Here is a 56,792-nt window from a genome sequence, read left to right as displayed (position 1 = left end):
ACGGCATGGCGATCCGCCACCAACCCTGCGATAAGAAAATCTCGACGAAGGCGACGGCGCTGATCCGGCCGGAACAGTTCTTCCTTGCCGAGGACAACGCGCCCTTCCCGACGATCGACGTCGATCTCGACCAGATCGTTTTCGTCGGCTCCACCTTCGAGCTCTTCGGCCGAACCGCCGAGGGTCGCAAGGTCGTGGCCGAGGTTCCGGCCAACCGGCGCGGCCTCGTCGGTACGGTCGAGCGGACCCGAAAGGCGCGGCTTGCCTATGATCCGGCCGCCGTGCACCTGATTAGCGAAAGCGCAGGTGCCTGAGATGTCGATCGCCAGCCGCCGCCGCGTTCAACTTGGGCTCCTGCTCGGACCCGTCACGGCCTTTCTCGCCGTCTTCTTCCTCGGGCCGCTGGCGATCATGGTCGTGACCAGCTTCCTCGCGCCCGGCCTTTATGGCGGGGTGGAGTGGACCTTCTATCCGCACAATTTCGGCCGCATCCTCGGTTTTGCCGATCCGATGTTCGAGGAGTTCGATCCGATCTACATCGCGATCTTCCTGCGCTCGGTCGAGATCGCGGCGCTGACGGTGCTTGCGACCCTGCTCGTCTGCTATCCCGCCGCCTTCTGCATCGCCCGACTTTCCGAGCGCTGGAAGAATTTCTGCCTGTTCCTGATCACGCTGCCCTTCTTCACCAGCCTGATCGTGCGCCTCTTCGTCTGGGTGCTGATCCTGCGCCAGACCGGCCTCGTCAACGAAGTGCTGTTGTCCTCAGGGCTGATCGAACGGCCGCTCGACCTGATCTACACCAAGGGCGCGATCATCCTCGGCATGACCTACGTGTTCATTCCCTTCATGTTCATGCCCGTCTATGCCAGCGTCGAGAAGCTCGACTGGACGCTGGTGCGCGCCTCGCTCGATCTCGGCGCCGGCCCGCTGCGCACCTTCTGGCGCATCATCCTGCCACTGACGGCCCCGGGCATTGCCGGCGGCGCCGTCATCGTCTTCATCCCGGCGCTCGGCAACTTCGTCGTGCCGGCGGTGCTTGGCGGCGCCAAGGTGATGATGTTCGGCAACCTGATCGAGCAGCAGTTTCTGGCCGCCCGCAACTGGCCCTTCGGTGCAGCACTGGCGATGATGGTGATGAGCGTCATGCTGATCATGATGGTCGCCCATGTGGTGCTTTCCGGCCGGCGCAGCGCCGCCGCGGCGCTGGCACAGTGAGGTGAGCCATGAAGATTGCTCGATCCCTCTTTGCCGGCGGACTGCTTGTCTATACCGGCCTCTTCTTCGCCTTCATCTACATTCCGCTTGTCGTCATCGCCGTCTATTCGTTCAACGCCAACCCGGTGAACATGATGACCTGGACCGGATTTACCACCGAATGGTACGCCCAGGTTCTCGGCTTCAAGACCAAGGTCTCCGAAAGCGCGCTCTATATCGAATCGACGGGGCAATTGCTCCAGGCGGTGTGGAACAGCCTTGTCATCGCCGCCTCGACGACCGCGATCGCCACGGTATGCGGCACCGCGATCGCGATTGCGCTCTACCGCTTCGAGTTCGTCGGCCAGCGCTTCTACCGGGTGGTGATGTTCATGCCGATGCTGATGCCGGATATCGTACTCGGCATTGCGCTTCTGATCTTCTTCGTCAATTCCGGCATCCGGCTCGGCCTGACGACGATCATCATCGGCCAGTGCACCTTCCTGATTTCCTACGTCTTCATCGTCGTTTCGGCGCGCCTTGCCGGCATGGATAGGACGCTGGAACACGCATCCGCCGATCTCGGCGCCAATGAGTGGATGACCTTTCGCCGGGTGGTGCTGCCGCAACTGTTTCCGGCGATCGTCGGCGGGGCACTGCTCGCCTTCATCATCTCGATGGACGATCTCGTCATCACCTATTTCATCGCCGGCGTCGACGTCACCACGCTGCCGATGTTCATCTTCTCCATGCTTCGGCGCGGCATCAAACCGGAGATCAACGCCATTGCGGTGATGATGCTCTCCTTCTCCTTCGTCGTCGCCTCGCTCGGCCTTTACCTTCGCTCCCGGCAGAAATGATCATGAACGACAAGACCTCTACGCCTTCCTCCGCTCGCGCCCGCGATATCGGCCTGCCCTTTTCCGGCCGCACCGGCCGCTTCAACGCCATCACCGATGTCGAAGGCATAACCGTCGGCTTCCGCACCATTGCGGAAGAGATCCCTCGCCCGGGCCGCAAGCGCCCGGTGCGCACTGGTGTTACCGCCATCCTGCCGCATGCCGGCTCGGCGACGCCCGTTCCCGTCTATGCCGGCGTGCACCGCTTCAACGGTAACGGCGAGATGACCGGCACCCACTGGATCGAGGACGGTGGTTTCTTCCTGGGACCGGTCATGATTACCAACACCCACGCGGTCGGGATGACGCACCACGCCACCGTTCAATGGATGCTGGAGCGCTACAAATCGACCTATGACAGCGACAATTTTCTCTGGCTGATGCCGGTGGTCGCCGAGACCTATGACGGTGTCTTGAACGACATCAACGGCCAGCCGATCACCGAAGCCGATGTGCACGCAGCTCTCGACAGCGCCACATCAGGCCCGGTTGAGGAGGGCAATTGCGGCGGCGGCACCGGCATGATCGCCTATGGCTTCAAGGGCGGCACCGGCACCGCCTCGCGAGTCGTCGAGTTCGGCGGCCGCGACTACACGATCGGCACGCTTGTCCAGGCCAATCACGGCCAGCGCGACTGGCTGACGATCTGCGGAGTTCCGGTCGGCGAGCACATGCGCGACGGCACGCCGCAAAGCCAGATGCAGGAGCGCGGCTCGATCATCGTCATCATCGCCACCGACCTGCCGATGGCGCCGCATCAGTTGAAGCGCTTGGCGCGCCGCGCAGCGATCGGCATCGGCCGCAACGGCACGCCCGGCGGCAACAATTCCGGCGACATCTTTCTTGCCTTCTCCACCGCCAATACCCAGCCGATGGCGCACAAGGCACCGCCGCGCCTGTCGCTGGAGATCGTCAACGATGAACTTCTCGACCCTGTCTATTTGGCGACGGTCGACAGCGTCGAGGAGGCGGTTGTCAACGCGATGATCGCAGCCGAGGATTCCGGTGGCACACCCCATGATCGCTTCAAGATCCAGGCGATCCGGCATGAGCCACTGATGGAGGTGATGCGGGCCTATGGCCGATAGCCAGCCGCCTGAGCTCTCGGGGCCAGTGACTTAGCCGGCTCCGGATGTACTCGCGCGCGCCCGGCGCCAGTCGCTGGGCGCTTCCCCCACGCGCTGCCGGAAGAAACGTGAGAAATAGGCCGCATCGGCAAAGCCGATCTCGTAGGCGATGTCTTCCAGCGGCCGAACGGTGAAGAGCAATAGCCGCTTGGCCTCGAGCAGGCGGCGCTCGTTGATCAGTTCCTTGACCTGCATGCCGAACGCTTCCCGGCTCGCCTTGGCGATCAGATGCGGCGTCGTCGCCAGTGCGTCGGTATAGTGCCCGACGCTCCAGTTTTCCCGGAAATGCAGATCGACAAGCCGACGCAGTTCCGTGGCCAGCGCCGCTTGCGTCGGCTGGCCGGCCGGCGTGGCGGATGCCAGGCGGGCGATCTGGGTCAACGCGGCAGCGACGAGCGAGGCAAGCATCTGTTGGGCGCCGGCGGCACCGCCGGCGTATTCATCGGCGATGATATCGAGCAGTTCGGCAAGCCGGCGCCAGCCCCTGGCCTCAGCCTCGCCACGGATCATCGTCGGCCGATCGAGCGGGAGCATCGTATTCTCCCGTATCGAAAGCAGCGCACCGTCGGCGACCGAAACGACGATGGCATCGCTCGTCTCCGGATCGACAGAAAAACCGTGCACGATGCCGCTCGGCACGAAGCTGACGGCCGGTGCAGAAAAGTCCAATGGCCTGTCATCGATAAAGTAGGTCCCGCGGCCGCTGAGCCAGAAGGTGATCTGCCCCATCTGGTCGTGTTTATGCGCCTTGACCTGCCCCTGATGCAGGCCGCGCCGTGCCATCACGGTCTCGACATGAAAGAACCCTGGTTCGAGCTGCTGCTCCGGCTCGCCGTAGACGAAGAAACTGGGAATGCTGCTGCTCATGCCTCACCCGAAAAAGTCCAAGCCATTTTGCCATTCTGTCCATGGCGGCTGACGATTTCAACGCCTAGCCTTGACGAAACTCAAGGAGGAGAAAATGAGAGCAGAGGATTTCCGCGCCGACCGGACGCGGCCCTTCACCGGCGCCGAATATCTGGATAGCCTGCGCGACGGCCGCGAGGTCTATATCAACGGCGAGCGCGTGCACGACGTCACCAGCCACCCGGCCATGCGCAACTCCGCCCGGTCGCTCGCAAGGCTCTACGACGCGCTGCACGACCCGGCGAAGAAAGAGATCCTGACCTCACCGACCGACACCGGCTCCGGCGGCTACACCCACAAATACTTCCGTGTCGCCCGCTCCTCCGCTGACCTAGCCGCCCAACAGGGCGCGATCGCCGAATGGGCGCGCATGTCCTATGGCTGGATGGGGCGGACCGCCGATTACAAGGCGGCGCTGATGAACACACTCGGCGCCAACGCCAACTGGTACGGCCCCTTCAAGGACAATGCGCTCGCCTGGCATAAACGCGCCCAGGAAGCTGCTCTCTTCATGAACCACGCGATCGTCAATCCGCCGATCGACAGGCACAAGCCGGCCGACGCGGTCAAGGACGTCTTCGTCCACATCACCAAGGAAACGGACGCCGGCATCTACGTCTCCGGAGCCAAGGTGGTCGCGACCTCCTCGGCGCTGACGCACTATAATTTCCTCGCCCAGAGCTCGGCGACTGTGACGGAGGATCCCTCTCTTTCAGTGATGTTCATCGTCCCGATGAATGCGCCCGGCATCAAGATGTTCTGCCGCGTTTCCTACGAACAGACCGCCAACACCGTCGGCCACCCCTTCGACTATCCGCTGTCGTCGCGCTTCGACGAGAACGACGCGATCCTGGTGCTCGACAATGTCTTCGTGCCCTGGGAGGACGTGCTGGTGCTGCGCGATGCCGCCAAGATCCTCTCCTTCCACCCGGCTTCCGGCTTCATGCATGGCTATTGCTTCCAGGGCTGCACCCGCTTTGCCGTCAAGCTCGACTTCCTGGCGGGCCTGCTTGCCAAGGCGCTGAGGGCGACCGGCGGCGATGCGTTCCGCGGCAACCAGGCAGCGCTCGGCGAAGTGATCGCCCTTCGCCACATGTTCTGGAGCTTCTCCAATGCCATGGCGCACAACCCGATCCCCTGGGCCGATGGCGCCGTTCTCCCCAATCTCGAAGCGGCCCTTTCCTATCGCACCTTCATGTCGGAGGCCTATCCGCGTGTCGTCGAGACCATCCGCAAGGTCGTTGCCTCGGGGCTTATCTACCTGCCGTCTTCGGCGCGCGACTTCGGCAATCCGGAGATCGATCGTTACCTGGCGCAATATGTCCGTGGCTCCAACGACATGGGGCACATCGAACGCATCAAGATCATGAAGCTGCTCTGGGATGCGACCGGCACGGAGTTCGGCGGGCGCCATGCCCTTTATGAGCTGAACTATGCCGGCGCACCGGAGGAAGTGCGGCTGCAGGTGCTCAAAGGGGCCGAGCGCGGCGGCCGGCTGAAGGAGATGGAAGCGCTGGTCGACCAGTGCATGGCTGACTATGACGAGAACGGCTGGACCGGGAACACCTGGCTGCCGCCGCTCGAAGACGGCCAATCTCTGCGCAACGCAGCCGAATGAGGTGCGCCATGGAACCGCTCGTCTCGAAGACCGAGTTTCGCAACGCCATGGCGCGGGTCTGCGCGCCGGTCAATGTCATCACCACAAACGGACCCGCCGGGCGCGGCGGGTTCACCGCCACCGCCATGTGCTCGGTGACCGACGAGCCGCCGACGCTGCTCGTCTGCATGAACCGCAACTCGGCCCAATGCGGTCTGTTCATCGAGAACCGCCGCTTCTGCGTCAATGTGCTCAGCCACGATCACCGAGATCTCGCCGGCCATTTCGCCGGCGCAACACAGGATATGGCGGCGCGTTATGCGGCGGCCGATTGGGTGGAGATGCAATCCGGCAGCTTCGCCGTCAAGGATGCGATCGTCTCGCTCGACTGTGAGCTGGCCGAAGCGCGGCTTCTGGGAACGCACCATATCCTGATCGGCCGGGTCGTCGGCATCCGCTCGCGCAGCGACGGTAATGCGCTGCTCTATTTCGACCGCAACTACGTGCACGTGCCGACCCAGATCGGGAGTTTTGGCGGCTAAGCGACGCCATTCCTTCGCCGCGCCGCCGGGTCGCACAATTCCGCAAGCGCGGCGACCCGGAGATCGCGTACGCCGCAGCATATCCGCAGGTTTCGCCGCAGAGCCGACGCAATCGCCGTCCACATGCTGACCAGCACCTTTTGCTTTTTTGCAAAACGCGTCTATTTGCTTGGCGCGGAACGAGAAAGGAAAACGGAATGGTGGTTGCTGAGCCGACCGGACGACCGACAACGGATGCGAGAGGCAGGGAATTCGACCGCCTGGTCGCCCTCGAACAGCTCGATATCCTCGATACACCGAGGGGTGAGGGCATCGATCGTGTCGTGCGTCTGATCAAGCAGGTCTTCGCCATCGATATCGGCATCGTCTCTCTGATCGACGCGCATAGGCAATGGTACAAGGCCTGCTCTGGGCTCCCTTTTGACGAAGTCCCTCGTGAGGGCAGTTTCTGCCGATATGTTGTCGCGTCGGAGGAACCTCTTATCGTGCACGACACCACGAAAGACCGGCGCTTCTCGAGCCATCCTGCGGTCACGGGTGCGGAGCATATCCGGTTCTACGCCGGCGTTCCGCTCAATACGCGGGACGGGCACACGGTCGGAACCGTATGCGCGATCGACCGCAAACCACGGCATTTCGCGGAAAGCGATCTCGCGATCCTCATGGAACTGGCCGGCGTGGCGATGGATCGTATGGAACTGCTGCACTCGGCCGCAACGGACGGTCTTACCGGAACGCTTACGCGGCGCGCATTCCGGGAGGAGGCCGACAAGCTGATTTCACTCGCCGTGCGCCACGGGCATGACCTTTCGTGCATCGTCCTTGACGTCGACCATTTCAAACGGGTCAATGATACGCACGGGCATGCGGCAGGCGACGAGGTGCTGAAGGCCGTCGCCTCCACGTGCCAGGCCAGTCTTCGGGCCAGCGACCTGGTCGGGCGGCTCGGCGGCGAGGAATTTGCCGTGATGCTACCGCATGTCGATGCGAAAAGAGCACAGGCCGTAGCAGAAAAACTGAGGGCGGCGATTGCAGCCCAAACGGTGCATGGCGAATTTGGCCAGCTTACAGTCACAGCGAGCTTCGGAACATCGGCGCTGTCGATCACGGGCAGGGACAGCGGGACAATACTCGCTCAGGCCGACGCGGCGATGTACCTCGCCAAGGCGGCTGGAAGAAACCGCTGTGTCGATTGGAGCAGCCTCGACACCCGTTATCACGTGGGCCCAAGGCAACGTGTGCTGAAGGCCGGCACCATCCTCTACAACGACCGTCATTCAAGCGTCGACTGTACGATCCGGTCTCTTGGCGCCGATGGCGCCGCGGTGACGGTGTCAAACGCAGCCGGCATTCCGCCGGAACTCGTGCTGGTTGTCGCCGGCGATGGTTTCGAGACCAGATGCCAGGTGGTCGCACGCGACCGGCAGAACCTCGAACTCGCTTTCGGATAGATGATCATTTGCCGGCTGGTGCCGGCTGTGTTGCTGGTAATCCAGAAAGCACGAAGGAGGGCCGCCGGCTCGGCCGCCCTCCTCGATCACACAACAAGGCGCTACTCCGCGGCAGCTTCCAGCCCCTTCGGCGAGGTCGATGCCTTGCGGGCCTGCATCTTCCTGAACAGGAAGAAATAGAGCTTGATGTATTGCCCGACGAGGATGGCGTTCAGGATCGTGCCTTCGCGAATGAACTTGACCTCGGCGAGGAAAGCCAAGCCGATGCAGGCCGAAAGCACAAGCAGCGTACAATCGAAACCGGTCTTGATGTTGCCCCACTTCCAGCCGGTGCGCTTGAAGATGGTGTTGACGAACATGTCGATCGGCATCAGCACCAAATTGGCGCGGATCATCAGGAACAGACCGAAGGCGAGCGCCGCATCGGCGAAGACCAGCAATGCCACCCGAAGCGGATAGGCGTCGAGTTTAATGAACTCGGTGATACCAAGATTGAAATCGAGGAACACCGCCAGCACGAAGGCCGGGATCAGCGAGGCGAAGTTCTTCAGCTTGAAGTCCTTCGGCAGCACCAGATAGGTCAGGAACAACATGATCAGTTCAAGCATGAAGTTGTAGGTGCCCTGGCTGAACGGCGGGTAGACCAGCGTCATGGTTCTGGTCAGGCTGCTCTGGGGCGAGATGCCGATGCCGGCCCTAATCGCCAGGCTGACGCCGAAGGTCAGCACATAGATGCCGACGACATACATGATCCAGCGCCGCGTCAGGCTGCCGGTATCGACGATCTCGGCTTCCGCCGCATTGTGTTCCATTGTTTTCCTCCCTTGAATTCATGCGGGCTCCTCTCGCCCGCCTGATCATCGCCCCCTCAGCGATGAGTTTTTGAACGTTCTGGCATCTCCGCCCATGGTGGCGGCGACAAAGCCACTTCCGAGCCGACGGGCACGTTAACACCCGTCGGCTATCTCCGGACCGGCTCTAGGCCATGAAGCGGAACCGATGCAACGAGATGAACAGGCTGAGCAGCTTGTTGACCACCGGCTCGCCTTCGTTGCGGTTGCCGAGCGCCTCGAGTGCTGCGTCGATCGCGCCGGCGCTCGCCGTCAGTTCCTTCACCGTCATGTTGGCCATGACGCCGTAGATCTCGAGCGGCATGACCGCCTTGTCGACCTTGCCTTCGGTGACGATGCAGGCACCGGCATAGCTGTCCACGCGCTTCAGGCAGTGGCACATTTCAGCGCTGTCTTCGCCGACGACGACGAAATAGGGCTTCGGCGCCGGCCAGAAGGTGGCGACCGCGCCGCGCTCGATGGAGACGCCCTTGAACAGGCCGTTGACGATGTGACGCTTGCCATCGGCATAACGCTGCACGACCGACAGCCGGCTCAGTTTCGCGCCGTCATGTTCCGCGGCGACCTTGCCATCCCGCAGCGGAACCCAGATCTCCTGGTAGAATTTGGCGTGGCCGCGACCGTAGACGTCGAACAGATAGACCTTGGCCTGTGTGCCGTCCTTCGATACCTCCAGAGGAACAATGTCGAGCTGGTCGGGCGTCAGGTCCGCAAGGCCGGTGACGCCGTCCTTGCACATGCCGGAATAGTCGATCTCGGCGTTTTTCAGCAGCTTGCGGTCCTTGGCGACGAGCTCGCCGTCCTTGAACACGTAGAGGGGATTGATGCGCGACAGGCTGTCGGTGAGGACGATGTCGGCGAAGCGGCCGGGGGTCAGCGAGCCGATCCTGTCTTCCATGTGGAACGAGCGCGCCGTGTTGTAGGTCGCCATCTTGATCGCATGGATCGGATTGATGCCCATCTCGGCGCATAGCGAGATGATCCAGTCCATGTGACCCATGGTCAGCAGCCGCTCGATCGAGATGTTGTCGGTGCAGAGCATGAAGTTGTCGGTCGGCCATTTGCGGTCGACGATGGCGCGCAAGAGCACCTTGATCACCTCGCTGCTGCCGACCCCGAACTTGATATGCGTCGGGAAGCCGTAGCGGATGCTCTTTTCGATGTCTTTCTCGTTCCAGACGTCGTGGTTGTTGGATACGCCGATCGCCGGCAGGTAGTTGAGGATCATGTCGGAAAGGGCGGTGACGCCCCAGTGGCCATTCATGAAGCCGCCTTTGGCCCGAACCCAGGCGGCCTTGCGAAAGTCGTCGTCATTGCCGGAACTGTAGGTGAAGTGTTCGAACTCGCCGAGCCCGATCACCGGCTCCATTTCGAGCACGGCCTCCGTCACCGCTGCTGCCGTCTTCTTGCCCGGCGCGAAGGCATAGAGCCTGTAGGGAAGCTGATCGTAATCCTTAAACAGCGCCCCTGCCGCCTCGACGCCTTCCTTGCCGGCGGCGCTGAGCAGATCCAGGCATTCGGCATAGATCGTCGTCGTGCCGCAGGGCACCATCGCCTCGGCGAGTGCTGTCGGATGGGCGAGCTGCGATTCGAAATGAATGTGCGCGTCGATCAGACCGGGGATTGCATAGAGCCCCTGGCCGTCGAAAACGTCCTTGACCTTCAGAACCGCCTCATCCGGGTTCAATGCGATGATGCGCTTGTCATAGACGAGAATGGATCCCTGATAGACGGTCTCTCCGTGAACATCGAGGATGTTCAGGTTCTTCAGCAGCAGATCGGCTTCTTTCTCGCCGTTCAGGATATCGAAGATGGCGCGCACCGTGTCGTAGTGCGCAGCTTCAATGTTGTTCACGAACAATCCTCCACTTTCATTTCGCTCGGTGCCTGCGGACAGGCATCCGGATCGGCCGCGCCGGCCGTCGTTCGAGCTCCCGCGAGCGCTGAGACCGCGCCCCTCGCCGGCCATATGAGGTCATTGCACCGCTTCCGAAAAGCAGTATTTTCTGCTCGTATCGTTCGCTTTTCGAGAACGCTTGGCAAGGAGGTCCTCATGCTGCACTCGCGCGTGCTGCGCTATATCGACGAAGTGGCGCGTTGCGGCTCGATCCGTGGCGCAAGCGAGCGGCTGAACGTCGCCGCCTCGGCCATCAACAAGCACGTGCTGCAATTGGAGGAGGATATCGGCGAGCCGCTGTTCGAGCGGCTACCGCGCGGCCTGCGGTTGACGCCGGCTGGAGAAATCCTGGTCGCGCATGTGCGGCGCACGATGAAGGAATACAACCAGGTCGAGGCGGAGATCCGCGACATCAAGGCGCTGCAGAGCGGCGAGGTAATCATCGCCACCATGAACGGCCTTGCTGGCGGCATCGTCCCCAAGGCTGTCGCCACCTTCGGTGCCCGCCATCCGCGCCTCAAGATCACAATCCGGGTGATGTTTGCCCGCGATATCGTTCAGGCGGTTTCCGATGGCGAGGCCGATCTCGGCTTCGCCTTCAACCTGGCGGCCTCGCCGCAACTCGAAACTCTCTGGAAGATGGATACCCGCCTCGGCGCCGTGGTGGCGCCGGAGCACCCGCTTGTCGGCATGGAAACGCTGCCCCTGGCCTCTTGCCAGCCATACCCGCTAATCTTTGCCGACAGGTCGATGCAGATCCACGGCATCGTCGCCGACGCCTTTGCGCAGGCCGGCGTCGAGGTCGAGCCGACCTATCTCACCAACTCCATCGAGGCAATGAAGTGCCTTGCGGCTGCAGGCGATGGCATCGCCTTCCTCAGCAAGTTCGACATAACCGAAGAACAGCGCAACGGCATGCTCACCTACCTGCAGATCCGCGACCGGGCATTCGGCAAGAACGTGCTCTCCCTCGTCCAGCGCGAGAAGCGCAGCCATGGTCTTGCCGCGTCCATGTTTGCCGAGGAGATCATGCGGTCGTTGCGGACCGCGATGGAGTGAATTTTCTCACGGAGCCGGACGTGGCCCGTTGTCCGCCCGGCCCCGACATCAGATCGCTCCGCAATCCTACAGCTGGATCCAGGCGGTCTTCAGATCGGTGTATTTGTCGAGCGCGTGCAGCGACTTGTCATGGCCGTTGCCGGACTGCCTGACGCCGCCGAGCGGCACCGTATTGTCAGCGCCGCCATAGGTGTTGACGTGCACGACACCGGCACGGATGCCGCGAACCATCCGGTGCGCCCGCGACAGGTTTGCGGTCCAGACGGCCGACGCCAAACCATAATCGGTCGCGTTGGCGATCTTCAGCGCCTCCGCCTCGTCGTCGAAAGGAATGATGGCGAGAACGGGGCCAAAGACTTCTGCCTTCGCCAGCTTCATATCGGGTTCGACATCGAAGACGGTCGGCTGCATGTAGAAACCGCCGGTTTCTTCGAGGATGCGTTTACCGCCCCAACGAAGCTGCGCGCCTTCCGCCTCCGCTTCGCCAACGAACTCCAGGTTTTTCCGAAGCTGGACCTCGCTCGAAATCGCGCCCGCCTCGGTCGCAAGAAGCAGCGGGTCGCCGATTTTCATCGACGCCGCGATCGCCGCGACTTTCTCGGCGAAAGCTTCATGGATGGAGCGCTCGACCAGCAGTCTTGAGCCGGCGACGCACACCTGGCCGGAATTGCGGAAGATGCCATAGGCCGAGATGCGCGCTGCCTGATCGAGATCGGGCGCATCGGCAAAAACAACGTTGGGCGACTTGCCGCCGAGTTCGAGATAGACGCGCTTCAGGTTCGATCGTGCCGAGTATTCAAGCAGCCGGCGACCGACACCGCCGGAGCCTGTGAAGGCGAGAACGTCGATATCGCCGTGCAGTCCGATCGCCTCGCCTGTTATGGCACCCCGGCCGGTGACGACGTTCAACACACCCTCCGGCAGACCAGCCTCGGCACAAATTTCGGCAAGCCTGAGCAGGCTGAGCGAAGCGCCTTCGGCGGGCTTCAGCACCACCGAGTTTCCGGCCGCGAGCGCCGGCGCGATCTTCCATGCGCCGATCATCAGCGGGAAGTTCCAGGGCACGATCGCTGCGACCACGCCGATCGGTTCACGGTGCACGAGCCCGAGAATGTTGTCGGCCGTCGGCGCAATCTCGCCATAGACCTTGTCGAGCGCCTCGGCATAGTAGCGGAATGTGCCGGCGGCACTGCCCGGCTCGGCCTTCAGCGCCATCGAAATTTCGGTGCCGTTGTCGCGCACACCGAGCACGGCAAGCTCCAGCGCTTGCGCCTCGATGATTTCGGCAATGCGGGTCAAAACCTTTTTGCGCACCGCCGGTGCTGCCTTCGACCAGCTTCCCTTTTCGAAGGCCGCGCGGGCCGCACGGACCGCGGCATCGACATCGACCGCACCCGCGTCGGCAATCGTCGTCAGATGGCTGCCATCGATCGGCGAGACGACATCGAGCGTTTGGCCGGACAGATTTTCCTGCCAGCGGCCGCCGATGAACAGCTTCTGCGCTGCCAGGGGGAGGTGCCGCAATTGATCGATCTTGTCCTGCATGATGTCCGATCCCGTTTGGCTTGGGGGGACGGCGGATATCCCGCCATCCCTGGTTCTTGGAGATACTGCAGTTCCCGGAATTCCACTTCCGAGGACTGCAAGCCTTGGTTCAGATCTCCTGGCCGGCGCCGAGGCGGGCGAACTCGAGCGGGTTGCCCGACTTCAGGGATGCGGCAAGCGCCAGACCGATAACGCCGAAGATCACGACCAGCCCCGGCAGGAACACGGCAAGCATGCCGGTTGCACCGGCGAGGTCACCGAAGTTGACGGCGATCGCGATGATGACGGCAACAAGGATCAGCCCGGTGACGACGGGAATGATCTTGGTGACCAGCGGGTTGCGTTCAAGACCGGGATTGCGACCGAAGAAGGCGACGATCGCAAAGGCGGTAAAGGCCATCAGCGTCATGACCGCGAGCGTGCCGACATTGGTGAGCCAGGAAAACAGTGCCAGCACCGGATCCTGACCGGTTGCGGCAAAGAGTGCCACGACCAGCACGGCGATCACCGTCTGGATCAGCGAGCCGACATGCGGGCTGTGATAGACCGGGTGGGTGACGCCGATCGAGGCCGGCAGCAGCCGCTCGCGGCCGGCGACATAGAGATAGCGCGCAACACCATTGTGGAAGGCCAGCACGCCGGCAAACAGGCTGGTGACGAAGAGCGCATTCATCAGCGGCGGCAGCCAGCCGCCGGCATAACGCTCGGCGAGGCCGAAGAGGAAGGTGGTCGGATCAGCAAGGCCCTGCAGTTCCGGCACCAGCTTGTCGGCACCGGCGGCATTCACCATCAGCCACGAGGTGAACATGTAGAAGACGCCGATGACGAGGACCGAAATGTAGGTCGCGCGCGGCACGGTCTTGTGAGGCTCGCGCGCCTCTTCGCTGTAGATCGTCGTTGCCTCAAAACCGATGAAGGCGGCAAAGCAGAAGAGGATGCCGATCGACGGCGAGCCGGAGAGGATGGCCGTGGGCGTGAACGAGACGGTACTCAAGCCGCTGTCACCGCCCTTGGCGAGGATTGCGACATCAATGACCAGCACGACGAGGTATTCGAGAATGACGAGTACGGTCAGCACCTTGGCCGAGAGGTCGACGCGGCGATAACCGAGGATGCCGACGACGGCGATGCCGATGAAGGTCCAGACCCACCAGGGCAGGTCAATCCCCAGGCCGGCGAAGAGCCCCGCCGTTGCGGCGCCGAACAGGCCGAAGACACCAATCTGCATGGCGTTATAGGCGAGGATTGCGATCATCGCCGCAGCACCGCCCATCAGCCCGCCGAGGCCTTGAGCCGTGTAGGCGTAAAAGGCGCCGGCGTTGCGGATGTGCCGGGCCATGGCGACATAGCCGACAGAAAACAGAAGCAGGATCAGCGTGACGAGCAGGAAGGTGCCGGGTATCCCGGCACCGTTTCCAAGCATCATCGATAGCGGAACGCCGCCGGCGACCGCGGTCAGCGGTGCGGCAGCGGATACGACAAGAAAGGTGACCGCGCCGACGCCAAGGGCGTTCTTGCGCAACTGGTTTGCGCCGGTCACGGGCGCTGATGAATTGTCCATGGTTCTTAAGCTCCCCTTGTTGGCGATGACGCCTTTGTTGCCGCTGGTCCTTCTCTCCAGCGGCCGCTCCCTGAAGCGGACTGAGGCACGGGGGTTTGCTTTTTATCTTGGCCGCGCAAGTCTTTCGGTTCAATATGTGAACCTTAGCTTCAAATATAGACTTGCAAATTGCGTTCGGTCCTGTCAAGTTATTTCGCATGTTAAGTATCTCGACCAGAGACAATGAGGGCGGACGCACCGCCCCATGACGGAACAGGCGGGATGACTTGCGACGGCGCTCAACGACGGAGGAATGGATGAGCACCATCGGTAAGGCCCTGACTTTGCTCGACACGATCTCGCGCCTGGAGAAAGAGGCGGGCTTGAGTGACATCGCCAGGCATTGCGCGCTCGACAAGGCAACCACCCGACGCTTTCTCGTCGAACTGGAAAAACACGGGTTTGTCGAACAGGATCCGGAAACCCGACGCTATCGCCTCGGTGGCGCGCCCGTGCGCCTTGCCCGCATCCGCGAGACGCGTTTCCCCTATCTGAGCGTGGCGACACCCTTTGCCCGGGAACTGGCAAACCTGACGGGAGAAACGGTCCATCTTTCGGAGCATGCGGCCGGACGACTCTCGACCATCCACGTGGAAGACTCGCAAAGGGCGCACCGGGTCATCGTCGATGTCGGCAGCATCCTGCCGTTTCACGCCACCGCGTCTGGCCTCGGCTTTCTGGCCTTCTGCCCGCAGAAGGAGATCGATACGGCCTTGTCGATGCCGCTTCAAGCCTTCACGGACCACACGCTGACCGACCCGGCGGCATTGCGTCAGACCTTGGGCGAGACGCTCCGTCGCGGTTACTCGATCTGCCATCACAGCCTTGAAACCGGCGTCGTCAGCGTTGCCGCACCGATCCGCGCACCGGGGAGCCCACCGGTCGGCGCCATCGCTATCGCGGCGCCTGCGACACGGGCCGAAAAAGAGACAGTGGAGCAGATGGGACGCGCCGTGATGGCGACGGCCCGGCGTATTTCCGAAAGACTTTTCGGATTGGAGCAGGTTGCTGCCGATCCGCTGGCAAGGAGGGCCGGCTGATGAATGCAATGAACCGTCTCCCCAACATCCTCGTGGTGGGTACCGGAGACACCAAATGCGACGAACTCCAGTTCATGGCGTCCGTCATCCGCGAAGCCGGCGGACTGCCCGTTATGATGGATGTCAGCATTCTTAGCGACCCACCCTATAAGCCCGAATATTCCCGCCATGACATCGCCGACGCCGCGGGCGTTACCATCGAAGCAATTGCGGCGAGCGGCGACGAACACAGCGCCATGGCGCTGATGGCTGAGGGCGCTGCCGCCCTCACCCGCTCGCTCCACGAGGCCGGCCAGGCTGATGGCGTCATCATTCTCGGCGGCTCGATGGGCACGGATCTGGCGCTGGACGTCGCCGCCGCCCTGCCGCTCGGCGTGCCGAAATTCATCGTCTCGACCATCGCTTATTCGCATTTGCTGCCGCCGGAACGCATCGCCCCGGACCTGATGATGATCCTCTGGGCCGGTGGTCTCTACGGCCTTAACGGCATCTGCCGCTCGGTTCTCTCCCAGGCCTGCGGCGCGGTCGTCGGCGCCGCCCGCTTCGGCACGAAGCCGGACGGCTCGCGACCGCTGATCGGCATGACCTCGCTTGGATCCAGCTGCCTCAAATACATGAAGTACCTGAAGCCTGAACTCGAACGCCGCGGCTATGACGTCGCGGTCTTCCATGCGACCGGCATGGGCGGACGCGCCTTCGAGGCGATCGCCGCGCAGAAGGGCTTCACCGCCGTCTTCGACTTCTGCATCCAGGAGGTCAGCAACCATCACCACGGCACCGTTGTGACGTCAGGACCCGACCGGCTGGAGAATGCCGGCCGCGCCGGCATCCCACAGATCGTCGCCCCCGGCGCCGTCGACATGGTCGACCTGCCGGCCTGGCAGCCCGTTCCGGAAACCTTGGCCGACCGCCCCTACCACGCCCATAACCGGCTGCTCGGTTCCGTCACCACGTCATCGGAAGGACGGCGGGAAATCGCCCGCGTCATCGGCGGCAAGCTCGTCGGCACTGGCGCCGAGGTTGCCTTCATCCTGCCGCTCAAGGGCATCCAGGAATGGGATCAGCCGGACGAGCCACTCTACGAACCGGACGCGCTCGACGCCTTCGTCGACGAGATGCGTCGCCAGATCCCGACGGGCGTCGCCCTGCACGAAGTCGACAGCCACATCAATGCACCGGCTTTCTCGCAAGCGGCGCTTGAAATCTTCGACGACTGGGTGGCGCGCGGCATCGTGCCCGAGGGCCGCCCATGACGAGCACCATACCCGGCTTCATGAGCGACAAGGCACTGATCCTCGATTTCGGCGGCGTCGTCACCCGCACGCTGTTTGAGACCCACGACATCACCGAACGCGCTCTCGGGCTCAAGCCGGGCACGCTCACCTGGCGCGGTCCATTCGATCCCGCCACCGATCCGCTCTGGACCGCCATGCAGCGGCGCGAGATCACAGAACGGGACTACTGGACGACACGCACCCGTGAGGTCGGGCAATTGCTCGGCGAAGACTGGAGCGACATGAAGACCCTTGTCCAGCGGGCACGCGGTGCCGAGCCGGAACTCGTGCTCAGACCCGAAGCGCGTGACGCGATCCTCGCCGCCCACAGCGCCGGCATCCGGCTGGCAATCCTCTCCAACGAACTCGACCTCTTCTATGGCGTCGCGTTCCGCGAGCGTTTTCCCCTGATCGAGCTTTTCGAGACGATCATCGACGCCACCTACACCAACATCCTGAAACCGGACCCGCGCGCCTACGAGCTGGTGCTGAGCCAGCTCAATTTGCCGCGCGAAGCCTGCGTCTTCGTGGATGACCAGTTGAAGAATATCGAGGGTGCGCAGGCCGTCGGCCTGCCTCACGTCCATTTCGACGTCACCCGGCCCGCCGAAAGCTATGCCCGAGCGCTTCAAATGCTCGGCCTTGAACTGACAGGAGCATGACCATGCGCGAAACCAACTTCCTCATCGAGAACAATGCCCGCCACCTCTGGCACCCAATGGCGCATCCGGTCGAGATGCAGGCAACACCGCCGCGCATCATCAATGCCGGCGAAGGCGTCGAGATCGTCGACATCCACGGCAAGAAGGTGCTCGATGCGGTCGGCGGTCTCTGGAACGTCAATCTCGGCTACTCCTGTGAACCGGTGAAGGAGGCGATCCGACGCCAGCTCGACGACCTGCCCTATTACTCGACCTTCCGCGGCACGACCAACTCGCCGCTGATCGAACTTTCCTATGAGCTGTCCGAATGGTTCCGCGAGGATGGGCTAACGCGCTCCTTCTTTACCTCGGGCGGTTCGGACTCCGTCGAGACCTGCCTGCGCCTTGCCCGCCAGTACCACAAGCTCAACGGCCAGCCGGAACGCACCAAGTTCGTCGCGCTGAAGAAGGGCTATCACGGCACCCATTTCGGCGGCGCCTCCGTCAACGGCAACGCCAATTTCCGCCGCAACTACGAGCCGCTGCTGCCGGGTGTCTACCATCTGCCGGCGCCCTATACCTACCGCAACCCCTTCGACACGACAGACGGCGCCGCCATCGCCAAGGGGATTGCGCTGCTGTTCGAGGACGAGATCGCCTTCCAGGGAGCCGATACGATTGCTGCCCTGATCATGGAGCCGGTGCTTGGCGCCGGCGGCGTGATCGTGCCGCACGAAACCTTCATGCCGCTGATGCGCGAGATCTGCGACCGCCACGGCATCCTGCTGATTGCCGACGAGGTGATCACCGCCTTCGGCCGCACCGGCGCCTGGACCGGCTCGCGGCTTTGGGGGGTGAAGCCGGACTTCATGTCGACGGCCAAGGCGATTACCAACGGCTACTATCCCTTCGGCGCTGTCATGATCGCCGACAAGATCGCCGAGGCTTTCGAAAGCAACAAGACGGCGGCGGGATCGATCGGCCATGGCTACACCTATTCCGGCCATCCGGTCGGTGCGGCGGCAGCGCTCGCAACCTTGAAGGAAACGCGCAAGCAGAACGTGGCCGCCAACGCCAAGGCGCGCGGCGACGAGCTGATCGCCGGTCTGGAAGCGCTGAAAGTCCGGCACGAACTGATCGGCGACGTGCGCGGCAAGGGGCTGATGTGCGCGCTCGAACTGGTATCCGACCGCGAGAAGAAGACCGGCGCGGCGAAGGACGTCGTCCAGAAGGTTCAGGATGTGACCTATGACGCCGGCGTCATGGTGCGCACCTCCGGCGCCAATGTCATCCTGTCGCCGCCGCTGATCATCACCGCAAGCGATGTCGCCCGCATTCTCTCGGCGCTCGACGCCGGCCTCACCGCGGCACGAGGATAAGGGTATGGCCGACAACGCGGAACTGATTGCGCGCCGCGAGCGGCTGCTCGGGCGCAACATGTCGCTGTTCTACGAAGAGCCGGTGCATCTTATGCGCGGCGAGGGCGTCTGGCTTTTCGACGCCGACGGCCGCCGCTATCTAGACTGCTACAACAACGTGCCGCATGTCGGCCATTGCCACCCGCGGGTGACGGAAGCCATTGCCCGGCAGGCCTCGACCCTCAACACCCACACGCGTTATCTGCATGAGGGCATTCTCGACTATGTCGAGCGGCTGACCGGCACTTTCGACACAAGCCTCGACACGGCGATCCTCACCTGCACCGGCAGCGAGGCGAATGACGTGGCGCTGCGCATGGCCCAGGCCGTGACCGGCAGGACCGGGGTGATTGCCACCGACCACACCTATCACGGCAATACTGCGGCCGTGTCGCAGCTTTCGACCCGCATGCCGCCGGTCGGCGGCTTCGGCGGCCATGTCCGCCACGTGCCGGCACCGGACAGCTACCGGCCGCTCGGCGGCGAGCCGGGTGCCGCATTTGCCGCGGCGTTTACCGCCAAGGTCGAGGAGGCAATCGCCTCACTTGAGCAAAGCCCGCACGGCTTCTCGGCGCTGATCATCGATCCCTTTTTTGCCAATGAAGGTTTTCCGGAATTGCCCACGGGTTTTCTCGACGGTGCCGTCGCCGCCGTCAGAAGGGCGGGCGGCATTGTCATTGCCGACGAAGTCCAGCCCGGCTTCGGCCGCACCGGCGGCCACATGTGGGGGCACCAGAAGGCGGGCATCGTCCCTGATGTCGTCACGCTCGGTAAGCCGATGGGCAACGGTCACCCGATCGGCGGCGTCGTCGCAGGCACCGAGGCGCTCAACGCCTTCCGCAAGGCGTTTCGCTACTTCAACACCTTTGGAGGCAACCCGGTCTCCTGTGCGGCGGCCACGGCGGTGCTCGACGTGATCGAGGACGAGAAGCTGATCGCAAACGCCGCCGATGTCGGCGCCTATGCCAAGGCCGGCCTAACCCGGCTTGCAGCAAAACATGGCGTGATCGGCGATATCAGGGGCAGCGGCCTGTTCTTCGGTGCCGAACTCGTCACCGATCGCGCCGGGAAGGCTCCGGCCAGCACGCTCGCGACCAGGGTGGTGAACGCCATGCGCGAACGCGGCGTGCTGATGGGCAAGCTCGGCATCCACCAATGCACCACGAAAATCCGGCCGCCGATGCCATTTACCCGCGACAATGCCGACTTCATGCTGTCGACGCTCGACGACGTGCTTTCGGGCCTGTGAGCAACCGATGTCGGCCGACTTGCCCAAGACCTTTCGCGACGCACTCGACATCCGCGCGCGTCAGGCGCTCGCCCATTGGGGCGTCGCCGATCAGCAGCCGGAACTTTTGAAGTACCGCGAGAATGCGGTGTTCCGGGTCCATCTGGCCGATGGACGCCCGGCCGCACTGCGGCTGCATCGTGCCGGGTATCATGGCGAAGCGGCGCTCCGCTCGGAACTGCAATGGATGGCGGCTCTCGGCGATGGCGGCCTTGCAGTACCGCGACCGATCGCAGCGATGGACGGACGGCTGCTCGTCACCCTTCCCTCGGAGGAGGACTTTGCTGCGCAGCATGCCGACGTCATCGCCTGGGTGGACGGGGAGCCGCTGGGCGAAAGCGGAAGGCCGCTGTCGCATTCCCCCGAGAGGCAGGTCGAAATTTTCTCGGCGCTCGGCGCCACCATGGCCGAAATGCACAATCTTGCCGATCGATGGACACCGCCTGCGGGCTTCTGGCGCGCGGCCTGGGACAAAGAAGGCCTGATTGGAGAACGCCCGCTCTGGGGCCGGTTCTGGGATTGCGCGGGCTTGTCCGCTGCACAGGCGACACAACTTTCGGCATTGCGCCGTGACCTGCAGCAACGCCTCGCAACGTTGCCGACTCCGGCTAAGGATTTTGGGTTGATCCATGCGGACCTTGTTCGGGAGAACGTACTGGTCGACGCAGCCGCGGTGAAACTTATCGACTTCGACGATGCGGGCTACGGCTTTCGCCTTTTCGACGTTGCCACCGCGCTTTTGAAGAACCGACGCGAGCCGGCCTATGAAGCGATCGAGGCGGCGCTGATATCCGGCTATCGCGGCCGGCGCGCGCTCACGAACGAAGCGCTTGCCGCCCTGCCGCTGTTCCTCGTGCTTCGCAGCCTCACCTATATCGGCTGGTTCGCCGCACGACCGGAACTGCCGGGTGCGCGCGAGCGTGTCCTGCGCTACGCCGACGAGGCACTGGCGCTCGCAAGAGAACTGGGGCTGGCATGACGCCCTTGGAACTGAACCGATCAGTCGTTGAGGGTCGCCAACTCGTCCAGCATATCGAGCAGAACCTCGACACGCTCGCGGCCGTAGCGGGTTTCGAGCTGCTCATAGATCGCGCGGCTCTCGGGGCTGACATCGGCGATCACCCGCATGCCCTCGGGCGCAATCTCCAAGAGCACGCGCCGGCCGTCGTCGGCATCCTTGTGCTTGGAGATCAGGCCGCGCTCTTCGAGCGAGCGGATGATGCGGGTCAGGCTCGGAGCCAGGATAAAGGCCTTGTCGGCCATTTCCGACGCGTCGACCCTTCCAGCCTCGGCAAGGATACGGATGACCCGCCATTGCTGCTCGGTAATGTCGTGGCGCGCAAGCATTGGGCGGAAATGGGCCATGACCGCTTCGCGGGCGCGCAAAAGCGCGATCGGCAGCGACCGGCGCGTGTTGTGCGGCAGGAGGGCGTCGTGGCCAAGGTCATCAGGGTTTTTGTCGCGGCTCATGGGCGTTCTATCGGACATTTTCGTTCGTTCTGCAATTGGCTGGCGCTGCGGGAAGCAAGTTGCTTGACACCGTCGGCAATTTTGTTAACATGTTAAATATATAAGGGCGCATCGGGAGGAAAGATGCCGCATCTGACAATCGAATATTCCGGCAATCTCGACGGCCGTGTCGACTTTGCAAAGCTGTGCCGCACGATCCACGCGACCATCCTCGGCACCGGCCTCTTCGAACTCGGCGCCGTCAGGGTGCGCACCATTCGCAGCGCCGACTATGCAATCGCCGACCTTTTGCCAGAGAACGGCTTCATCGACCTGTCCTTCCGCATCGGCCGTGGCCGCACGGAAGCGGAGAAGAAGGTGACCGGTGACGCCATCTTCAAGGCCGTGAGCAATGAGCTTTCGGAACTCTTCGCCACGCCGCATTTCGCCCTCAGCCTCGAGATCCGTGAGATCGATCCAGATCTGAGCTGGAAGAAAAACGCCATTCACCCGCGGCTGCGCGCCGCCGAAGGCTGAGCGCGGCCCTCCCCCAGAAACACAGCAGTGCGCGGCGAAAGCCAGCGCCAGCATCGGAGAACACCATGTCCAAGCTCGACGAAAACCTCGCCAAGGCGGAACGCTACCTCGCCCGCTTCAAAAGCGAGGGCGTGCTCAACCACATCAACGGCGAGGCGGTGCCGGCACTTGACGGCGAAACCTTCGAAACGATCTCGCCCGTCGACCTGAAGCCGCTCGCAAGGATCGCCCGTGGCAAGGCCGCCGATATCGACCGGGCGGCCAAGGCTGCGAAAGCCGCTTTCGCCGATTGGGCCGCGATGCCCGGTGAGGCGCGCAAGAAGCTGCTGCACAAGATTGCCGACGCGATCGTTGCGCGCGCCGAGGAGATCGCCTTCATCGAGTGCATGGACACCGGACAGTCGATGAAATTCATGGCCAAGGCAGCGCTGCGCGGTGCCGAAAACTTCCGCTTCTTCGCTGACCGCGCGCCGGAAGCGCGTGACGGCAAGGTGCTGCGCGGTGGCAACCAGATCAACATGACGACGCGTGTGCCGATCGGCCCGGTCGGCATCATCACGCCGTGGAACACGCCCTTCATGCTGTCGACCTGGAAGATCGCCCCGGCGCTTGCCGCCGGCTGCACGGTCGTGCACAAGCCGGCGGAGTTCTCACCGCTGACCGCACGGCTGCTGGTGGAGATCGCCGAGGAAGCCGGCCTGCCGAAGGGTGTATGGAACCTCGTCAACGGCTTCGGCGAGGATGCCGGGCGGGCGCTCACCGAGCACCCCGCCATCAAGGCGATCGGCTTTGTCGGCGAAAGCCGCACCGGCTCGATGATCATGAAGCAGGGTGCAGAAACGCTGAAGCGCGTCCATTTCGAACTCGGCGGCAAGAACCCTGTGATCGTCTTTGCGGATGCCGATCTGGAGCGTGCTGCCGACGCCGCCGTCTTCATGATCTATTCGCTGAACGGCGAGCGCTGCACCTCGTCCTCGCGCCTTCTGGTCGAGGACAGCATCTATGATCGCTTCACCGCGCTCGTCGCCGAAAAGGCGAAGCGCATCAAGGTCGGCCATCCGCTCGATCCGGAAACCGTCGTCGGCCCGCTCATCCATCCGGTGCACGAAAAGAAGGTGCTCGACTATATCCGCATCGGCCGCGAGGAAGGTGCGACCATTGCCGCCGGTGGCGAGAAGTTCGCTGGCCCGGGTGGCGGCTGCTACGTCAGCCCAACGCTCTTCACCGGAGCCAACAACGGGATGCGCATCGCCCAGGAGGAGATCTTCGGGCCGGTTCTGACCGCAATCCCGTTCAAGGACGAGGCGGAGGCGCTTTCGCTTGCCAACGACGTACAATACGGCCTGACCGGCTATCTCTGGACGTCCGACGTCACCCGCGCCTTCCGCTTTACCGATCATCTCGAAGCCGGGATGATCTGGGTGAACTCGGAGAACGTGCGCCACCTGCCGACACCCTTCGGCGGCGTCAAGAGCTCGGGCATCGGCCGCGACGGTGGCGACTGGTCGTTCGACTTTTACATGGAAACCAAGAACATCGCCTTTGCCAGCTCGGCGCATGCGATCGCCAAGCTCGGCGGCTGAGCGCGCTGGCAGAACATTCTGGAGGAGACATCAATGCCCTTGCCGAAACCGAACCTCTACCCACCCTTCAACATCGTGCGGCTGAGCCACGTCGAGCTCGCCGTCACCGATCTTGCCAAATCGCGCGCCTTCTATGTCGACGTGCTCGGCCTGCAGGTCACCGACGAGACGGCGGACACGATCTATCTGAGGGCCATGGAGGAGCGTGGGCATCACTGCATCATCCTCAAGAAGGCGACGAGCGCAGAAGCGCGCGACCTCGGCTTCAAGGTCTATGGTGATGAGGATCTGGATAAGGCGGCGCATTTCTTCAAGGCGAAGGATTTGCCGGTCGAGTGGATCGAGCGCCCCTACCAGTCGCGCACCTTCCGCACCCGTGACCCGCAGGGCATTCCGCTCGAGTTCTATTCGAAGATGGACCGGCTGCCGCCGATCCACCAGAAGTACGCGCTCTACCGCGGCGTGAAGCCGTTGCGCATCGACCACTTCAACTGCTTCTCGCCCAATGTCGACGAGGCGGTCGCCTTCTACAACGAGATCGGTTTCCGGGTGACGGAATACACCGCCGACGAGGAAACCGGACGCCTCTGGGCCGCCTGGACCCATCGCAAGGGCGGCGTGCACGACATCGCCTTTACCAACGGCCGCGGTCCGCGCCTGCACCACACTGCCTTCTGGGTGCCAACGCCGCTCAACATCATCGACCTGCTCGACCTGATGTCGACCTCCGGTTGGCTTGCCAACATCGAGCGCGGCCCCGGCCGCCACGGCATTTCCAACGCCTTCTTCCTCTATGTGCGCGACCCGGATGGCCACCGCATCGAGATCTATTGCTCCGACTACCAGACCGTCGATCCCGATCTCGAACCGATCAAATGGGACCTGAAGGACCCGCAGCGCCAGACACTCTGGGGCGCGCCGGCGCCGAAGTCCTGGTTCGAGGAAGGCAGCGTCTTCGCCGGCGCCGAGATCCGGGACTCGATCCTGAAGGCCCAACCGATCGTCGCGCCCTGACGCGAAAGACGTATCGGGTACAGCGGCACAAACGACGGGAGAAGTAGATGGACCAGAAGAGTTTCGGCGAATGGTCGCTGAAGGCAGCGCAATGGGGGGCCGACTATCGGGCGTCGCTACGCGACCGGCCGGTGCGGGCCCAGACTGCACCGGGTGCGATTGCCGCTCAGATACCGTCGCAGCCGCCGCGGACGGGCGAGGATATGCAGGCGATCTTCGACGATTTCGAGAAGATCATCCTGCCGGGCATGACCCATTGGCAACATCCGCGCTTCTTCGCCTATTTCCCGGCGAATGCCGCTCCTGTCTCGGTCGTCGCCGAATATCTCGTCACCGCCATGGCGGCGCAGTGCATGCTCTGGCAGACCTCGCCGGCGGCGACCGAGCTTGAAACAAAAGTCCTCGACTGGCTGCGCCAGGCGATCGGCCTGCCGGAGGGCTTCTCCGGCGTGATCCAGGACTCCGCGTCTTCGGCGACGCTCTCGGCCGTGCTGGTCATGCGCGAGAAGGCGCTCGGCTGGCAGGGCAACAAGAAGGGTCTCGCCGGTCAGCCGCAGCTTCGCATCTACTCCTCCGACCAGGTCCACACCTCGATCGACCGAGCGATCTGGGTGTCGGGCATCGGCGAGGAAAACCTCGTACGCATCCCGGCAAAAGGGCCGCGGCGGGCGATGGACCCCAGCGCACTCGAAGCGGCCATCTTGAGGGACAAGGCGGCGGGCCTGCTACCGGCCGGCGTGATTGCCTGCACCGGCGGCACGAGCACGGGTGCTTGCGACGACATCGCCGAGGTGGTGCGGGTCGCGCACGCCCATGGCCTCTACGTCCATGTCGACGCCGCCTGGGCCGGTGCCGCGATGATCTGCGAAGAGTTCCGCGAGCTCTGGTCCGGCGTCGAGAAGGCGGACTCCGTCGTCTTCAATCCGCACAAATGGCTGGGCGCACAATTCGATTGCTCGGCGCATTTCATCCGCAGCCCGGATGATCTGGTGAAAACCCTGGCGATCCAGCCGGAATACCTGAAGACCCATGGTCGTGACGGCATCATCAACTATTCCGAATGGACGATCCCGCTCGGTCGGCGCTTCCGGGCGCTCAAACTCTGGTTCCTGCTGCGTTTCCATGGTCTCGACGGTCTGCAGACGATGATCCGCAACCATGTGCGCTGGTCCGAGCAGCTTGCGGAGCGGCTGGCCGACCACAAGGATTTCGAAATCGTGACGGCACCGATGCTGTCGTTGTTTTCGTTCCGCCATCGCACCGCTGGAGATGCGGACGCTCACAACATTGCTCTGGTCAACGCGATCAACGACGACGGCCGCATCTACCTGACGCAGACCCATGTCGATGGTCGCGTTGCGATCCGCTTCCAGGCCGGCCAATTCGACATGACGGAAGAGGATGCGGAAACCGCCTTCGAGGTCATCACCGAAGTTGCCGGCGCACTGGGTAAACACGAGAAAAGCACGAAAGCCGCCCTATGAACCATCCCCGTTTTGTGAGCTTTTCGGCCGGTGGAAAGAGCGGCTACGGCCTCGTTTCCGGCAACGGCATCATCGACTTGACGAGGCGGCACGGATCGACCTTTCCGACGCTGCGCGAGGTGATCGAGGCAGATGCCCTCGCCCGGCTTGCCGACGAAACGGCTGGGCTGAGTGCAGACATCTCGCTTGACGACATCCGCTACGAAATCCCGGTGCCGGCGCCCGAGAAGATCATCTGCGTCGGCGTCAATTTCCCCGACCGCAACGAAGAGTACAAGGACGGCCAGGCAGCCCCTTCCAACCCGTCGCTGTTCATCCGTTTTCCGCGCTCGTTTACCGGCCACGGGCAGCCGCTGATCCGCCCGCCTGAAAGCCCGCAGCTCGACTACGAAGGCGAGATCGTCATTGTCATCGGCAAGGGCGGCCGCCGGATTCCCGAGGCGAAGGCGCTGGACCACATCGCGGCGCTTTCACTCTGCAACGAAGGCACGATCCGCGACTGGGTGCGCCACGCCAAGTTCAACGTCACCCAGGGCAAGAACTTCGACCGCACCGGCTCGATCGGCCCCTGGCTCGTGCCTTTCACTGACGAGGCCCAGCTCGCCGATATCAGGCTCGAAACACGGGTGAACGGAGAAGTGCGGCAGCAGGACCGCACCAGCCGGATGATTTTCTCCTTCCGCAAGATCATCAACTACGTCTCGACCTTTACGACGCTGGTGCCGGGCGACGTCATCGTCACCGGAACGCCGACCGGTGCTGGCGCCCGCTTCGATCCGCCGATCTGGCTGAAGCCGGGCGATATCGTCGAGGTCGAGGCCGAAGGCATCGGCACGCTCATCAACCCCATTGCCGACGAGGCCTGATCCATGCTCGACAAGTCTCAGATCGAGGCGGCCGCAGCCGCACTCGACGCCGCCGAGCGCGAGCGCGTTCAGACCGCGCTGCTGTCGCTCAAACATCCTGAGATGACCATGGACGACGCCTATGCGGTGCAGGCCGCCTGGGTGAAACAGAAGATCGCTGCTGGACGGCGGGTGATCGGCTGGAAGATCGGCCTCACCTCCAAGGCGATGCAATATGCGCTCAACATCGACATCCCCGATTCCGGCGTTCTGTTCGACGACATGCTGTTCGAGGACGGCGCGCGCATCCCGGGCAACCGGTTCATCCAGCCGCGCATCGAGGCCGAGATCGCCTTCGTGATGAAGGCGCCGCTTGCCGGTCCCAACGTCACCGTCTTCGACGTGCTGAACGCCACCGACTATGTGACGCCGGCGCTCGAAATCCTCGACACCCGTATTCTCCGGATGGATCCGGAAACGAAAAAGGCACGCACCATCGTCGACACCATTTCCGACAATGCCGCCAATGCCGGCATCGTTCTCGGCGGCAGGCAGATGCGGCCCGACGCGATCGACATGCGCTGGATGGGCGCGATCGTCTCGCGCAATGCGGAGGTGGAAGAGACGGGACTCGGCGCCGGCGTGCTCAACCATCCGGCGCGCGGCATCGCCTGGCTTGCCAATCGATTGTCGATTTATGGGGACCGTATCGAAGCCGGGCAGATCGTACTCGCCGGTTCCTTCATCCGTCCGATCGAGGCCCGCCATGGCGACACCATCGTCGCCGATTTCGGGCCCTCCGGCTCCGTCAGCTGCTTCTTCGAATAGGACCGACCATGCCCGCTCCCCGCAACCTGTTCAAACAAGCCCTTACCGAAAAGTGCCCGCAGATCGGTCTCTGGCTGGCGCTTGCCAATCCCTACACCGCCGAGGTCTGCGGCGGTGTCGGCTTTGACTGGCTGCTCATCGACGCCGAACATGCGCCGAACGACGTACCGCTGCTGGCCGCGCAGTTGCAGGCGCTCGCAGCCTCGCCAAGCCACGCCATCGTCCGCCCACCGATCGGCGAAACCTGGATGATCAAGCAGATCCTCGATATCGGCGCGCAGACGCTGCTGGTGCCGATGGTCGAAAGCGCCGAACAGGCCCGGGCACTGGTACGAGCGGTGCGCTATCCGCCCCATGGCGTGCGCGGCGTCGGCGCGGCCCTTGCCAGGGCGTCGGCCTTCAACCGCATCCCGGACTACCTGCAGACCGCCAATGACGAGATCTGCCTTTTGGTGCAGATCGAAAGCCGCGCCGGCCTTGCAGCCCTCGACGAGATCGCCACGACCGATGGTGTGGATGGCGTCTTCATCGGCCCAGCCGACCTTGCTGCCGACATGGGCTTCCTTGGCAAGCCCGGCGCGCCCGAAGTGCAGGCGGCCGTCGAAGCGGCGCTGCTGGCGATCCAGTCTCACGGGAAGGCGGCAGGCATTCTCACGTCGGACCAGGCGCTCGCCCGCCGCTACCTCGAACTTGGCGCGACTTTCGTCGCTGTCGGCAACGACGTGAGCCTGCTGGTCGGCGCAACGTCGAAGCTGGCCGCGGAATTCAAAGGTGGCAGTGGCGATGCCGGAACGATGGGGCGATCGGGCGGGTCTTACTAGCGTTTCTACTATCGCGTGCCGCCCGTTAGATGGAGTCGAACACCGAATATCATCGACTTAATCAATGTTAATCACTATGATTGATGCCGATTAAAGGAGATGCACATGGAAACGAAAGTGCTGACTGCGCACGTTCCGTTGCCGCTTGCAGAAAAGGTGGATCAGCTCGCTGCCCGTTTGGAGCGACCGCGCGGCTGGATCATCAAGCAGGCGCTTGCAGCCTGGGTCGACCAGGAAGAAGAGCGACGCCGTTTGACGCTTGAGGCGCTTGCCGATGTGGATGCCGGAAACGTCATCGATCATCAGGCCATGCAGGCCTGGGCCGACAGCCTCGACAGCGACGCACCACTCCCCGTTCCGCAATGATGGAACTGAAATGGACGCCGAAGGCCTCGTCCGATTTGGGGCGCCTTTTCGAGTTTTTGGCGCCCGTCAACAGGAGGGCCGCGGCACGGACGGTGCAGTCCTTGATCTCCGCGCCGTCCCATCTGATCGAACAGCCCCGCCTCGGGGAACGCCTGGACGAATTCGCGCCACGCGAAGTTCGTCGCTTGCTCGTTGGACACTATGAAATGCGCTATGAGATAAAGCAGTCAACGATCTTTATCCTGAGCATCTGGCATACACGCGAAGACCGCTGAGCCAAGATACTCCCGCACGATACGCCATGACCGAATCCGGTTTGAGGAATCGTGGCGCGGGAGTATAGCGGTTTCACGCCCACCAGCATTGGATCCCGCCCATGACCGATACCGTTCTCGACCGCTTCCTCCGTTATGTCGTCATCGACACGCAATCCGACGCCAGGTCGAAGACGCAGCCATCGACGGAAAAGCAGAAGAACCTCGGTCGCGTGCTCGTCGAGGAACTGCGGGCGATCGGCCTTGCCGACGCGCATCTCGACGAAAACGGCTATGTCTACGCCACCATATCCTCGAATGTGGACAAGCCGGTACCGGTCATCTGCTGGTGCTCGCATATGGACACGGCACCCGATTTCACCGGCACCAACGTCAAGCCGCAGATCGTCAGCAACTACCAGGGCGGCGATATCCGGCTTGTCGGCGACCCACAGCAGGTCATCCGCGTCGCCGACCACCCGGTTCTGAACGACCAGATCGGCAACGACATCGTCACGACCGACGGCACCACGCTGCTTGGCGCCGATGACAAGGCCGGCCTTGCCGAAATCGTCACCGCCGCTCAGGTTCTCGTCGACAATCCCGACATCAAGCACGGCACGATCAAGCTGCTCTTCACCACGGACGAGGAAATCGGCCGCGGCGTCGACAAGGTCGACCTCAAGAAGCTCGGCGCTGAATTCTGCTACACGGTCGATGGCGAAACCGCGGGGCATATCGAAGACGAGACCTTCTCCGCCGATGGCGTCGAGATCGTCATTCACGGCGTGGCCATCCACCCGGGCTTTGCCAAGGACAAGATGGAGAACGCGATCAAGATCGCCGGCCATATAATTAGCCGGCTACCAAGAGATGTTTCTCCCGAGGGCACGGAAGGTCGCGATGGCTTCGTGCACCCGACCGGCGTGACCGGCTCGATGGACAAGGCGCAGCTTGGCTTCATCATTCGCGATTTCGATGAGGCGGGCCTCACCAAGAAGGAAGTCATGCTCGAGGCGATCGTCAAGGACGTGATGAAGGTTTATCCGGGCTCCACCTACAGCTTCGAGGTCAAGCAGCAATACCGCAACATGAAGGTCGTGCTCGACCGTCATCCGGAAATCGTCGAGAATGCCATGGAGGCGATCCGGCGCGCCGGCATGCAGCCCGTGCGCGGCAGCATCCGCGGCGGCACCGACGGCTCACGGCTTTCCTTCATGGGCCTGCCCTCGGCCAACCTCTTTGCCGGCGGTCATGCCTTCCATTCGCCACTCGAATGGGTCAGCCGCCAGGACATGGAACGCAGCGTCAAGACGCTGGTCGAACTGGCGAAGATCTGGGCCGAACGCGCGTAGAGTGTTTTCCATCGGGGGCGCGATCAGGACGCCCTCTTCGGCAAGGGGAGACAGCCGATAAGCACCGGGCGAAGGAGGGCTGGGCAATGAGTATGGCGCGAAACTCCAGGCGCGCGCCAGCCAAGCCCCCTTCGCTTGCGACCAACCCGCCGACCTTCGAGCACATCGTCACCGGCGTCAACGAGACGTTTCTCTGGCGCCTCGACGATTATCCCTGGGAGCGCAACGTCTGGAACTTCCACCCGGAGATCGAGATCCATCTCATCCGCAAGGCCTCGGGCCTTGCCTTCGTCGGCGATCATATCGGCCGGTTCGATCCGGGATATCTCACCGTCATCGGCAGCAATCTGCCGCATGATTGGGTGACGGTCACGGAGCCCGGCGAGGTCATCGTGGGGCGCGACATCGTCATCCAGTTCCATCCGGATCGCATGCGCGAGATCACCGACGCCTTGCCGGAATTCGCCGAACTCGAGGCCTTCTTTGCGCGCGCCGAACGGGGTCTGGTGTTTTACGGGCAGACCCGTGCGGAAGGCGCCGAACTGATAGAACGCATGGGCGCCTTGAAAGGGCTATCGCGCTTTTCATTGTTCATCCAGCTTCTCGAGCTCCTCGTGAACACCGAGGAATACGAGCTGCTCTCGTCTCCCGAATTTGCGCCGGAACTCGATCAGAAATCGCTCGACGTGCTGCGAGGCGCTCTGGCGTTCATTTACGAGAACATTGCCACCGACATACATCTGGCCGACCTCGCCCGACAGGCCGGCATGAGCGAGACGGCTTTCTCCCGCTTCTTCAAAAAGAACACCGGCAACACCTTCACCGACCACGTCAACAAGCTGCGCATCTGGCAGGCCTGCAAGTTGCTCGCCGAGACCGACATGCCGATCACCGACATCTGCTTCGAGGTCGGCTATCTCAACATTTCCAATTTCAACCGCACCTTCCTGCGCCAGCACAAGATGACGCCATCGGCCTATCGGCGGCTGACCAGCCAGCGTCGGACCTCCCGCTCCTAGGCGCGACTTTCGGCAAAAACGATGAATCCTTGCATTTGCTGCGCTGCAAACAGTCCCTCATGGGAAAAACTGCGCATGAAAGTATAGAATCGCCGCATCGCGCACGCTAGTTCGGCGGAGCGTTAGGCCTATCATCAGGATCAGCGAAACGGTTCGCTATGAGGAAAGCGCACTGGATCTGAGGAGTATCCGGCGCGCATCGATGACCTGGGGAGGTCTTTTCACAATGACAAAAGCCAAGACGCTCGTTTCGAGCATCGCCTTCGCATGCCTTGTTTCCACCGGCCTGACGACTGTCGCGGTCGCCGCCGAATGCTCCGGCACGATCAAGGTGCTCGCACAGCCGCGCGACGGCCTGACGCTGCTCGAAGACTACAAGTCCGAATTCGAGAAAATCTCCGGCGGCGCATCCTTCGAGATCGACTATCTCAACGAAAACGACCGGCGCGCCAAGACCAAGGCCGACGCCTCGACCATCGGCAAGTACAACGTCTATTACATCGACGAGGCCAATGTGGCGCTCTTCGCTTCGGCCGGCTGGGTCGCACCGCTGATGGATTATTATCCTGATGACTACGACTACGCCGACTTCGATCCCGGCCGGCAGAAGGTGGCGACCTATGACGGCAAGGTCTGGTTTGCGCCGGTCACCGGCGGCGGCGACTTGATGGTTTACCGCAAGGACCTGCTCGAAGCGGCCGGCATCGCCCCGCCGAAGACGCTCGACGAATACGTCGTCGCGGTGAAGAAGCTGAACCAGCCCGACCAGGGCATCTATGGCACGGCCCTTCGCGGCCAACGCGGCTCGGGCGCCAATGTCTGGCGCTGGATGCCCTTCTTCAAAGGGTTCGGCGGCAACTGGTTCGACGACAAGACGCCGGTCTTTAACGGCGAGCAGGCAGTCAAGGCGACCGAGACCTATCTCGAACTGTTCAAATACTCGGCACCGGGCAGCCAGACCGGAGGCTGGGACGAGGCGGTCGGCGCCTTCACCTCCGGCCAGGTGGCGATGCTGATCGAATCCACCCCGCTCGTCGGCATGGCGATCGATCCGAAATCGTCCAAGGTCGCCGGCAAGGTCGGCTACCTGCCGCCGCCGGCACCGTTGACCGGTGGTGGCTACGGTCATGGTCTGGCAATCGGGATGAAGGCCAACAAGGACGAGGCTTCCAAGGCCTGCGCCGGCCTGTTCGTCGCCTGGGCGACCTCGAAGGAGAACGAGGCTCGACGGCTCGAAGCCGGACAGTTCAGCGAACTCAACCGCACCAGCATCATGACCAGCCCGAAATTCGCCGAGCTCTACGGCCCCGACCTCGGCCAGGCGCTTGCCGATACCGGCAAGGTTACCGCCGTCAATTTCTGGCAGAGCCCGCAATGGCCTGATCTCGGCGACCGCTGGGGCATCATCCTTGAAGAGCTGATCACCGGAACGCGCAGCGACATCAAGGAAGGCCTCGACGAGCTCGACGGCTTTGCCAAGGACCTGGTTGCCCGCAGCCAGTAACACCGTTCCTCCTGGGGTCCATCGGCAAAGCCGACAGCCGCGCCGGTGGACCGCTGCACGATCGGCGCGACGAGCCGTAGGACGCATGACATGAAGACGAAAAACAGCCTGCCGGTGGTCTTTCTTACCCCGGCCATGGGGATCCTCGCCGTGTTGGCCCTCGTGCCCACGGCCTATGCGATCTACATCTCCTTCCAGAACCGGGAACTCAGCCGTCCCGACGGCAGCTTCATCGGCCTTGCCAACTACATCGACCTGTTCTCGGATCGCCGTTTCGTCAACGCCATCGGCGTCTCGCTGACCTGGGAAGCGGTGACCGTCGGCATGACGCTGCTGATCGCTGTCGGCCTCGGCATTCTGCTCTTCGAATGCGTATCGCCGCGCACGCGCAACCTGCTGGCGCTTCTGTTTCTGGTGCCGGTGATCCTGCCGCGCGTCTCTGCGGCCTTTGTCTGGAAATTCGCTTTCCATCCGCTCTATGGCATCGCCACCTATCCCTACAAGGCAATCACCGGACAGCCGCTCGACCTTTTGTCCAATCCCGCAACCGCGCTTGCGACCGTCGCCCTCGTCGACGTCTGGCAATGGGGCCTGTTCTTTGCGGTCATCGTTTTGAAACTGCTGGAAACCTTGCCGCCGCAGCCGTTCGAGGCGGCCCGGCTCGACCATGCCCGCACTTGGGAGATCTATACCTTCATTGCGCTGCCGATGCTGAAGGCGCCGCTGATCTCGCTTGCCTTCGTCAAGATGATCGAGTCGCTGCGCGCCTTCGACCTGATCTACGTCATGACCCGCGGCGGCCCCGGCATCGCGACGGAAACGCTCGACATGTATGCCTTCTCACAAGGTTTCATCGAGTCCGGCCGCATCTCCTATGCCTCCAGCATGGCCGTTCTGATGATGATCGCCACCTCGATCGCCTTCACCTTCATCTGGAAGAGGGTTCAGTGATGACCGTCCACACGCTTGGCCGCCTCATTGGCCGGCTGATCCTCGGCCTTGCCGCACTTTCCGCCGTCTTCCCGATGGTCTGGACGACACTCAACGCCTTCAAGAACCGCGTCGACATCGTCACGCCGACGCCGCTCTTCATTTTCGAGCCGACACTCGACAATTTCGCCTACGTTCTCGGCCGCGAAAGCGTCTTTGCCGGCCTCGTCAATTCGTTGCTGATCTCGGGTGCGTCTGTGCTGATCGGTGCCGTGCTCGGCTTGCCCGCGGCTTACGCCATCGCGCGTTACCCCAACCGCCGGTCCCGCGACATCCAGTTCTTCGTGCTGTCGCTGCGCTTCCTGCCGCCCGTCGCGATCGCCATTCCGCTGATGGTCATTTGGCTCGACTTCGGGCTTTACGACACGCGCCTGTCGATGATCGTCACCTATTCGCTGCTGACGCTCGCGACCATCATCTGGCTCGGCGTCCCCGCCTTTGCGCGGGTGCCGAAGGAAGTCGAGGAAGCGGCCCGCGTCGATGGCTACGGCCCCTATGCGATCTTCTTCCTGATTGCGCTGCCGATCGCGCTTCGTTCGCTGATCGGCGCCGTCGCCTTTGCCTTCGTGCTCGTCTGGAACGAGTTCCTGATCGCGCTGATGCTGACGACGTCGGACGCCAAGACGCTGCCGATCGTAGCCTCGGAGCTGACCCAGCTCGGCCGTGACGTGCCCTGGGGCATCCTCAACGCATCCGTCGTGCTGCTCTCCATTCCGCCGCTGCTGTTCATCGGGGTCTTAAGCGGCATGCTCAACAGCGCCTTCAAGCGCAAGACGCAATGAATCCCAAGACCGCGAAAACCAGATACGCTGAAACAAGGAATTCCTTCATGCAAGCATTGGTCCTCGAGCAAAAAGGCGAGCTCGCGCTCCGGGAGATCGATCTCCCGCTCACGCTCGGCCCGGATGACGTCAAGATCGCCATCCACACGGTCGGCGTCTGTGGCAGCGACGTGCACTATTACACCCATGGCGCCATCGGCCCCTATGTGGTGCGTGAGCCGATGGTGCTCGGCCATGAAGCGGCCGGCACCGTCGTCGCGGTCGGCAGCAATGTCGAAACGCTCGACGTCGGCGATCGCGTCTGCATGGAGCCGGGTGTTCCCGACCTTTCGTCCCGCGCCTCCAAGCTCGGCATCTACAATGTCGACCCCAAGGTGCGCTTCTGGGCGACGCCGCCGGTGCATGGCGTGTTGACGCCATTTACCGTCCACCCCGCCGCCTTCACCTACAAGCTGCCCGACAATGTCTCCTTTGCCGAAGGTGCGATGGTCGAGCCCTTCGCCATCGGCATGCAGGCGGCTGCCCGCGCCCGAATCGCGCCGGGCGACGTCGCCGCCGTCATCGGCTGCGGGCCGATCGGCATCATGGTCGCGCTTGCAGCCCTTGCCGGCGGCTGCAGCCGTGTCTTCATCTCCGACTTCTCTGCCGAAAAGCTGGCGATCGCCGCGCAGTATCCCGGTATCACGCCGGTCAACATCGCCGAGCGTTCCTTTGCCGATGTCATCACCGCGGAAACTGGCGGCTGGGGCACGGATCTCGTCTTTGAGGCAAGCGGCAGCGCCAAGGCCTTTTCAGGAATTTTCGATCTGGTGCGCGCGGGCGGTGCCGTGGTGCTGGTGGGCCTGCCGGTCGAAGCCGTCCAGTTCGACGTGCCCGGCGCGATCTCGAAGGAGGTCCGCATCGAGACGGTGTTCCGCTACGCCAATATCTTCGACCGGGCCCTGCAACTGATCGCGTCGGGCAAGGTCGACCTGAAACCCTTGATTACCGAAACCTTCCGGTTCGACGACAGCATCAGGGCGTTCGAGCGGGCGGCCTCGGCCCGACCGACGGACATCAAGCTGCAGATCCTCATGGACAGTGGGAGGGATTGAGCCATGGCAAACATCGTCTGTTCCCGCGTCGACAAGCAATATGGCGCCGTCAACGTCATCAAGGATTTCAACCTCGATGTCGCCGACCACGAGTTCATCGTGTTTCTCGGGCCGTCCGGCTGCGGCAAGTCCACGCTTCTGCGCATGATCGCCGGACTTGAGGATATCTCCGGCGGCACCGTCTCGATCGGCGGCCGCACGGTCAACCATCTGCCGCCGAGGGATCGCGGCGTTGCCATGGTCTTCCAGAACTACGCGCTCTATCCGCACATGACGATCTACGACAACATCGCCTTCGGATTGAAGCGCATGAAGGTGCCGAAGCCGGAGATCGACACCCGGATTCGCGCCGTTGCCGCAACGCTCGGGCTCGAGCCCTATCTCACCCGCAAGCCGACGGAATTGTCGGGCGGACAGCAGCAGCGCGTCGCGATCGCCCGCGCCATGATCAAGACGCCGCGCGTCTTCCTGTTCGATGAGCCGCTTTCCAATCTCGACGCCAAACTCCGCAACCACATGCGCGTCGAGATCGCCCGTCTGCACCAGAAGCTGAAGACGACGACCATCTATGTGACCCACGACCAACTCGAGGCGATGACGCTTGCCGATCGGATCGTGCTGATGAAGGGCGGCGCAATCGAGCAAGTCGGCACGCCCGCCGAAATCTATGAGCGGCCACGCACGCTCTTCGTCGCCGGGTTCATCGGGACCCCCAACATGAACTTCATCGATGTGACCGCCGAGAAGACGGAAGGCGGGTGGCTACTGCGTAGTGCCGGCGGCAGCTTCACCGTGCCAGGTGAAAAGTTCGCGCTTCGCCACCGCCAAGAACTGGTGCTCGGCGTGCGTCCGGCCGATCTCAGGACCGCAACGGAGGGTGTCGACCACATCTCGGGTACTGCCGATCTCGTCGAGTTCCACGGCAATGACGCGCTCGTGACCTTCCTTTTTGCCGACAAGGAAGTCGGAGCCCTGGTCAGGGCCAGCGCCTGCCCGAAGCCGGGCGATGCCGTCTCGTTCGCCGTCAGGCCGGAAGGCCTGCATCTGTTCGATCGGGAAAGCGGTCTCTCCTTATTGAAAGCTTGAGACGGACTGATCCCTGAAAATTGAGAGATCAGTTCAGCCTCAAGCTGGGCTGGCTTTGCAGCGGCGCGGCAACAATGCTGCGCGGCGACGATGCGGCAGGATTGGCGAACGAGGCCGCCGGCAGCGGTCCAGCTGTCATCATGGTGAAATCGAAGGACGCGCGAACATCGGCGTCCAGCACATATTGGCGGTGAACCCGAAGAAAATCGCGCTTTATCCTCCGGTAGCGTTCCGGAGAAAGCAGGTGTTTGACCCGGATGAAAACGATGGGTGGTTGCGGCGCAGTGGGATGCCCTGCGAGCGCAACGACCTGGCATCGGTAGAAATTGATCGCGTCCGTCAGGCACTGGACGTCGAACCAAAAGACCTCCCGGGCGCGGGCGATCGCACCGACTCGGGACCTCAACACGTCGGCTGAGCGCAGAAGGGCGCATTGCAGGATCGCTCCGCCAAGCGTCGCGAAGACAATGCGTTTTCCCTGGAGCAAGCTTGCGTCCCGCTCCACCAACGCGCCGACAACATGGGCAGCTATGCTCGAGCCCATGCTGTGCGAGCTGATGACATATTCGTCTGCCGGTTCGGCGAGTGCCGCCCGCACCGAGACCAAACAATCTTCAAGCCACTGTTTGAAATAGGGTTTCTCCATTGTGGCGACGGCAACGGCCAGCTCCCAATCGGCAAAGAGATGAAGCGTGTGCCACCTGTCCGACCAGGGAAGGAAAAGCTTGAAGAAAAAGAGATAGGCAGCGGGTCCGCTTGCGAGCAGCAGCCATGGTTCGAGCGCCAGCCAATAGGGCGCCGTACCGATCAGCGCGCTCAGAGCCAGCCCGATCGACACAAGCAGGAAGGGAAAGATGAAGAACAGGCCAAAACGCCAGGCGTGCCGGAAATAGGCAAGCGCCCCACCCTCCCAGACGACCCGGGCCGCACTGCGGAATCCGCCGACAATTCGGGAGAGCGTCGGCCGGCCGTTCAGATAACTGACGAGATCGTCGTGATCGAAGATGTAGACGCGGCTCTTCGTTTGCCAGTCGCGGCCCTCGCTGTCGACGTCGAAATAGCGGCTCGGCCCATCGGCATGCACGGCACCGACCTTTACGGCGAAATCCTGCAGTTTGGCAGTCTTGAGCGCTGATCGCTGGTAACGCGCCTGATGCTTGGCAGCATCCAGCGGCTCGAAGCCGGAAAAATGCAGCACGATGCGTTTCTTGACGGTCCCGGAGGATATGTCGTGTGACAAGCGGATGATCTTTCAAATAGGCGTGAAACGCCCGCCCGTACCGCCTCAAAGAGATACAGGGGGGCGCTTCGAAGAGCGCCGGGTGGTCCCAGCCTGGCGGAGACGTCAGCGATCTCGGTGTCGAGAATATGGCCAAATGAAACGATACAACGAAACGTGGAACAATTTCATGCCGCGATCGTCAATTGGCGACTATTTCCCGATTGGTGCGCCAGTGCCAGCAGGTCGAGCGCGGGCTCCCGGACCTTGGTCCTATGCGGGTCCGACGAATGTCTTGCCGACGCGAGGGGAAAGGTCTGGGAACGCAGGACCATTGACGACACCCGTTGACGGGACGTGGCGGGCGTGAGCAAAGTCGTGACGTCCAGGCGCAAGCCGGGCGTCGCCTGTGCAGGCACCAGGTATTCCAGGGGATTTGAAAAGGCGATGTGCCGGATTTTTCTTGCAGTATTCTTCTGGCCGATGGTCCTCCTTCTGGCAACCACCCTCCCCTACGAGCTCGATGTTACAAACGACGGGCTGAAAATCACCGAGAAGACCGCCTACGCCAAGAACGGTAACGGTAACGGCAATGCCGGCGGTAATGGCAATGGCAATGGCGGGGGAAACGGTGGCGGCAATGGTGGAGGAAACAGCAAGGGAAATGACAAATCCGGGGGCACTCAGTCCGAAGGAAAGTCGAAGGATTCGCGCGCCACTGAAGAGCCGGCTGGCGACAGCGACGGCTCCGAAGTCGGTGTTCGCCACAAGGGCGGCATAAGCGAAGAGATCATCAAGGGGCGCTATATCATGAAGGATGCCCGCGGCCGCACGATCATCAATCGACGGGCGACAACCACCGACAAGCAACGCTTGCAGTCGCTCGCCCACTAAAAACGCCGATTTAGCGCTTCATCAGACACCCGCGAAATGAATGTAGCAGGCATCCGAGACATCGGCCCTGGCAGGTCACGACTCACGCGCGTCGCGCAACACCATCGCGGCTTCGGTCCGGTTGGCGACACCCAGTTTCGTCATGATCTGGGTCATATGATGCTTCACGGTCTTTTCCTGCAGATCGAGCTCGATTGCGACATGCTTGTTGCTCATGCCGGCTGCAACCAGCTGCAAGACCTCTTTTTCGCGTGGCGTCAGGTTGGAAATCAAACCTGACTTGCCGGAAACCGACGGTGATCGACTGGACAGCAGTTTTGCAGACAAGGTCGGCGCCACGTAGCGCTCGCCCGAGGCCACCGCGCGGATGACATCGGCAAGCGCCCGCGCGCCCACCCCCTTGAGCACATAACCGGTGGCACCGCGGTCGAGCGCAGTTGTGACGTCGTCGCCGTCCTCGGAGACCGTGAGCATGATGATCTTTTGCGACGGGGCGACATCGAGAATCGGCACGATCGCCTCCAGCCCCCCGCCGGGCATGGAAATATCCATCAACATCACGTCCGGCTTCAGGCTCTCGGCGATCCGGATCGCATCGTCCTTCGAGCTGCCTTCCGCGATGATGTCGAAGCCATCGATCTCCGACAGGCTCCTGGCCACCCCTTCCCGAAACAACGGGTGGTCGTCCACCACGGCGACACGTATCCCTGCCATCATGTCGTTACATCTCCCTGACACTGGTCGTCATGCGCACGGTCGTGCCGGTCGCAGTCACGATGAGCTCGAACGTCCCTCCGAGACTTTCGATCCGTTCACGCAGTCCCGCAAGACCAAGGCTCGTCGGTTTGATCTGGCTTGGGTCGAAGCCGGGGCCGCCGTCGGCGACCTCGATCGTGACGCGATCGCCGCGCATCCACTGCGACACGCGTTGACCGACACCGTCCGCGTGGCGATAGCCGTTGTTAAGTGTTTCCTGCACGAAGCGGTATATGCAAATTTTGGCTGCCTGCGAGAGGCTATCCGGAGGATTCGCCAGATTCAACTCGACAGGAGATCCCGTCTGGCGCTGGTGAGCCTTCACGCAGCGCTGCAGGATATCGGCGAGCCCCGCCGTCTCTATCTGCGGCAGGACCAGACCGCCGCAAATTGTCCGGATCTCCTGCATGGCCTCGTCGAGGCTCGCCTTGATCGCGCCGATCTCGCGTTGGCGCGTTATGACAGGCGTCGCCTCGCTCTTCAGGGCTTCGCTATCCAACCTCAACGACGCATAGGCCACGAGCTGGGCCGGGCCGTCGTGCAGGTCCGCGCCGATGCGCCTGAGATAGCTTTCGTTCAGCGCGGTGGCGCGCTGTGAAGCGCGCTGAAGACGCTTGCGCAAGGTCTCGTTCTGCGCGAGCGATGCCGAAAGCTCTTCGACCCGTTGGTTGAGAGCATGCCGCTGGCTCTCGATCGTCTTGCTGCCGCGCAGAACGATCGCAGATAGCACGACGAAGAAGGCAAGCGTGAAGGCAGCGACCGCCAGCCAAGTGTGGGTCCGGGCCTCTGTCAGACTTTGCTGGAAGTCGTTCGCGACTTCATGAAACTCCGAAACGGCAACCACCTGCCCGGACCAGGGCTGCAGCACCGGGTTGTAGATCGCCAGCGCAGGAACGCCGTCTTCTACCGTCGCGGCGTCCCCTACCTGGTCGAAACGCGCAGCCATCTTGCCCGAGAACGCCGTCTGCAGTTCGCGACTAAGCTCGGCCTTCTGGCCGATTGCCTTCTGATCGCTCGAATAGAGAAGCGTGCCATCCGCGCGCCAAAGCCGGAACGAAAGAAGTCGATCGCCCAGCGCACCTTGACCAAGCGTCTCGTCCAGCGCGCGCGACACCGTTTCGTCGAGCACCTCGTTCTTCTGCATGTCGGGGAGCAGCGGCGCAATCACGCTGTCCACGTAGAGCGCGGTCGTCGCAGCCGAATTCCGGGTGACCGCGTCCTCGATGCGATTGGAAACGAAGGCACCAACCAGCACCATGGCGCAGGTGGCGACCACACCGCCGATTAACAGAAACTGGGCAGCGAGGGACTGCGAATTCCAGCGGGAAATAAGTTGTTTAACGCGCACCGGGTCTCTCGGATCGGTCGCCGCTCATAAGGCGCCGCGATTGTAGCAAGGCTGCGCTACCCTAACCACTATCGAGTAGCGGTCAATCCGCGATGGCTCCCGTTGGTCCGATCGGACCTTTGATGCGTCCGGCCCGGACCTAAGTCCTAGAAGGGGAGGCAATAGTCGGGGGCCGATAGCGCCGTGAAAGGGGCGCAGATATCTTCCGCATTTGTATACGTCGTTCTTTCGGTCCGCAGGACAAGGGAATGGCTAAACTGAACGTATGGAGGTTTTTCATGGCTATGACGCACATAGTCACCCGGAGCATCATGATCCTGACGCTGGCGGTCGCGCCGGTTGCAGGCGGTACCCTTGGGCTGATCGACAGCGCCTATGCCAAAGGCGGCAACGGTGGTGGTGGCGGTAGCGACCATGGCGGCGGCCGCGACGGGGGTCACGGCGGTGGATCCGAGCGCGGCAAATCCGGCAAGTCGGGCGGAGCCACGGAGACGAAGGGCCACAAGTCCGGCGCGACATCGTCCCGCAAGCAGCAACCCTCTCACGCCAAGGCTTCCGAGAAGGCCACCAAGCCGGTAAAGGTCCAGAAGGCAATGCCCGAGAAGATCGCCAAGTCGCCTGTTCTCTCCGATCCTGTGGTGGATGAACCTGTGGCGCCCGGCTCGACACCGGGGTTCCGCTCTCTCAATCGCAATTACCACGCCTATCTCAACGCCAATGACCCGAAGATGGCAGCGATTTCCGCCTATGCCGTCGCCTATGCGGAGTTCGAGGCCGAAAACGGCGAAGACGCCATCCCGACGGATCCGGCATTGAGCGATGAGGCTCTGCGCGACGCGCTTGCAAGCTTCACCAAGGACGGCGTGGTGACAGACGAGATGGTCGATGAGGCCAAGGGCATCCTTGGCGTTGGCCCGGACGTCGGCAAGATCGACGAAATCCGTGACACGCTCCCACCTCCGACCGAGACCAAAGAGGAAGCAGTCCAATAAGCGATAGACCGCGGCCCATTTCGTGTGGAGCCGCGGTCAGACCGGGACATGGATCCGTGGAGGCTGAATGTTTGACCGCGTTGTGAATGTGTTTGATCACGCTGCGATGCAAGGGCGCGTCGGGTTTTCGCTTCAGCACGTCAATTGCATCGCCGACGTCGGTCGTGTTCTCTACTCGGAATGTCTGAGCCGGATCGTCAAGACCGACGGCGAGATCATGGTCGCCAGCGAATTCATCAGCTATCTGGAAGCGACCGGCCGCGCCGCCGCACTTGACCGGCACATGCTCTCGCTCGCCTTTGACTGGCTGGCGGGTCACCCATCCGGCGACCTCGGTTGCAACCTGTCGGTCGAGAGCATTGCCGACGAACGAAACAGGGCGCTCCTTTTCGACATGCTCTGCGCGAACCAGTGGCTCGCGCCACGTCTGGTGCTGGAACTGACGGAGAGCCTGCCGATTTCCGCTCTTCCCGTGGCAAGCCGCTTCCTTCAAGCCGTGCGCGACCTTGGCTACAGAATTGCCGTGGACGACTTCGGAACCGGCTTCTCGACGCCTGAGGCGCTGTTGTCCTTGCCGGTCGACATCGTGAAAATCGATGGATTGTTCCTACGGCTGGGGTGTGGTGAAGCGGAACGTTTCCTCTTGCACATGGTCGGTCTTGCGTCGTGTGTCGCCCCGGTCGTGGTGATCGAAGGCGTTGAAACCTATGCGCAGTTCGAAGCCGCCGAGACTGCCGGTGCGACCCATGTGCAAGGATTTCTGCTGTCCGAACCAACCCTGAACCCGTTGTTTGGCGGCGAATTGCGGCACGCGCGAAACGCGATGCTGTGCTGACAGAGGGCGGGCTTCCCGCCGCTTGATGTTTTCCTGACGTTTACGCCCCACCTTCCCAAGCGATTTTCTATGTCGATCCGGCTAAACGTGGCTTCGAAGGACCGGCCGATGGAAACGCCCTTCGACCTTCGCCTTCTTGGTGCCGCTTTTCGGTGGCTTGAAACGCGCCGTGCCCGCCGGAACACCCGGCGCAACGGCAAAGGTTTACCTTTGCAATCGGCCCCAGCGCGGCTGGCGGGTTACCCGCCGCAAGACCGAAGGGCCAGGACAACAAGAGAACGCAGACGCTCTGCCGCAACCGGCCCTCCCCCGGTTCTCGCAAGCGTGTGATGGCGATGAAGACGATGAAGTTCAGCAACGGGTTCAAACTCACCTCCAAACCGAGCCGCCGCCTGCCGACGGAATATTTCATGCTGGCGGATGTGCAATTCGAAGGGGCTGTCATCGGCTATCTCGCGGACCGGCCCATCCGCGAGGCGGTGACGGACGGCGATGGCCTGCGCTACCGTTTCGTCGGCGTCGCGCCACGTCTGGCAAGCGGCGGTTTCGACGTGCTGGCGCTGCGTTCCGGCGAATGGATCGTTCAGCCCGGGCTGGTCTATGCAGCCGACACCAAAGCGATGCCCTCCGCCAGTGGCGCCGATCGCGCCGCCTGACGGCACGCACGCCTCTTCCTTGCGCAATGTCCCTGTAATCTTGGCCCTTTAGCTCCCGGTCTGTTGCTGCATCACGCCTGGAATCGCGAGCGATCGGGCAGTGCGGCAGATCAAGCACGACAACGGGCTCGTCGTGTCCATACGGACATGACACCGTGAAAAACCGGGATCCGTCATGTTCTTCAGCAAAGGGCGTCGCGCCCTCGCCTGTCTTGCCGCCGCTGCCATTCTTCTTTCCGGCTGCGCATCCGATACGATGAAAACCTATATCGGCCAGCCGGTAGAATCCGTCATCATCGACTATGGGCCGCCAACGAACATTCTCGATCTCGGCTGGAACGAGAGGGCCTATCAATGGCGCAAGATCTCGACCAATGTCGTCTCCGGCAGCTCGAGCGGCGAAATCAAGGACACCCGTCGCGGAATGCGCTACGAGGAGTACACAACTCCTGGATATGTCGAGGAGCAGGAGTGTTTCTACACCTTCTATGCCCGCATGCAGCAGGGCCGCTGGTACATCACCAACTTCCGGCAGCCGAAGCTGGAATGCGAATAGGACGTCGAGGCTGACGGATCGGCGCGCCGACGCAACGTGGGCGCAAAAGGAGGACTGGCATGCGCATCTTGCTGCTGGAGGACGAGCCGGAAATGGCCTCGGCACTGAAGGCGGCTCTCGCCCGGCGCCAGGTGATCGTCGACCACGTGTCGACACTCGCCGATGCCGAAGCCGCCGCAGAGCTTTGGCCCTATGACGTCGTCGTGCTCGACCGGCGGCTGCCGGATGGCGAAGGCCTCACGCTCATTCCGAAATTGCGGACCCTTGGCGTCGAGGCCCCGATCCTGATGCTGACGGCGCTCGGCGCGATCAACGATCGCGTCATCGGCCTCGATGCCGGCGCCGACGACTATCTTTCCAAGCCGTTTGCGGTGGAGGAACTGATGGCCCGGTTGCGGGCGCTTGCACGCCGGCCGGTCACGTTGAAATCGGAGCAGGCCAAAGTCGGGCGGCTGACTTACGATTTCCGTCACCGCGAGGCCGCCGTCGACGACAAGCCGCTCGACCTCTTGCGCCGGGAACGGCTTGCACTTGAAGCGTTGATGCGGCGGCCGGGACGAACCGTGCTCAGAGCGACGCTCGAGGAATCAGTCTACGCCATGGAGGACGAGATCGAGTCCAATGCGCTCGACTCCCACCTCTCGCGCCTGCGCCGCAAGCTCGACGAAGTCGGCGCCGGGGTCGAAATCAGGGCCATCCGCAACCTCGGCTATCTCCTGCGCGCAACGACATGACGACACCTCGTCCCCGCTCGCTGCAATGGGTTCTCGTGCGCCGGCTGATCCTGCTCCAGGCAGCAACGCTCTTCGTATTCATCGGCCTCGTCATTTCGGCCCTGTTCATCGCCCAGCCGCGGCTCGTCGTCGACAACGAAGCGGCGGTGGACATTCTTAAGCGCGCGGTCGGGCGCGACGGCAACGGAATGCTGATGATCCGGGAGAGCGAGGAGCTACGCGATTTTCGCCGGTCCTATCCCAATCTCTGGTTCGTGATCCGCGACACCGGCGGCCAGGTCGTCAAACAGGGAAACGTCCCCGATCCCTACAAACTGAGCAGCGGCGACCTCCTTGGCAGCGTGCAAGGAGCAACATTGTCTTTTGGAGATGGCGGGACGCTGCCTGACGCCATCCTTCACAACGCGGAAACCAACGCGGGTCGGGTCCAGATCATCGCCTCGACCGTATCTTCGCGCCGCGATGGGGGGCCGCTGGACGTACAGATCCACATCAACGTCGATGTCGCGCGCGATCTCGACGGCACGACGACCTGGACCGAGGTCGTGCCGGTGCTGGCGCTGCTGGTCCTCTGCTTCCTTCTGCCGATCGTGCTGGTGATGGGGGTGACGACGCTGGTGACAACGCCGGCTGTCGTTCGCCGCGCTCTGGCCAGTCTGGTTTCAACCGCCGATCAGGCGGGTCGCATCGACATCGACAATCGGGGCGTCCAGCTCAAGACCGAACAGGTCCCAACCGAAATCGCCCCGCTGGTGCGGGCTTTCAACAAGGCGCTTGCACGGCTTGGCGAGGGGTACGACCAGCGCAATCGCTTCCTGACCGACGCAGCGCACGAGTTGCGTACGCCAATCGCGATCCTGCGCACCCGCGCCGAACTGCTCCAGGAGGAGCCCGAAAGCGCGCGGCTCCGCCTCGACATAGAACGCCTTTCGCATCTCGCCCAGCAACTGCTCGACCGGCAGGTACTCGAACACGCAGGCGGGACGCCCGAGGTGATGGACCTCGTCTCGCTGGCGCGCAACATGGCCGCAGATTTCGCACCGCTGGCATTCGAAGCCGGTTACGAGCTGGCGTTCGAAGCCGAAGTGTCAACAGCACTCGTCAGTGCCCGGCCGCGTCAGATCGAGCAGGCTGCCGCCAACCTGTTGCGAAACGCCATCGACCATGGCGGCGGCACAGGCACGATCACCGTTTTCGTCGACGCCGATGGCGCTCTCGAAGTCCAGGACGAAGGGCCGGGCATTCCTCCCGAAGAACACGAGCGCGTCTTTGAACCCTTTTATCGGCTGAGGCCGCGGTCGACCGGTGCCGGGCTCGGGCTAAACCTGGCGCAAGAGATTGCCCGCCTGCACGGCGGTCGTGTTGAAATTCTCGCTGGCTCCTGGCGGGGGGCGCGCATCCGTCTGCAGCTGCCACTCATTGACGCCGCTCCATCGGCGCGGCAATCAGCACCCGGTTCCCTTTAGTCCCGGGGGTGGCATCCTTTTCTCAAAAGCTTTCGGTGTCCCCCTTATCAAGGCGCAACGGATGCTCCACATTTGCTCCGATACAGAGCGAACGTTGCCTCCCGCGTTCGATTGCCACGGAGAATTGAAATGCAGACGTCATCTCAGGCCCCCTCGCCTTCTCCTGATGAACGAAGCTGGCCGGTCCGACGCAAGAGCGTACTCGACTGGCTGATCATCGAGACGCGCGACCAACGGTTCATAGACAATATCCTGGTTGAGATGTGCGAACGGTTGCAGGCAGCAGGCGTGCCGGTCGCACGCGCGACGCTGCATTTCCGGATCAACCATCCCCAGTGGCTCGGCGCCCGTATCCTTTGGCGCAAGGGCCTGTCCGAGGCCGAGATAGACCTCTATGACTACGGGACCCAAAATACGGCCTTGTACCTCAACAGCCCGCTATACGTGATCAACAATGGTGGCGCCGAGGTGCGCACGAACCTCGAGGCTCTGACAGAGGAGCAATCGCAAAACTCTCTCTACGCCGATCTGCAGGCGGAAGGTTTGACCGAATACGTCGCCTGGCCGTTGGAACACACGCTCGGCAAGCGCCACGTGGTCACCTTCACCACCGACCGCAAGGGCGGGTTCGAGGACGAGCACCTTGCCTTTCTGTCCGAGCTTCTGCCGGCCCTGGCGCTGGTCAGTGAAATCAGGCTCAAGAACCGGTTTGTCCGGACGCTGCTCGAGACCTATGTCGGGCCGCATGCGAGCGAACAGATCCTGGCCGGGGCCACGACCCGCGGTAGCGGCGTCACGGTCGGCGCCGCCATTCTGATTTGCGACCTCAGGAACTTCACCAAACTGTCCGACCTCTGGCCGCGTGACGACGTGATCGATCTGCTCAACGCCTATTTCGACGCCATGTCGGAACCGATCGAGCGCCATGGCGGCGAGATCCTCAAGTTCATGGGCGATGGTCTGCTGGCGATCTTCCCGCTCAGCAACGCGAATGCAGCCGAAAATCTGCTCGAGGCCATCCGCGAAGCGGAAGCGGCGATCGCCGCGTTGAACAAGGACAATCAGCAGAAAGGCCGTGAGCCTCTGGGCTACGGCATCGGCGTGCATGTCGGCGATGTGATGTACGGCAATATCGGCTCGCGTCGACGCTTGGATTTCACGGTCATCGGCCCTGCGGTCAACATCGCCTCGCGACTGGAGAGCCTGACCAAGGAAACCAAGCGTCCCGTGCTGCTGTCGCGCGCGTTTGTGGAACTGGCCGGCTGCTCCGCCAGCATGGAGCATCTCGGCGCCTATCCGGTCAGAGGTATCGGCGAGCCCATCGATGTCTTCGCCTTCTCCGGCAATGGTCCGACGCCGAGCTTACGTGTGGTCGCTGGATAGCCAGCCATACGCAGTTGGTTGTCCGCGGACAACCAACTGCCATCGGGCTGCATTCGGTAGCCGGCTACCCGATCGGACTTGGGGCGAACTGGGCGACGAGCTCGTGGCGATCGCCCGGATAGGTCAAACGCACATGCGTGACTGGCGCGCGGCCGCTCCAGGTGCGCCGCTCGATGACCAGGCAGGCGGTGCCGGTGGAAATATCAAGCGCCTGCGCAGCCGCTTTGCTCGCCGCCACGGCCCGGATGCGATGTTCGGCCGTACTCCATGGCACTTTACCGAGCAGCCACGAACCAGGCGCTGCGGCCTCGAACAGTTCGTCTTCCGCCTCCGGCACGGCGGAAAGGCTGATGAGGCGTTCCTCGAAGCAGAAGGGACGACCGCCAGCGAAGTGCCGGCACGTCACATCCAACAGTCTCTGGGAGGTTGGCAGGTCAAGGCGATCCACGTCCTTGCCTTCGACTTTGCGGACCTTTCGCTCCTCCAGCCGGAAGCTGTAGTCGAGCCCCAGCGATTGCACCTCGAGCTTGACGTCATGGATCTCCATGACTGCCGACTGCACCTGCGGAAAGGTTACATAGCTTCCCGATTTGCGTCGCCGCTCGATCAGCCCACGCTTGACGAGTTCGGTCAACGCCTTGTTCACGGTCATCCGCGAGCAGTCGTACTGCTCGGTCAGCTCGTGCTCGAATGGAATGCGGTGACCCGGCGGCCACTCGCCGGAAAGGATGCGCCCTTCGACCTCTCCGAGGATACGTTGGTGCAGCGACAGGGGTTGCCCCTGCTCGCCGGCGGCGTCCTTCGAAACGGTAGGATCTTCAATGGTGTCCATGACACCAAACTTAAACATTTCACGGCGGCGCAACAGCCCTTCCCTGTCGGTTTCACGTTTTTCCACGGGAGGTAGTGGCGCGCATCGTTTCAGCGGCGGTTCACAGGCAGGGCCTGTGTGTCCGTTTAGCAACCCCGGTGGGCACGCGTTGACAGCTGTCAACGGGCGACATCAGCGCGAAAAGGGATCGCGCAACGATCAATAGAAGAGATGCCACGGCGTCATGAAGGCGCGCGCCCATTCCTGGTCCCGGTCGGCGTCATCGTTGTCGTTCGCCTTCACGTTAGCGACAGCCTCTGTCTTTGCCGGCTTCAGGGTCGCTTTCGGCGCCGGCGGCGCCAGGTAACCAAGGGTCATTCCGCCAAAATAGGACATAGCAGGCCTTTCGCTCGGATCTCGTTGAACACAATCCTGACACAATCGGAGCCGCTGTCAATGGTCTATAAATTCTATGCCTTAATCAGATATTTTCTCCCACCACCCAAGACGCCTCTCGTGGCCAGGAAACGAGCCGCTCGCCTCGCTGTTGCGGCGCCCGCGAAAATCGGTTGTCCGCGGACAACCGGCCGGAAAGTGATTGCTAACCAAGCCTCTGAGGATCGCCAAAGTCCGGCTTTGCTATGCATTTGTAATCGCGCACCGAATCGGAGCATAGTGCATCTGCGCATATTGTTCCGATATGACGATTTTTGCGCAGTTTTCGGAGAACTCGATGTTGCAACAGAAAATTCAGAGCCACGACGCACAGGAGCATCTGCCGACGCTCTTGGCCGCCGATGCTTTGGAACTCGCACATCAGCTTCAGCAGCACCAAAAGAAAATCTTCCCTCCGCAAGCGCAAAAGGCAATGCGCCTCTTCAGCCCGGCCGAAGCCGCCGCCTTCATTGGAATCGGCGAAGGTTATCTGCGCCAGATCGCCTCAGAGGGCCACGGCCCGGCGCCCTTGTCAAACGGCCGACGCATGTACGCCGTGTCCGACATCGAGCGGATCCGCCGCGTCCTCGATGATGGCGGCAAATCGGGCAAATACATCCCGCATCGTCGCGCTGACGAGAAGCTGCAAGTCATATCCGTGATGAACTTCAAGGGCGGCTCGGCAAAGACGACGACTGCGGCCCACCTTGCCCAGTACCTGGCCCTTCGCGGCTACCGGACGCTCGCCATCGACCTTGACCCGCAAGCGTCGCTCTCCGCACTCTTCGGTCACCAGCCGGAGCTGGATGTCGGCGAAGGTGAAACACTTTACGGTTCCATCCGCTACGACAACCCGCGGCCCGTTACCGATATCGTCCGCTCGACCTACACGGCCAATCTGCACCTTATCCCCGGCAATCTCGAGCTCATGGAGTTCGAACACGAGACGCCGAAGGCGATGATGACGGGTGGTGCGGCCGAGACGCTGTTCTTTGCACGCATCGGCGACGTTCTGGCGGATATCGAGAGCTTCTACGATATCGTCATCATCGACTGCCCCCCACAACTCGGCTTTCTCACCATGTCCGCGCTCTGCGCCGCCACATCGGTGCTGATCACCGTGCATCCGCAGATGCTCGACGTCATGTCGATGTCGCAGTTCCTGTCGATGACGAGTGAACTGATGAGCGTCGTTGAAAAGGCTGGCGGTCGGACCAGTTACGACTGGATGCGCTACCTCGGAACGCGCTTCGAGCCGAACGACGGGCCGCAGAGCCAGATGACCGGCTTCATGCGGGCCATTTTCGGCAATCGCATGCTGCAGAATGCGATGGTGAAATCGACCGCCATCTCCGACGCCGGCGTGACCAAGCAAACGCTCTATGAGGTAGAGCGGTCGCAATTCGTCCGCGGCACGTATGACCGCGCCATGGATTCCCTCAACCTCGTCAACGGCGAGATTGAGGAACTCATCCGCAAGATCTGGGGGAGGAAGTAATCCATGGCCCGCAAGAACCTTATCGGCATTTCCGACGACCGGGCCATCGAGGCGGAAGCGGACCTCGGCCGTTCGTCGGTCGATCGTCCGATTTCCGGACTGATTTCCGCCGCACGACCGGCAAGCCCGGTTGGCGGCATCACCCGGTCCCTCTCCAACATCACGCAGAAGGTCGAGCGCGCACAGGAACTGGAACGGCAACTTGCCGAAGGCCTGGCGGTGGTCGAACTGGACCCGGCACATGTCGACGCGTCCTTTGTCGCCGACCGTCTCGGGGTTGCTGCCGACGCGCAGTCCGCGCTCGCGCAGCAGATCCGCGAGCATGGCCAACAGGTTCCAATCCTGGTTCGACCGCATCCGGCCGAGGCTGGGCGTTTTCAGGTCGCCTATGGACATCGCCGGCTTGCCGCTGCCCGTGAAATCGGCGCCAAGGTCCGCGCGGTTGTCCGCGATCTCAGCGACGAGCAACTGGTCATCTCTCAAGGACAGGAAAACAATACCCGCACGGACCTTTCATTCATCGAGCGATCGCTGTTTGCGACCCGCCTCGAAGATCGTGGTTTCGCGCGTGACGTGATCATGTCCGCCCTTGGCGTCGACAAGGCCGCCCTTTCAAAGATGATCACGGTCGTTCGTCGGTTGCCGATCGATCTGATTGAGGCGATCGGCCCGGCACCTTCCATCGGCCGCCGTCGCTGGACCGAACTCGCCGAACTCCTGGAACAGGACGGCAAGGCTGAAGCGGCCGCAGATTTCACGAACGACGAGACGTTTCAGGCACGAGACAGCGACCAGCGCTTCGAGGTCCTCTGGGCATTTCTCAGGGCTGCCAAAACGAGGACCAAGGCTGTTCGATGGCTCGCGCCGGATGACACGGCTCCGGTCAGAATACGGGAAACAGAGAGCGAAACGACGCTGTCCTTCAATCGGAAACAGGCGCCGGGCTTTGCAGATTTCGTGAGGCAGAGGCTCCAGTCTCTGTACCTCGAATATCAACAGGAAACAGGAGACTAACTGAGCAAAAGAAAAAGGCTTCCGAACGACTAGCGCTGCGGAAACCCTTCTCTCGTGTAGCAACTAGAGAATCCCATTTCCGCGAATCGGTGTCAAGAGTTTTAAACGTCGTTTCGGCGAACGGATTTCTTTTGCCTTGGAAAAGGTGAAGAAAAATGGATTGCGGGATTGTCTCGACGCCCTTCGGGCGGCGGTCGATGACGCTTGGCATGTTGGCCCACCAACTTTCCAGCGTTCCGACTGTCGACGATGGGGCCGTCGATAAGTGGAAACTATTTCGTACGGTTTGCGCTGCGAAAAAGAACCTCGGGGTTTCCGATCGTTCGCTCGCGGTGTTGAATGCCTTGCTGTCATTTTACCCCAAGACCGAACTCGATGCGGCCAATGGCCTGGTCGTGTTCCCCTCCAATGCACAGCTGTCGGTTCGCACGCATGGCATGGCAGAAACGACGCTCAGGCGTCATCTGACCGCCCTGGTCGACGCTGGCCTCATTGTCAGGCGTGACAGCCCCAACGGCAAACGCTACGCCCGTCGCGACCGCAAGGGTGCCATCGGGCAGGCCTTCGGCTTCGATCTTGCGCCGCTGCTTGCGCGGGCCTCAGAGTTCCAGGCAGAGGCCGCACGCCTCGAGGCAGATCGCCGTTACCTGCAGACGATGCGAGAGCGGTTGAGCCTCTGCCGAAGAGACGTCATCAAGCTGCTCGAACTGCTGCACCAGTTCGACATCGACGCTGCCAATGTCGCCGAAGCGCGTTGCCAAGCAGTCTATGCCACCCTTTCGCGCAAACCGACCATCGTTGAAGTCGAGCACGCCCTCGCTGTTTTCGCAGCACTCCGTGATGAACTGACTAATCGATTGGAAAATTTGTTAAAAACACAAAATGCGGCTGCCAATGAACGCCAATATGAGCGGCACATACAGAATTCAGAATCCGATTATCTTTCTGAATCTGAACCGGCTAATGAAAAGGCTAAATGCGATTTTACGGCGGGAGAACCAGGTGAGCGCCTGACATCGGCACAACAGGCGATGGCTCCTCACGCCACGGGCCACATTCGATCTGACCGAACATCATCACCGGGAAAACCTGGTCCCTCTTCTCACGATAGACTGGTGCCGCTCGCCCTCGTTTTGAAGGCGTGCCCACAGATCAGCGATTATGGCCCGTCAGGCCGCATCATGAACTGGCGCGACCTGCAAACGGCTGCTGTTGTCGTCAGAACCATGCTTGGGATCAGCCCTGACGCCTACGACGAAGCCTGTGCGGTTCTCGGTGCCGAGACTGCCGCCATCGTTCTTGCTTGCGTGCTCGAGCGCATGGAGCACATCCATTCGGCAGGCGGGTATTTGCGCGACCTGACGAAACGGGCACGGAGCAGATCATTCGCCGTATCCGCCATGTTGTCAGCACGTCTGCGTGTTCAGACCGGACTGAGGGCGGCGGATGGCTGATCTACCCCGCGCCGAAGCTTCTCCAGCGATCGCCCGGAGCGGGCATTGCGGGTGCTGCCTTGTCAGTGAAAGGCAAATGAGGGAGACTGTGGATGAAGGGATTCGTTGATATTTCTGCGCTATTTTGAGGCTCAGGGAGTCGTTTTGAGATCCCACCAAACTTCGGAAAACATTGCTGATTTTCGCTCTTTCGGAAGAGAACGAGCTTTTTGGTTCCGCCGTTCGGACGGTAGCAAAAATACGGGCGGAGCCAGCATCTCTTTGCGCTCCTTAGGATAGGGCAAGAGGCGACGACTTGGTCCTGTGGAGAGGATCCGGATACGAGGCGTCGCCGGTCGAACCAGAGGACGAAACCTGCTCAGGCAGGCAGCTCTCGACCCTTCGTTGCCAGCTGTCAACACCGCTGGGGCACGGCTGCGGCAACCTCCCGCGGACGATAGCCCTAGAAGCGACAACATCGCCTGTAGGGCGAGCCGGCGCGTCTGGCTTTGATAGCTCTACCTGCATCAGAGGCACGTAGGCGAACCTTTGGGGGAACTGCAGCCGATGTCACAGCGCGTGCTTATCAATGGCCCCGCCGCGGGGGCAAATCGACGACATGTGGACTGCAGGCAGAGAAGAACTCTGCCTGCACAATCAACATTAGCGACGACGCAACCATCACTTATAGGGAAGCAAACCGTGAGGGGCGTGGGCGGATCGGAGATGGCGGTGTCAAAACCCTCTTGGCGCTGGAGAGGAACCGGCATGCTCTGGGCCGCGTGAGCGCCGATCCCAGGTCGCCCGACGGTAACGACGCAGATAATCGTGCAAGCGATTGCCGGTTAAAGTCGGGTTGGCCGGCTGGTGTTCCCACCGTTCTCGGCGGCCCCTCTGAAGGGGCAACTGGGTTCAGGAAACGTCCGCACAGCTTTCTGTCTTGGCGGGCTTGAAGTTCGACTTGGCTTGAAGGTGTTGACAGCTGTCAACACCAACGTGTCGATCCCGACATGGACCGGGACAACCAGCGTTGACCGTCATTTGCCAAGTTGACTGAACTACAACACCCTTGGCGCTCAGGCGAGGTGAGCGGTCCGCCAGCGCTCTCCGGCGGGATAGGCAATGAGACCGCCAGCACCTGGCATATGCGCCCCGGCACCTCCCCGACACCCTGCAAGCGGCGAGCGACACCAAAGGGGACGCGACGGTGGAGTAACCTTTCGCCTCTCTGTGACGGAAATAAGTATCGTGTTACGTTCCGTATTATCTGCGGCAGCCTTAGTTTGAAATGCGATACCAGAGCCCCGATCCGTACCATTCGACGCTGATTCCGCTGATGATTTCGGCCGAAGATGCCCTGGCACGCCTTGACGAAAGGACGAACCGTCACGCCGTCGAAGACGGCTATCGAGAGCGCGGACACTTCTTCGATGCTGTTGCTGCCCTTTGGGTCGCCGGTGAACTCGTGCATGTCGAGGATCTCGTGCTTCATGATGCCCGTATGGATGCACGAGCCCCGACACATGAGCTGACGATTGCGCATGCGGTTCTGCGGGCGCGGCGGCGCGTCTGGCTGGCCGAACCATCCTGGGCCCTGTCGACGCCCGGCCTATCGGCACTGAGAGGCGAGCAGCTCGCCGTCGCCAGCGGCGATGATGCCGCTTCCGCCGACCCAGACCAGCAGCCACCATTGGCGCATGGCGGAGGCGAGCAAGGACGTGCAGCCGAGTACGGCGAGGAGGACGAGGTCAATCCGATGGCGGCTGAGCTTGCGGCGATCGATGCGGTGATTGCCCGCTCACAGCAATTGCTGGACGCGCACGATCAGGACGCGCTGGACCTCGCGGAACGTGCCGCGCGTGCGACTGATCCGGAACCGCTCGGACAATTGGGCCTGCTTTTTGACGATGAATGGGACGAGCAGGCTCGGCTCGACGATTGGCGCCAGGCGATTGCGGCGGCGGACCAACTGCCACCGTGCCTTGGTGCAGCGCTGCTGTTCGACACATGGGAGCGGGCAGAACCGCTTCGTCGCCAGCATTGGTTGGGTTCGCTGCTCGTCAGCGCCTATCTGAGATCACGAGGCAAGGTGACCTCGCATCTCCTCGCTTTCAATACGGGCCTGAAAACGATCCGTCACGAGCGGCGACGGTCGCAGGATGCAATCACGCGGTGGAGCGCATTCCTGGAGGCGATGATCGTGACGGCTGATCTCGGGCTCAAGGAACTCGACCGGCTGTCGCTTGCCAAGACCCAGATGGAGATGCGCGTCCGCGACCGACGATCCAACAGCAGCCTCCCTGCCCTGATCGAACTGGTGTTGTCGCGGCCGATCGTTTCCGCCGCTCTGGTTGCCCATCACGTCGGCGTCACGCCGCGTGGCGCCTTGAACCTGGTGCGTGAACTTGGCATTCGCGAGATGACCGGCCGCGGGCGGTACCGCGGCTGGGGCGTGCTTTGAGGCATGTCGTGTCCGGTCGCGGCGTTGGCAATTCGCCGGCACGGTCTGCCCTAGCCTAGCCCATGGTGATCAGGATCAGGAGGATGAAAATCACCGGAACGAGCGCCAGTGCCGGAATGATGATGGCTGGATAGCCGAAGGTAACGATCGCCAAGAGCCAGATCAGCGCGCAATTGACCAGAAACAGCACCTTTACCGTTTGTGGTCCCTGCATCGCTTCCTTCAGCATCCAGCCGAATACCGGCACCTGGTAGACGATTTTCGCAATCATTGTTCTTCCTTTTCGTCAGGCAATTTTTGAGGGAGGACGCTAGTTCTGTGGGTGCGTGCCGCCACGAGGGCGGTGGCGAGCGAAGCCAGCGGCAGCCTCGAGGCGTTCTGGATCAAGCACCCGCATGCTCTTCGGGTGGTTGAAGTCGATCAGGCCTTCGCGCTTGAAGCGGTTCAGACAGCGACTGACGGTTTCAACCGTCAGTCCGAGCCAATCGGCCAGATCGGCACGGGTCAGATAGAGGTGGAAGCCGAGCCGGGCAGGCACGCCGCTACCGCCGTTCCGATCGAACACGCGCCCAAGTTCGACGAGTGCGCTTGCGACTTTTTCGCTGGCCGTCTTGCGGCCGAGCAGGGTGACGTGTGCTTGTAACCGGTGCAGCGCCGTTCTCAATTCACTGGCGACCGATGGGTTTGACGCGTTGAGTTCCTGGTCAGCCAGGGTCTCGATACGAGCGATGCTCAGGGTTTCGGCGGTCGCGATGTTGCGCCCATCGATGGTGAAGCCGAAGACCCGGCCGGGGCCGAGCACATCGGTGATCTGTCGGCGTCCATCGTCGAGAAGTTGGGAGAGGACGATGCAGCCATCGAGAACGCGATAGAGCGAGCGGTTGCGGCCGCCTTCATAGAGCAGGGTGGAGTTCTCGCCGACGACGCGGCTGCGTGTCGGCAGGCGTTGTTGCCGGGTCAA

General features: G+C 62.3%; 55 protein-coding genes (2 of these 55 only partly in view). 42 read left to right on the top strand and 13 right to left on the bottom strand.

Going from position 1 to position 56,792, the window contains the following annotated elements; genetic code table 11:
- The 4 genes in view from MKZ91_RS03325 to MKZ91_RS03310 are tightly spaced (at most 8 nt apart) and all read left to right on the top strand, a layout consistent with a single transcriptional unit that may run on beyond the window.
- Positions 1-314, top strand: the 3' end of a protein-coding gene (locus MKZ91_RS03325; protein WP_336167964.1) for an ABC transporter ATP-binding protein. It extends 778 nt beyond the left edge of the window; 314 of the gene's 1,092 nt are visible here — the last part of the coding sequence; the start codon falls outside the window, past its left edge; it ends in the stop codon at positions 312-314.
- A 1-nt stretch (position 315) separates the two neighbouring features.
- Complete coding sequence (locus tag MKZ91_RS03320; protein WP_336167961.1) at positions 316-1,215, top strand: ABC transporter permease; 900 nt, start codon at positions 316-318, stop codon at positions 1,213-1,215.
- 8 nt (positions 1,216-1,223) lie between these two features.
- Entirely contained in the window at positions 1,224-2,054 is an 831-nt protein-coding gene (locus tag MKZ91_RS03315) for an ABC transporter permease (protein ID WP_336167960.1), read from the top strand.
- A gap of 2 nt (positions 2,055-2,056) precedes the next feature.
- Positions 2,057-3,181: a DmpA family aminopeptidase gene (locus tag MKZ91_RS03310; protein ID WP_336167958.1), complete on the top strand. Its 1,125-nt coding sequence runs from the start codon at positions 2,057-2,059 to the stop codon at positions 3,179-3,181.
- A 30-nt stretch (positions 3,182-3,211) separates the two neighbouring features.
- Here the strand turns inward: MKZ91_RS03310 and MKZ91_RS03305 are convergent, their stop codons facing one another.
- The gene (locus MKZ91_RS03305) at positions 3,212-4,087 is read right to left on the bottom strand and encodes a helix-turn-helix domain-containing protein (RefSeq protein ID WP_336167957.1); all 876 of its coding nucleotides are present in this window, start codon (positions 4,085-4,087) and stop codon (positions 3,212-3,214) included.
- 94 nt (positions 4,088-4,181) lie between these two features.
- Between MKZ91_RS03305 and MKZ91_RS03300 the strand changes: the two genes are divergently transcribed.
- From MKZ91_RS03300 to MKZ91_RS03290, 3 genes are all read left to right on the top strand, one after another.
- Positions 4,182-5,744 (top strand): 4-hydroxyphenylacetate 3-hydroxylase N-terminal domain-containing protein, encoded by a 1,563-nt coding sequence (locus MKZ91_RS03300; protein WP_336167955.1) that lies wholly within the window; start codon positions 4,182-4,184, stop codon positions 5,742-5,744.
- Between the two features lie 8 nt (positions 5,745-5,752).
- Positions 5,753-6,265, top strand: a complete 513-nt coding sequence (locus tag MKZ91_RS03295; RefSeq protein ID WP_336167953.1) for a flavin reductase — start codon at positions 5,753-5,755, stop codon at positions 6,263-6,265.
- A 197-nt stretch (positions 6,266-6,462) separates the two neighbouring features.
- Positions 6,463-7,716 carry a sensor domain-containing diguanylate cyclase gene (locus tag MKZ91_RS03290; protein WP_336167950.1) on the top strand — a complete coding sequence of 418 codons (1,254 nt, stop codon included), beginning with the start codon at positions 6,463-6,465 and terminating at the stop codon, positions 7,714-7,716.
- Positions 7,717-7,817: 101 nt separating this feature from the next.
- Here MKZ91_RS03290 and MKZ91_RS03285 read toward each other — a convergent pair whose 3' ends face one another.
- Positions 7,818-8,528, bottom strand: a complete 711-nt coding sequence (locus tag MKZ91_RS03285) for a YczE/YyaS/YitT family protein (protein ID WP_336167948.1) — start codon at positions 8,526-8,528, stop codon at positions 7,818-7,820.
- Positions 8,529-8,694: 166 nt separating this feature from the next.
- Positions 8,695-10,422, bottom strand: a complete 1,728-nt coding sequence (locus MKZ91_RS03280) for an amidohydrolase family protein (protein ID WP_336167946.1) — start codon at positions 10,420-10,422, stop codon at positions 8,695-8,697.
- A gap of 198 nt (positions 10,423-10,620) precedes the next feature.
- Between MKZ91_RS03280 and MKZ91_RS03275 the strand changes: the two genes are divergently transcribed.
- A complete protein-coding gene (locus MKZ91_RS03275; RefSeq protein ID WP_336167944.1) occupies positions 10,621-11,523 on the top strand; it encodes a LysR family transcriptional regulator in 903 nt (300 codons plus the stop codon).
- A 66-nt stretch (positions 11,524-11,589) separates the two neighbouring features.
- On the opposite strand, the gene MKZ91_RS03270 is transcribed toward MKZ91_RS03275, so the two are convergent.
- Both MKZ91_RS03270 and MKZ91_RS03265 read right to left on the bottom strand, forming a co-directional pair.
- Entirely contained in the window at positions 11,590-13,068 is a 1,479-nt protein-coding gene (locus MKZ91_RS03270) for an aldehyde dehydrogenase (RefSeq protein ID WP_336167942.1), read from the bottom strand.
- A gap of 109 nt (positions 13,069-13,177) precedes the next feature.
- Positions 13,178-14,629, bottom strand: coding sequence for an APC family permease (locus MKZ91_RS03265; protein ID WP_336167940.1), 1,452 nt, complete (start codon positions 14,627-14,629; stop codon positions 13,178-13,180).
- 296 nt (positions 14,630-14,925) lie between these two features.
- Here MKZ91_RS03265 and MKZ91_RS03260 point away from each other — a divergent pair, with 296 nt between their 5' ends.
- The 6 genes from MKZ91_RS03260 to MKZ91_RS03235 are packed head-to-tail and all read left to right on the top strand — an operon-like array spanning position 14,926 to position 21,308.
- Positions 14,926-15,708: an IclR family transcriptional regulator gene (locus MKZ91_RS03260; protein ID WP_336167938.1), complete on the top strand. Its 783-nt coding sequence runs from the start codon at positions 14,926-14,928 to the stop codon at positions 15,706-15,708.
- A complete protein-coding gene (locus MKZ91_RS03255; protein WP_336167936.1) occupies positions 15,708-16,961 on the top strand; it encodes a Tm-1-like ATP-binding domain-containing protein in 1,254 nt (417 codons plus the stop codon). Before MKZ91_RS03260 ends, MKZ91_RS03255 begins: the two co-directional genes overlap by 1 nt.
- A 20-nt stretch (positions 16,962-16,981) precedes the next feature.
- Entirely contained in the window at positions 16,982-17,644 is a 663-nt protein-coding gene (locus MKZ91_RS03250; protein WP_336168579.1) for an HAD family hydrolase, read from the top strand.
- Positions 17,645-17,646: 2 nt separating this feature from the next.
- A complete protein-coding gene (locus MKZ91_RS03245; RefSeq protein ID WP_336167934.1) occupies positions 17,647-19,002 on the top strand; it encodes an aspartate aminotransferase family protein in 1,356 nt (451 codons plus the stop codon).
- A 4-nt stretch (positions 19,003-19,006) separates the two neighbouring features.
- Positions 19,007-20,290, top strand: a complete 1,284-nt coding sequence (locus MKZ91_RS03240) for an aspartate aminotransferase family protein (protein ID WP_336167932.1) — start codon at positions 19,007-19,009, stop codon at positions 20,288-20,290.
- Positions 20,291-20,297: 7 nt separating this feature from the next.
- Positions 20,298-21,308: a homoserine kinase gene (locus MKZ91_RS03235; RefSeq protein WP_336167930.1), complete on the top strand. Its 1,011-nt coding sequence runs from the start codon at positions 20,298-20,300 to the stop codon at positions 21,306-21,308.
- A gap of 20 nt (positions 21,309-21,328) precedes the next feature.
- Here the strand turns inward: MKZ91_RS03235 and hpaR are convergent, their stop codons facing one another.
- Positions 21,329-21,799 (bottom strand): homoprotocatechuate degradation operon regulator HpaR, encoded by a 471-nt coding sequence (hpaR, locus tag MKZ91_RS03230; RefSeq protein WP_336167928.1) that lies wholly within the window; start codon positions 21,797-21,799, stop codon positions 21,329-21,331.
- Between the two features lie 123 nt (positions 21,800-21,922).
- On the opposite strand from hpaR, the gene MKZ91_RS03225 reads away from it, so the two are divergent.
- The 16 genes from MKZ91_RS03225 to MKZ91_RS03150 all read left to right on the top strand — a co-directional run bounded on the left by MKZ91_RS03225 (position 21,923) and on the right by MKZ91_RS03150 (position 37,340).
- Entirely contained in the window at positions 21,923-22,315 is a 393-nt protein-coding gene (locus MKZ91_RS03225) for a 5-carboxymethyl-2-hydroxymuconate Delta-isomerase (RefSeq protein ID WP_336167926.1), read from the top strand.
- A 65-nt stretch (positions 22,316-22,380) separates the two neighbouring features.
- Complete coding sequence (hpaE, locus tag MKZ91_RS03220; protein ID WP_336167924.1) at positions 22,381-23,898, top strand: 5-carboxymethyl-2-hydroxymuconate semialdehyde dehydrogenase; 1,518 nt, start codon at positions 22,381-22,383, stop codon at positions 23,896-23,898.
- Between the two features lie 33 nt (positions 23,899-23,931).
- Complete coding sequence (gene hpaD / locus MKZ91_RS03215) at positions 23,932-24,912, top strand: 3,4-dihydroxyphenylacetate 2,3-dioxygenase (protein ID WP_336167922.1); 981 nt, start codon at positions 23,932-23,934, stop codon at positions 24,910-24,912.
- Between the two features lie 47 nt (positions 24,913-24,959).
- Entirely contained in the window at positions 24,960-26,396 is a 1,437-nt protein-coding gene (locus MKZ91_RS03210) for a pyridoxal phosphate-dependent decarboxylase family protein (protein ID WP_336167920.1), read from the top strand.
- Positions 26,393-27,262 (top strand): fumarylacetoacetate hydrolase family protein, encoded by an 870-nt coding sequence (locus MKZ91_RS03205; protein ID WP_336167918.1) that lies wholly within the window; start codon positions 26,393-26,395, stop codon positions 27,260-27,262. The genes MKZ91_RS03210 and MKZ91_RS03205 overlap by 4 nt, the downstream gene beginning before the upstream one ends.
- A gap of 3 nt (positions 27,263-27,265) precedes the next feature.
- Entirely contained in the window at positions 27,266-28,069 is an 804-nt protein-coding gene (hpaH, locus tag MKZ91_RS03200) for a 2-oxo-hept-4-ene-1,7-dioate hydratase (RefSeq protein ID WP_336167916.1), read from the top strand.
- An 8-nt stretch (positions 28,070-28,077) separates the two neighbouring features.
- Entirely contained in the window at positions 28,078-28,890 is an 813-nt protein-coding gene (gene hpaI, locus MKZ91_RS03195) for a 4-hydroxy-2-oxoheptanedioate aldolase (protein WP_336167914.1), read from the top strand.
- 105 nt (positions 28,891-28,995) lie between these two features.
- Complete coding sequence (locus tag MKZ91_RS03190; protein WP_336167912.1) at positions 28,996-29,256, top strand: CopG family ribbon-helix-helix protein; 261 nt, start codon at positions 28,996-28,998, stop codon at positions 29,254-29,256.
- On the top strand, positions 29,256-29,531 hold the full coding sequence (locus MKZ91_RS03185) for a type II toxin-antitoxin system RelE/ParE family toxin (RefSeq protein WP_336168577.1): 276 nt from the start codon (positions 29,256-29,258) through the stop codon (positions 29,529-29,531). The genes MKZ91_RS03190 and MKZ91_RS03185 overlap by 1 nt, the downstream gene beginning before the upstream one ends.
- Positions 29,532-29,632: 101 nt before the next feature.
- Positions 29,633-30,865 carry a peptidase T gene (gene pepT / locus MKZ91_RS03180; protein ID WP_336167910.1) on the top strand — a complete coding sequence of 411 codons (1,233 nt, stop codon included), beginning with the start codon at positions 29,633-29,635 and terminating at the stop codon, positions 30,863-30,865.
- Positions 30,866-30,951: 86 nt separating this feature from the next.
- A complete protein-coding gene (locus MKZ91_RS03175; protein WP_336167908.1) occupies positions 30,952-31,884 on the top strand; it encodes an AraC family transcriptional regulator in 933 nt (310 codons plus the stop codon).
- A 226-nt stretch (positions 31,885-32,110) separates the two neighbouring features.
- Positions 32,111-33,388, top strand: coding sequence for an ABC transporter substrate-binding protein (locus tag MKZ91_RS03170; RefSeq protein WP_336167906.1), 1,278 nt, complete (start codon positions 32,111-32,113; stop codon positions 33,386-33,388).
- A 90-nt stretch (positions 33,389-33,478) separates the two neighbouring features.
- Positions 33,479-34,339 (top strand): carbohydrate ABC transporter permease, encoded by an 861-nt coding sequence (locus tag MKZ91_RS03165; RefSeq protein ID WP_336167903.1) that lies wholly within the window; start codon positions 33,479-33,481, stop codon positions 34,337-34,339.
- A complete protein-coding gene (locus tag MKZ91_RS03160) occupies positions 34,339-35,160 on the top strand; it encodes a carbohydrate ABC transporter permease (RefSeq protein WP_336167901.1) in 822 nt (273 codons plus the stop codon). The genes MKZ91_RS03165 and MKZ91_RS03160 overlap by 1 nt, the downstream gene beginning before the upstream one ends.
- A 47-nt stretch (positions 35,161-35,207) precedes the next feature.
- Positions 35,208-36,254 carry an NAD(P)-dependent alcohol dehydrogenase gene (locus MKZ91_RS03155; RefSeq protein WP_336167899.1) on the top strand — a complete coding sequence of 349 codons (1,047 nt, stop codon included), beginning with the start codon at positions 35,208-35,210 and terminating at the stop codon, positions 36,252-36,254.
- 3 nt (positions 36,255-36,257) lie between these two features.
- Positions 36,258-37,340 (top strand): ABC transporter ATP-binding protein, encoded by a 1,083-nt coding sequence (locus tag MKZ91_RS03150; protein ID WP_336167897.1) that lies wholly within the window; start codon positions 36,258-36,260, stop codon positions 37,338-37,340.
- Between the two features lie 28 nt (positions 37,341-37,368).
- Here the strand turns inward: MKZ91_RS03150 and MKZ91_RS03145 are convergent, their stop codons facing one another.
- A complete protein-coding gene (locus MKZ91_RS03145) occupies positions 37,369-38,580 on the bottom strand; it encodes a hypothetical protein (protein ID WP_336167895.1) in 1,212 nt (403 codons plus the stop codon).
- A 345-nt stretch (positions 38,581-38,925) separates the two neighbouring features.
- Between MKZ91_RS03145 and MKZ91_RS03140 the strand changes: the two genes are divergently transcribed.
- The gene (locus MKZ91_RS03140) at positions 38,926-39,453 is read left to right on the top strand and encodes a hypothetical protein (protein WP_336167893.1); all 528 of its coding nucleotides are present in this window, start codon (positions 38,926-38,928) and stop codon (positions 39,451-39,453) included.
- 75 nt (positions 39,454-39,528) lie between these two features.
- Here the strand turns inward: MKZ91_RS03140 and MKZ91_RS03135 are convergent, their stop codons facing one another.
- On the bottom strand, positions 39,529-40,170 hold the full coding sequence (locus MKZ91_RS03135; protein ID WP_336167892.1) for a response regulator transcription factor: 642 nt from the start codon (positions 40,168-40,170) through the stop codon (positions 39,529-39,531).
- A 4-nt stretch (positions 40,171-40,174) separates the two neighbouring features.
- Positions 40,175-41,557, bottom strand: coding sequence for a sensor histidine kinase (locus MKZ91_RS03130; protein ID WP_336167890.1), 1,383 nt, complete (start codon positions 41,555-41,557; stop codon positions 40,175-40,177).
- A gap of 278 nt (positions 41,558-41,835) precedes the next feature.
- Between MKZ91_RS03130 and MKZ91_RS03125 the strand changes: the two genes are divergently transcribed.
- The 7 genes from MKZ91_RS03125 (at position 41,836) to MKZ91_RS03095 (ending at position 48,179) form a co-directional block, all read left to right on the top strand.
- Entirely contained in the window at positions 41,836-42,549 is a 714-nt protein-coding gene (locus MKZ91_RS03125; protein WP_336167888.1) for a hypothetical protein, read from the top strand.
- Positions 42,550-42,616: 67 nt separating this feature from the next.
- Positions 42,617-43,384, top strand: coding sequence for an EAL domain-containing protein (locus MKZ91_RS03120; protein WP_336167886.1), 768 nt, complete (start codon positions 42,617-42,619; stop codon positions 43,382-43,384).
- A gap of 329 nt (positions 43,385-43,713) precedes the next feature.
- Positions 43,714-44,040: a hypothetical protein gene (locus MKZ91_RS03115; RefSeq protein WP_336167884.1), complete on the top strand. Its 327-nt coding sequence runs from the start codon at positions 43,714-43,716 to the stop codon at positions 44,038-44,040.
- Positions 44,041-44,215: 175 nt separating this feature from the next.
- Positions 44,216-44,596 (top strand): hypothetical protein, encoded by a 381-nt coding sequence (locus MKZ91_RS03110; RefSeq protein ID WP_336167882.1) that lies wholly within the window; start codon positions 44,216-44,218, stop codon positions 44,594-44,596.
- Between the two features lie 59 nt (positions 44,597-44,655).
- Complete coding sequence (locus MKZ91_RS03105; RefSeq protein WP_336167881.1) at positions 44,656-45,330, top strand: response regulator transcription factor; 675 nt, start codon at positions 44,656-44,658, stop codon at positions 45,328-45,330.
- Positions 45,327-46,796 (top strand): sensor histidine kinase, encoded by a 1,470-nt coding sequence (locus MKZ91_RS03100; protein WP_336167880.1) that lies wholly within the window; start codon positions 45,327-45,329, stop codon positions 46,794-46,796. Before MKZ91_RS03105 ends, MKZ91_RS03100 begins: the two co-directional genes overlap by 4 nt.
- Positions 46,797-46,925: 129 nt before the next feature.
- Positions 46,926-48,179 carry an adenylate/guanylate cyclase domain-containing protein gene (locus tag MKZ91_RS03095; RefSeq protein WP_336167878.1) on the top strand — a complete coding sequence of 418 codons (1,254 nt, stop codon included), beginning with the start codon at positions 46,926-46,928 and terminating at the stop codon, positions 48,177-48,179.
- Positions 48,180-48,243: 64 nt separating this feature from the next.
- Here MKZ91_RS03095 and hutC read toward each other — a convergent pair whose 3' ends face one another.
- Positions 48,244-49,011, bottom strand: coding sequence for a histidine utilization repressor (gene hutC / locus MKZ91_RS03090; protein WP_336168575.1), 768 nt, complete (start codon positions 49,009-49,011; stop codon positions 48,244-48,246).
- 198 nt (positions 49,012-49,209) lie between these two features.
- Positions 49,210-49,386, bottom strand: a complete 177-nt coding sequence (locus tag MKZ91_RS03085; protein ID WP_336167876.1) for a hypothetical protein — start codon at positions 49,384-49,386, stop codon at positions 49,210-49,212.
- Positions 49,387-49,726: 340 nt separating this feature from the next.
- Here MKZ91_RS03085 and repA point away from each other — a divergent pair, with 340 nt between their 5' ends.
- From repA to MKZ91_RS03065, 4 genes are all read left to right on the top strand, one after another.
- Complete coding sequence (repA, locus tag MKZ91_RS03080) at positions 49,727-50,923, top strand: plasmid partitioning protein RepA (protein WP_442892196.1); 1,197 nt, start codon at positions 49,727-49,729, stop codon at positions 50,921-50,923.
- A gap of 3 nt (positions 50,924-50,926) precedes the next feature.
- A complete protein-coding gene (gene repB / locus MKZ91_RS03075; protein WP_336167873.1) occupies positions 50,927-51,937 on the top strand; it encodes a plasmid partitioning protein RepB in 1,011 nt (336 codons plus the stop codon).
- A 155-nt stretch (positions 51,938-52,092) separates the two neighbouring features.
- Entirely contained in the window at positions 52,093-53,391 is a 1,299-nt protein-coding gene (gene repC, locus MKZ91_RS03070; RefSeq protein ID WP_336167871.1) for a plasmid replication protein RepC, read from the top strand.
- A gap of 1,267 nt (positions 53,392-54,658) precedes the next feature.
- Positions 54,659-55,831, top strand: coding sequence for an RHE_PE00001 family protein (locus MKZ91_RS03065; RefSeq protein ID WP_336167869.1), 1,173 nt, complete (start codon positions 54,659-54,661; stop codon positions 55,829-55,831).
- 55 nt (positions 55,832-55,886) lie between these two features.
- Here the strand turns inward: MKZ91_RS03065 and MKZ91_RS03060 are convergent, their stop codons facing one another.
- Positions 55,887-56,102 carry a hypothetical protein gene (locus MKZ91_RS03060; RefSeq protein ID WP_336167867.1) on the bottom strand — a complete coding sequence of 72 codons (216 nt, stop codon included), beginning with the start codon at positions 56,100-56,102 and terminating at the stop codon, positions 55,887-55,889.
- Positions 56,103-56,141: 39 nt separating this feature from the next.
- Positions 56,142-56,792, bottom strand: the 3' portion of a protein-coding gene (locus MKZ91_RS03055; protein WP_336167865.1) for a Crp/Fnr family transcriptional regulator. It continues 54 nt past the right edge of the window; 651 of the gene's 705 nt are visible here — the last part of the coding sequence; its start codon lies off the right edge, out of view; its stop codon occupies positions 56,142-56,144.

It is taken from the genome of Ensifer sp. MJa1 (genome assembly GCF_037026475.1).
Lineage (GTDB): Bacteria > Pseudomonadota > Alphaproteobacteria > Rhizobiales > Rhizobiaceae > Ensifer.
The sequence above is the reverse complement of the archived record's forward strand: the minus strand, read 5'-3'. Positions and strand labels throughout refer to the sequence as shown.

Excerpts from the sequence above, each read along its gene's own strand:
- MKZ91_RS03320 (WP_336167961.1), top strand. The coding sequence starts at position 316 with ATGTCGATCGCCAGCCGCCGCCGCGTTCAACTTGGGCTCCTGCTCGGA.
- MKZ91_RS03315 (WP_336167960.1), top strand. The coding sequence starts at position 1,224 with ATGAAGATTGCTCGATCCCTCTTTGCCGGCGGACTGCTTGTCTATACC.
- MKZ91_RS03310 (WP_336167958.1), top strand. The coding sequence starts at position 2,057 with ATGAACGACAAGACCTCTACGCCTTCCTCCGCTCGCGCCCGCGATATC.
- MKZ91_RS03305 (WP_336167957.1), bottom strand. The coding sequence starts at position 4,087 with ATGAGCAGCAGCATTCCCAGTTTCTTCGTCTACGGCGAGCCGGAGCAG.
- MKZ91_RS03300 (WP_336167955.1), top strand. The coding sequence starts at position 4,182 with ATGAGAGCAGAGGATTTCCGCGCCGACCGGACGCGGCCCTTCACCGGC.
- MKZ91_RS03295 (WP_336167953.1), top strand. The coding sequence starts at position 5,753 with ATGGAACCGCTCGTCTCGAAGACCGAGTTTCGCAACGCCATGGCGCGG.
- MKZ91_RS03290 (WP_336167950.1), top strand. The coding sequence starts at position 6,463 with ATGGTGGTTGCTGAGCCGACCGGACGACCGACAACGGATGCGAGAGGC.
- MKZ91_RS03285 (WP_336167948.1), bottom strand. The coding sequence starts at position 8,528 with ATGGAACACAATGCGGCGGAAGCCGAGATCGTCGATACCGGCAGCCTG.
- MKZ91_RS03275 (WP_336167944.1), top strand. The coding sequence starts at position 10,621 with ATGCTGCACTCGCGCGTGCTGCGCTATATCGACGAAGTGGCGCGTTGC.
- MKZ91_RS03270 (WP_336167942.1), bottom strand. The coding sequence starts at position 13,068 with ATGCAGGACAAGATCGATCAATTGCGGCACCTCCCCCTGGCAGCGCAG.
- MKZ91_RS03265 (WP_336167940.1), bottom strand. The coding sequence starts at position 14,629 with ATGGACAATTCATCAGCGCCCGTGACCGGCGCAAACCAGTTGCGCAAG.
- MKZ91_RS03260 (WP_336167938.1), top strand. The coding sequence starts at position 14,926 with ATGAGCACCATCGGTAAGGCCCTGACTTTGCTCGACACGATCTCGCGC.
- MKZ91_RS03255 (WP_336167936.1), top strand. The coding sequence starts at position 15,708 with ATGAATGCAATGAACCGTCTCCCCAACATCCTCGTGGTGGGTACCGGA.
- MKZ91_RS03250 (WP_336168579.1), top strand. The coding sequence starts at position 16,982 with ATGAGCGACAAGGCACTGATCCTCGATTTCGGCGGCGTCGTCACCCGC.
- MKZ91_RS03245 (WP_336167934.1), top strand. The coding sequence starts at position 17,647 with ATGCGCGAAACCAACTTCCTCATCGAGAACAATGCCCGCCACCTCTGG.
- MKZ91_RS03240 (WP_336167932.1), top strand. The coding sequence starts at position 19,007 with ATGGCCGACAACGCGGAACTGATTGCGCGCCGCGAGCGGCTGCTCGGG.
- MKZ91_RS03235 (WP_336167930.1), top strand. The coding sequence starts at position 20,298 with ATGTCGGCCGACTTGCCCAAGACCTTTCGCGACGCACTCGACATCCGC.
- hpaR (WP_336167928.1), bottom strand. The coding sequence starts at position 21,799 with ATGAGCCGCGACAAAAACCCTGATGACCTTGGCCACGACGCCCTCCTG.
- MKZ91_RS03225 (WP_336167926.1), top strand. The coding sequence starts at position 21,923 with ATGCCGCATCTGACAATCGAATATTCCGGCAATCTCGACGGCCGTGTC.
- hpaE (WP_336167924.1), top strand. The coding sequence starts at position 22,381 with ATGTCCAAGCTCGACGAAAACCTCGCCAAGGCGGAACGCTACCTCGCC.
- hpaD (WP_336167922.1), top strand. The coding sequence starts at position 23,932 with ATGCCCTTGCCGAAACCGAACCTCTACCCACCCTTCAACATCGTGCGG.
- MKZ91_RS03210 (WP_336167920.1), top strand. The coding sequence starts at position 24,960 with ATGGACCAGAAGAGTTTCGGCGAATGGTCGCTGAAGGCAGCGCAATGG.
- MKZ91_RS03205 (WP_336167918.1), top strand. The coding sequence starts at position 26,393 with ATGAACCATCCCCGTTTTGTGAGCTTTTCGGCCGGTGGAAAGAGCGGC.
- hpaH (WP_336167916.1), top strand. The coding sequence starts at position 27,266 with ATGCTCGACAAGTCTCAGATCGAGGCGGCCGCAGCCGCACTCGACGCC.
- hpaI (WP_336167914.1), top strand. The coding sequence starts at position 28,078 with ATGCCCGCTCCCCGCAACCTGTTCAAACAAGCCCTTACCGAAAAGTGC.
- MKZ91_RS03190 (WP_336167912.1), top strand. The coding sequence starts at position 28,996 with ATGGAAACGAAAGTGCTGACTGCGCACGTTCCGTTGCCGCTTGCAGAA.
- MKZ91_RS03185 (WP_336168577.1), top strand. The coding sequence starts at position 29,256 with ATGGAACTGAAATGGACGCCGAAGGCCTCGTCCGATTTGGGGCGCCTT.
- pepT (WP_336167910.1), top strand. The coding sequence starts at position 29,633 with ATGACCGATACCGTTCTCGACCGCTTCCTCCGTTATGTCGTCATCGAC.
- MKZ91_RS03175 (WP_336167908.1), top strand. The coding sequence starts at position 30,952 with ATGAGTATGGCGCGAAACTCCAGGCGCGCGCCAGCCAAGCCCCCTTCG.
- MKZ91_RS03170 (WP_336167906.1), top strand. The coding sequence starts at position 32,111 with ATGACAAAAGCCAAGACGCTCGTTTCGAGCATCGCCTTCGCATGCCTT.
- MKZ91_RS03165 (WP_336167903.1), top strand. The coding sequence starts at position 33,479 with ATGAAGACGAAAAACAGCCTGCCGGTGGTCTTTCTTACCCCGGCCATG.
- MKZ91_RS03160 (WP_336167901.1), top strand. The coding sequence starts at position 34,339 with ATGACCGTCCACACGCTTGGCCGCCTCATTGGCCGGCTGATCCTCGGC.
- MKZ91_RS03155 (WP_336167899.1), top strand. The coding sequence starts at position 35,208 with ATGCAAGCATTGGTCCTCGAGCAAAAAGGCGAGCTCGCGCTCCGGGAG.
- MKZ91_RS03150 (WP_336167897.1), top strand. The coding sequence starts at position 36,258 with ATGGCAAACATCGTCTGTTCCCGCGTCGACAAGCAATATGGCGCCGTC.
- MKZ91_RS03135 (WP_336167892.1), bottom strand. The coding sequence starts at position 40,170 with ATGATGGCAGGGATACGTGTCGCCGTGGTGGACGACCACCCGTTGTTT.
- MKZ91_RS03125 (WP_336167888.1), top strand. The coding sequence starts at position 41,836 with ATGGCTATGACGCACATAGTCACCCGGAGCATCATGATCCTGACGCTG.
- MKZ91_RS03120 (WP_336167886.1), top strand. The coding sequence starts at position 42,617 with ATGTTTGACCGCGTTGTGAATGTGTTTGATCACGCTGCGATGCAAGGG.
- MKZ91_RS03115 (WP_336167884.1), top strand. The coding sequence starts at position 43,714 with ATGGCGATGAAGACGATGAAGTTCAGCAACGGGTTCAAACTCACCTCC.
- MKZ91_RS03110 (WP_336167882.1), top strand. The coding sequence starts at position 44,216 with ATGTTCTTCAGCAAAGGGCGTCGCGCCCTCGCCTGTCTTGCCGCCGCT.
- MKZ91_RS03105 (WP_336167881.1), top strand. The coding sequence starts at position 44,656 with ATGCGCATCTTGCTGCTGGAGGACGAGCCGGAAATGGCCTCGGCACTG.
- MKZ91_RS03100 (WP_336167880.1), top strand. The coding sequence starts at position 45,327 with ATGACGACACCTCGTCCCCGCTCGCTGCAATGGGTTCTCGTGCGCCGG.
- MKZ91_RS03095 (WP_336167878.1), top strand. The coding sequence starts at position 46,926 with ATGCAGACGTCATCTCAGGCCCCCTCGCCTTCTCCTGATGAACGAAGC.
- hutC (WP_336168575.1), bottom strand. The coding sequence starts at position 49,011 with ATGGACACCATTGAAGATCCTACCGTTTCGAAGGACGCCGCCGGCGAG.
- MKZ91_RS03085 (WP_336167876.1), bottom strand. The coding sequence starts at position 49,386 with ATGTCCTATTTTGGCGGAATGACCCTTGGTTACCTGGCGCCGCCGGCG.
- repB (WP_336167873.1), top strand. The coding sequence starts at position 50,927 with ATGGCCCGCAAGAACCTTATCGGCATTTCCGACGACCGGGCCATCGAG.
- repC (WP_336167871.1), top strand. The coding sequence starts at position 52,093 with ATGGATTGCGGGATTGTCTCGACGCCCTTCGGGCGGCGGTCGATGACG.
- MKZ91_RS03065 (WP_336167869.1), top strand. The coding sequence starts at position 54,659 with ATGCGATACCAGAGCCCCGATCCGTACCATTCGACGCTGATTCCGCTG.
- MKZ91_RS03060 (WP_336167867.1), bottom strand. The coding sequence starts at position 56,102 with ATGATTGCGAAAATCGTCTACCAGGTGCCGGTATTCGGCTGGATGCTG.